Origin of the sequence: Leptospira sp. B5-022 (genome assembly GCF_000347035.1) — a bacterium.
In the GTDB taxonomy this organism is placed as follows: domain Bacteria; phylum Spirochaetota; class Leptospiria; order Leptospirales; family Leptospiraceae; genus Leptospira_B; species Leptospira_B cinconiae.
On record NZ_ANIJ01000006.1, the window covers coordinates 517667 to 575337 of the forward strand.

At 42.0% G+C, this 57671-nt stretch carries 56 protein-coding genes and 1 tRNA gene (2 of these 57 running past the window's edge); 44 read left to right on the forward strand and 13 right to left on the reverse strand.

Annotated features, from left to right (window positions below):
* Positions 1-46: the end of a YraN family protein gene (locus LEP1GSC192_RS03040; RefSeq protein ID WP_020768143.1), read on the forward strand. 314 nt of this gene lie to the left of the window's left edge; the window shows 46 of its 360 coding nt (coding positions 315-360); the start codon falls outside the window, past its left edge; it ends in the stop codon at positions 44-46.
* A 94-nt stretch (positions 47-140) separates the two neighbouring features.
* Complete coding sequence (locus LEP1GSC192_RS03045; RefSeq protein WP_008590301.1) at positions 141-338, forward strand: hypothetical protein; 198 nt, start codon at positions 141-143, stop codon at positions 336-338.
* 30 nt (positions 339-368) lie between these two features.
* On the opposite strand, the gene LEP1GSC192_RS03050 is transcribed toward LEP1GSC192_RS03045, so the two are convergent.
* Positions 369-1904 (reverse strand): YifB family Mg chelatase-like AAA ATPase, encoded by a 1536-nt coding sequence (locus tag LEP1GSC192_RS03050; protein WP_020768073.1) that lies wholly within the window; start codon positions 1902-1904, stop codon positions 369-371.
* An 82-nt stretch (positions 1905-1986) separates the two neighbouring features.
* Between LEP1GSC192_RS03050 and LEP1GSC192_RS03055 the strand changes: the two genes are divergently transcribed.
* The 14 genes from LEP1GSC192_RS03055 (at position 1987) to gspN (ending at position 15588) form a co-directional block, all read left to right on the forward strand.
* Complete coding sequence (locus LEP1GSC192_RS03055) at positions 1987-2361, forward strand: type II secretion system-associated lipoprotein (protein WP_020768524.1); 375 nt, start codon at positions 1987-1989, stop codon at positions 2359-2361.
* The gene (locus LEP1GSC192_RS03060) at positions 2330-3343 is read left to right on the forward strand and encodes a M23 family metallopeptidase (RefSeq protein WP_198289288.1); all 1014 of its coding nucleotides are present in this window, start codon (positions 2330-2332) and stop codon (positions 3341-3343) included. Before LEP1GSC192_RS03055 ends, LEP1GSC192_RS03060 begins: the two co-directional genes overlap by 32 nt.
* Before the next feature lie 83 nt (positions 3344-3426).
* Entirely contained in the window at positions 3427-4320 is an 894-nt protein-coding gene (locus tag LEP1GSC192_RS03065) for a type IV pilus biogenesis (protein WP_020768354.1), read from the forward strand.
* Between the two features lie 7 nt (positions 4321-4327).
* Positions 4328-6118 (forward strand): type II secretion system secretin GspD, encoded by a 1791-nt coding sequence (gene gspD / locus LEP1GSC192_RS03070; RefSeq protein ID WP_020768277.1) that lies wholly within the window; start codon positions 4328-4330, stop codon positions 6116-6118.
* A gap of 3 nt (positions 6119-6121) precedes the next feature.
* Entirely contained in the window at positions 6122-7795 is a 1674-nt protein-coding gene (gene gspE / locus LEP1GSC192_RS03075) for a type II secretion system ATPase GspE (RefSeq protein WP_020768189.1), read from the forward strand.
* Between the two features lie 11 nt (positions 7796-7806).
* Positions 7807-9033 (forward strand): type II secretion system F family protein, encoded by a 1227-nt coding sequence (locus LEP1GSC192_RS03080; protein WP_020768348.1) that lies wholly within the window; start codon positions 7807-7809, stop codon positions 9031-9033.
* Between the two features lie 23 nt (positions 9034-9056).
* Entirely contained in the window at positions 9057-9539 is a 483-nt protein-coding gene (locus tag LEP1GSC192_RS03085) for a type II secretion system protein GspG (RefSeq protein ID WP_020768263.1), read from the forward strand.
* A 6-nt stretch (positions 9540-9545) separates the two neighbouring features.
* A complete protein-coding gene (locus LEP1GSC192_RS03090) occupies positions 9546-10115 on the forward strand; it encodes a type II secretion system protein (protein ID WP_020768034.1) in 570 nt (189 codons plus the stop codon).
* On the forward strand, positions 10096-10644 hold the full coding sequence (locus LEP1GSC192_RS03095) for a hypothetical protein (protein ID WP_020768156.1): 549 nt from the start codon (positions 10096-10098) through the stop codon (positions 10642-10644). Before LEP1GSC192_RS03090 ends, LEP1GSC192_RS03095 begins: the two co-directional genes overlap by 20 nt.
* A 1-nt stretch (position 10645) precedes the next feature.
* Entirely contained in the window at positions 10646-11341 is a 696-nt protein-coding gene (locus LEP1GSC192_RS03100) for a type II secretion system protein GspJ (protein WP_020768444.1), read from the forward strand.
* Positions 11338-12468, forward strand: coding sequence for a general secretion pathway protein GspK (locus LEP1GSC192_RS03105; protein ID WP_020768501.1), 1131 nt, complete (start codon positions 11338-11340; stop codon positions 12466-12468). Before LEP1GSC192_RS03100 ends, LEP1GSC192_RS03105 begins: the two co-directional genes overlap by 4 nt.
* Positions 12468-14084 carry a pilus assembly protein PilM gene (pilM, locus tag LEP1GSC192_RS03110; protein ID WP_020768179.1) on the forward strand — a complete coding sequence of 539 codons (1617 nt, stop codon included), beginning with the start codon at positions 12468-12470 and terminating at the stop codon, positions 14082-14084. Before LEP1GSC192_RS03105 ends, pilM begins: the two co-directional genes overlap by 1 nt.
* A 12-nt stretch (positions 14085-14096) precedes the next feature.
* Positions 14097-14627, forward strand: a complete 531-nt coding sequence (locus tag LEP1GSC192_RS03115) for a hypothetical protein (protein WP_020768125.1) — start codon at positions 14097-14099, stop codon at positions 14625-14627.
* A 1-nt stretch (position 14628) separates the two neighbouring features.
* Positions 14629-15588 (forward strand): type II secretion system protein GspN, encoded by a 960-nt coding sequence (gspN, locus tag LEP1GSC192_RS03120; protein WP_020768369.1) that lies wholly within the window; start codon positions 14629-14631, stop codon positions 15586-15588.
* 156 nt (positions 15589-15744) lie between these two features.
* Here gspN and LEP1GSC192_RS03125 read toward each other — a convergent pair whose 3' ends face one another.
* Complete coding sequence (locus tag LEP1GSC192_RS03125) at positions 15745-19338, reverse strand: vitamin B12-dependent ribonucleotide reductase (RefSeq protein WP_020768150.1); 3594 nt, start codon at positions 19336-19338, stop codon at positions 15745-15747.
* Between the two features lie 216 nt (positions 19339-19554).
* Between LEP1GSC192_RS03125 and LEP1GSC192_RS03130 the strand changes: the two genes are divergently transcribed.
* The 5 genes from LEP1GSC192_RS03130 to LEP1GSC192_RS03150 all read left to right on the forward strand — a co-directional run bounded on the left by LEP1GSC192_RS03130 (position 19555) and on the right by LEP1GSC192_RS03150 (position 24191).
* Positions 19555-19630, forward strand: a tRNA-Asn gene (locus LEP1GSC192_RS03130).
* A 312-nt stretch (positions 19631-19942) separates the two neighbouring features.
* Complete coding sequence (locus tag LEP1GSC192_RS03135; RefSeq protein WP_157186882.1) at positions 19943-20221, forward strand: helix-turn-helix transcriptional regulator; 279 nt, start codon at positions 19943-19945, stop codon at positions 20219-20221.
* Positions 20222-20295: 74 nt separating this feature from the next.
* A complete protein-coding gene (locus tag LEP1GSC192_RS03140; RefSeq protein WP_020768384.1) occupies positions 20296-21159 on the forward strand; it encodes a sterol desaturase family protein in 864 nt (287 codons plus the stop codon).
* Positions 21160-21405: 246 nt separating this feature from the next.
* Complete coding sequence (locus LEP1GSC192_RS03145; RefSeq protein WP_036088738.1) at positions 21406-21957, forward strand: hypothetical protein; 552 nt, start codon at positions 21406-21408, stop codon at positions 21955-21957.
* Positions 21958-21971: 14 nt separating this feature from the next.
* A complete protein-coding gene (locus LEP1GSC192_RS03150) occupies positions 21972-24191 on the forward strand; it encodes a membrane dipeptidase (protein WP_020768342.1) in 2220 nt (739 codons plus the stop codon).
* A 111-nt stretch (positions 24192-24302) separates the two neighbouring features.
* Here LEP1GSC192_RS03150 and LEP1GSC192_RS03155 read toward each other — a convergent pair whose 3' ends face one another.
* Both LEP1GSC192_RS03155 and LEP1GSC192_RS03160 read right to left on the reverse strand, forming a co-directional pair.
* The gene (locus tag LEP1GSC192_RS03155; RefSeq protein ID WP_020768419.1) at positions 24303-25010 is read right to left on the reverse strand and encodes a LytTR family DNA-binding domain-containing protein; all 708 of its coding nucleotides are present in this window, start codon (positions 25008-25010) and stop codon (positions 24303-24305) included.
* 33 nt (positions 25011-25043) lie between these two features.
* A complete protein-coding gene (locus tag LEP1GSC192_RS03160; RefSeq protein ID WP_232420942.1) occupies positions 25044-26483 on the reverse strand; it encodes a sensor histidine kinase KdpD in 1440 nt (479 codons plus the stop codon).
* Between the two features lie 278 nt (positions 26484-26761).
* On the opposite strand from LEP1GSC192_RS03160, the gene LEP1GSC192_RS03165 reads away from it, so the two are divergent.
* The 4 genes from LEP1GSC192_RS03165 to LEP1GSC192_RS03180 all read left to right on the forward strand — a co-directional run bounded on the left by LEP1GSC192_RS03165 (position 26762) and on the right by LEP1GSC192_RS03180 (position 30849).
* On the forward strand, positions 26762-27307 hold the full coding sequence (locus LEP1GSC192_RS03165) for a hypothetical protein (protein ID WP_020768489.1): 546 nt from the start codon (positions 26762-26764) through the stop codon (positions 27305-27307).
* 16 nt (positions 27308-27323) lie between these two features.
* On the forward strand, positions 27324-29546 hold the full coding sequence (locus tag LEP1GSC192_RS03170) for a membrane dipeptidase (protein ID WP_020768036.1): 2223 nt from the start codon (positions 27324-27326) through the stop codon (positions 29544-29546).
* A 119-nt stretch (positions 29547-29665) separates the two neighbouring features.
* Complete coding sequence (locus tag LEP1GSC192_RS03175; protein WP_020768167.1) at positions 29666-30145, forward strand: hypothetical protein; 480 nt, start codon at positions 29666-29668, stop codon at positions 30143-30145.
* An 86-nt stretch (positions 30146-30231) separates the two neighbouring features.
* Positions 30232-30849: a hypothetical protein gene (locus LEP1GSC192_RS03180; protein WP_020768092.1), complete on the forward strand. Its 618-nt coding sequence runs from the start codon at positions 30232-30234 to the stop codon at positions 30847-30849.
* A gap of 60 nt (positions 30850-30909) precedes the next feature.
* Here the strand turns inward: LEP1GSC192_RS03180 and LEP1GSC192_RS03185 are convergent, their stop codons facing one another.
* From LEP1GSC192_RS03185 to LEP1GSC192_RS03200, 4 genes are read right to left on the reverse strand one after another with little or no spacing between them, the layout of a single operon-like run.
* On the reverse strand, positions 30910-31197 hold the full coding sequence (locus LEP1GSC192_RS03185) for an exodeoxyribonuclease VII small subunit (RefSeq protein WP_020768301.1): 288 nt from the start codon (positions 31195-31197) through the stop codon (positions 30910-30912).
* Complete coding sequence (xseA, locus tag LEP1GSC192_RS03190) at positions 31194-32471, reverse strand: exodeoxyribonuclease VII large subunit (RefSeq protein ID WP_020768500.1); 1278 nt, start codon at positions 32469-32471, stop codon at positions 31194-31196. The genes LEP1GSC192_RS03185 and xseA overlap by 4 nt, the downstream gene beginning before the upstream one ends.
* 6 nt (positions 32472-32477) lie before the next feature.
* On the reverse strand, positions 32478-33590 hold the full coding sequence (locus tag LEP1GSC192_RS03195) for an AI-2E family transporter (RefSeq protein ID WP_020768370.1): 1113 nt from the start codon (positions 33588-33590) through the stop codon (positions 32478-32480).
* Positions 33590-34108 carry a hypothetical protein gene (locus tag LEP1GSC192_RS03200; protein ID WP_020768171.1) on the reverse strand — a complete coding sequence of 173 codons (519 nt, stop codon included), beginning with the start codon at positions 34106-34108 and terminating at the stop codon, positions 33590-33592. The genes LEP1GSC192_RS03195 and LEP1GSC192_RS03200 overlap by 1 nt, the downstream gene beginning before the upstream one ends.
* 47 nt (positions 34109-34155) lie before the next feature.
* On the opposite strand from LEP1GSC192_RS03200, the gene LEP1GSC192_RS03205 reads away from it, so the two are divergent.
* The gene (locus LEP1GSC192_RS03205) at positions 34156-34800 is read left to right on the forward strand and encodes a DedA family protein (protein WP_020768379.1); all 645 of its coding nucleotides are present in this window, start codon (positions 34156-34158) and stop codon (positions 34798-34800) included.
* Here LEP1GSC192_RS03205 and LEP1GSC192_RS03210 read toward each other — a convergent pair.
* Entirely contained in the window at positions 34797-36338 is a 1542-nt protein-coding gene (locus LEP1GSC192_RS03210) for a phosphatase domain-containing protein (protein ID WP_020768174.1), read from the reverse strand. The two genes, LEP1GSC192_RS03205 and LEP1GSC192_RS03210, sit on opposite strands and share 4 nt — an antisense overlap.
* A 127-nt stretch (positions 36339-36465) precedes the next feature.
* Here LEP1GSC192_RS03210 and LEP1GSC192_RS03215 point away from each other — a divergent pair, with 127 nt between their 5' ends.
* From LEP1GSC192_RS03215 to hslU, 6 genes are read left to right on the forward strand one after another with little or no spacing between them, the layout of a single operon-like run.
* Positions 36466-36783 (forward strand): Smr/MutS family protein, encoded by a 318-nt coding sequence (locus LEP1GSC192_RS03215; RefSeq protein ID WP_036088856.1) that lies wholly within the window; start codon positions 36466-36468, stop codon positions 36781-36783.
* Positions 36783-38333 carry a (R)-citramalate synthase CimA gene (cimA, locus tag LEP1GSC192_RS03220; RefSeq protein WP_020768465.1) on the forward strand — a complete coding sequence of 517 codons (1551 nt, stop codon included), beginning with the start codon at positions 36783-36785 and terminating at the stop codon, positions 38331-38333. The genes LEP1GSC192_RS03215 and cimA overlap by 1 nt, the downstream gene beginning before the upstream one ends.
* Positions 38321-38890: an aminoacyl-tRNA hydrolase gene (gene pth / locus LEP1GSC192_RS03225; protein WP_036088741.1), complete on the forward strand. Its 570-nt coding sequence runs from the start codon at positions 38321-38323 to the stop codon at positions 38888-38890. Before cimA ends, pth begins: the two co-directional genes overlap by 13 nt.
* A gap of 49 nt (positions 38891-38939) precedes the next feature.
* Complete coding sequence (gene xerC, locus LEP1GSC192_RS03230; protein WP_020768402.1) at positions 38940-39893, forward strand: tyrosine recombinase XerC; 954 nt, start codon at positions 38940-38942, stop codon at positions 39891-39893.
* Entirely contained in the window at positions 39880-40419 is a 540-nt protein-coding gene (hslV, locus tag LEP1GSC192_RS03235) for an ATP-dependent protease subunit HslV (RefSeq protein ID WP_085988901.1), read from the forward strand. The genes xerC and hslV overlap by 14 nt, the downstream gene beginning before the upstream one ends.
* Positions 40420-40421: 2 nt before the next feature.
* A complete protein-coding gene (gene hslU, locus LEP1GSC192_RS03240) occupies positions 40422-41858 on the forward strand; it encodes an ATP-dependent protease ATPase subunit HslU (protein WP_020768247.1) in 1437 nt (478 codons plus the stop codon).
* 128 nt (positions 41859-41986) lie between these two features.
* Here the strand turns inward: hslU and LEP1GSC192_RS03245 are convergent, their stop codons facing one another.
* Positions 41987-42820 carry a hypothetical protein gene (locus LEP1GSC192_RS03245; protein ID WP_020768044.1) on the reverse strand — a complete coding sequence of 278 codons (834 nt, stop codon included), beginning with the start codon at positions 42818-42820 and terminating at the stop codon, positions 41987-41989.
* 69 nt (positions 42821-42889) lie between these two features.
* Between LEP1GSC192_RS03245 and LEP1GSC192_RS03250 the strand changes: the two genes are divergently transcribed.
* The 6 genes from LEP1GSC192_RS03250 to LEP1GSC192_RS03275 all read left to right on the forward strand — a co-directional run bounded on the left by LEP1GSC192_RS03250 (position 42890) and on the right by LEP1GSC192_RS03275 (position 47114).
* Positions 42890-43150 (forward strand): lipoyl domain-containing protein, encoded by a 261-nt coding sequence (locus LEP1GSC192_RS03250; RefSeq protein ID WP_036088743.1) that lies wholly within the window; start codon positions 42890-42892, stop codon positions 43148-43150.
* Positions 43147-44049, forward strand: coding sequence for a metallophosphoesterase (locus LEP1GSC192_RS03255; RefSeq protein WP_020768325.1), 903 nt, complete (start codon positions 43147-43149; stop codon positions 44047-44049). Before LEP1GSC192_RS03250 ends, LEP1GSC192_RS03255 begins: the two co-directional genes overlap by 4 nt.
* Entirely contained in the window at positions 44039-45085 is a 1047-nt protein-coding gene (locus LEP1GSC192_RS03260; protein ID WP_020768496.1) for an Mrp/NBP35 family ATP-binding protein, read from the forward strand. Before LEP1GSC192_RS03255 ends, LEP1GSC192_RS03260 begins: the two co-directional genes overlap by 11 nt.
* 40 nt (positions 45086-45125) lie before the next feature.
* On the forward strand, positions 45126-45815 hold the full coding sequence (locus LEP1GSC192_RS03265; RefSeq protein ID WP_020768511.1) for a hypothetical protein: 690 nt from the start codon (positions 45126-45128) through the stop codon (positions 45813-45815).
* A gap of 80 nt (positions 45816-45895) precedes the next feature.
* A complete protein-coding gene (locus tag LEP1GSC192_RS03270; protein WP_020768459.1) occupies positions 45896-46654 on the forward strand; it encodes an AraC family transcriptional regulator in 759 nt (252 codons plus the stop codon).
* Between the two features lie 64 nt (positions 46655-46718).
* Complete coding sequence (locus LEP1GSC192_RS03275) at positions 46719-47114, forward strand: DUF3703 domain-containing protein (RefSeq protein ID WP_020768006.1); 396 nt, start codon at positions 46719-46721, stop codon at positions 47112-47114.
* A gap of 15 nt (positions 47115-47129) precedes the next feature.
* Here LEP1GSC192_RS03275 and LEP1GSC192_RS03280 read toward each other — a convergent pair whose 3' ends face one another.
* Together LEP1GSC192_RS03280 and LEP1GSC192_RS03285 are read right to left on the reverse strand one after the other, a co-directional pair.
* On the reverse strand, positions 47130-47744 hold the full coding sequence (locus LEP1GSC192_RS03280; RefSeq protein WP_020768130.1) for a UbiX family flavin prenyltransferase: 615 nt from the start codon (positions 47742-47744) through the stop codon (positions 47130-47132).
* Between the two features lie 2 nt (positions 47745-47746).
* Positions 47747-48655 (reverse strand): UbiA-like polyprenyltransferase, encoded by a 909-nt coding sequence (locus tag LEP1GSC192_RS03285; RefSeq protein ID WP_020768192.1) that lies wholly within the window; start codon positions 48653-48655, stop codon positions 47747-47749.
* Positions 48656-48756: 101 nt separating this feature from the next.
* Between LEP1GSC192_RS03285 and LEP1GSC192_RS03290 the strand changes: the two genes are divergently transcribed.
* The 3 genes from LEP1GSC192_RS03290 (at position 48757) to ychF (ending at position 51708) form a co-directional block, all read left to right on the forward strand.
* On the forward strand, positions 48757-49416 hold the full coding sequence (locus LEP1GSC192_RS03290; protein ID WP_020768304.1) for a hypothetical protein: 660 nt from the start codon (positions 48757-48759) through the stop codon (positions 49414-49416).
* Between the two features lie 5 nt (positions 49417-49421).
* Complete coding sequence (locus LEP1GSC192_RS03295; protein WP_020768385.1) at positions 49422-50537, forward strand: hypothetical protein; 1116 nt, start codon at positions 49422-49424, stop codon at positions 50535-50537.
* 73 nt (positions 50538-50610) lie between these two features.
* Positions 50611-51708 carry a redox-regulated ATPase YchF gene (gene ychF / locus LEP1GSC192_RS03300; protein WP_020768347.1) on the forward strand — a complete coding sequence of 366 codons (1098 nt, stop codon included), beginning with the start codon at positions 50611-50613 and terminating at the stop codon, positions 51706-51708.
* On the opposite strand, the gene LEP1GSC192_RS03305 is transcribed toward ychF, so the two are convergent.
* Positions 51705-53159 carry a helix-turn-helix domain-containing protein gene (locus tag LEP1GSC192_RS03305; protein WP_232420943.1) on the reverse strand — a complete coding sequence of 485 codons (1455 nt, stop codon included), beginning with the start codon at positions 53157-53159 and terminating at the stop codon, positions 51705-51707. The two genes, ychF and LEP1GSC192_RS03305, sit on opposite strands and share 4 nt — an antisense overlap.
* A 749-nt stretch (positions 53160-53908) precedes the next feature.
* Between LEP1GSC192_RS03305 and LEP1GSC192_RS03310 the strand changes: the two genes are divergently transcribed.
* From LEP1GSC192_RS03310 to LEP1GSC192_RS03320, 3 genes are all read left to right on the forward strand, one after another.
* On the forward strand, positions 53909-54814 hold the full coding sequence (locus LEP1GSC192_RS03310) for a sodium-dependent bicarbonate transport family permease (protein WP_306819339.1): 906 nt from the start codon (positions 53909-53911) through the stop codon (positions 54812-54814).
* Positions 54815-54848: 34 nt separating this feature from the next.
* Positions 54849-56192, forward strand: coding sequence for a SulP family inorganic anion transporter (locus LEP1GSC192_RS03315; protein ID WP_020768488.1), 1344 nt, complete (start codon positions 54849-54851; stop codon positions 56190-56192).
* 120 nt (positions 56193-56312) lie between these two features.
* Positions 56313-57671: the 5' portion of an alginate export family protein gene (locus tag LEP1GSC192_RS03320; RefSeq protein WP_020768188.1), read on the forward strand. It continues 540 nt past the right edge of the window; 1359 of the gene's 1899 nt are visible here — the first part of the coding sequence; its start codon is at positions 56313-56315; its stop codon lies off the right edge, out of view.

The following is a 57671-nucleotide window of genomic DNA, read 5'->3' on the forward strand; positions in this document are numbered from 1 at the left end:
TATTACCGAAAAAAGGGAACTGAAATATTATCTTAATCTATTCTAAAACCATCGTTAAGCGATTTCAAAAACGAGTCGATTTTCGAATTGTCTGCGGGTTCTCAAGGATGAGGACCTTAAATCGTTACAAGGAAGTAACTATGAAAAGCATCCAAATTCTCGGCAACTTGGCCGGGTCCGACCCGTTCGGACCGGACCCAGTGATCCTGAGAAAACGAGGAGTTCCGATCAAAAAGCGGAAATTCGAGGACTATAAGAAGAAGATCGAGGACGAAAACTACATTGATTTCGCAATCGATAAGATCGCTATGGAACTCTCGCATTTCCTGTCAAAGTAACCACAAAAATAAAACCGTCGAAAGAACAAGTTAGGTTACGGCCCTGTTTTCCGGAGACCATCCGGAATTCAGGAAAACAAGGGCCTCCTCCAAATTCCTCAAAAGTACTTCTTTAGAACCTTCCAAATCCGCAATCGTCCTTGCCACTTTTCTAAAATGGGCCACCTTACGAATGCTGAATTTATGTATATCGACAGCTTTCCAAAAATAAACTTCGCACTCCTTGGAAAGAGGGATCATTCTTTCTACTTCTTCCCCTCTTAATTTTCCGTTGTAGAGTTTCCCTGTTTCTCTGAATAGTCTACTACGTTGTATGTCCGAAGCGGTTTGGATGGAGTCCCGGATGGATTTTAAATTAATAGAAACCTTCTTCTCATCCGTACGGATCGCAAAACCCAAATGGTAAAAAATTTCGATCCGATCCAAAAACGGTCCGTTAAAAGGAGATTGATAATTTCGGATACTGGAAACACTGCAGTTACATTCCTTTATTAAGCTTTGGTAATATCCGCAAGGACAAGGATTGGTCGCTCCTATAAATAAAAAAGAAGCAGGGTAGGTGATCGATCCTTTTATTCGTGAGATCGTAATTTTACCTTCTTCCATCGGTTCCCGTAACGCCTGTAAGTTTCGAGAATTGAATTCAGAAAGTTCATCTAAGAATAAGATCCCATTTCCAGCTAGGGAAACTTCACCCATTCTCAGGCTGCTTGATCCTCCGACCAAAGCAATATCGGATGTAGTATGATGTGGCGTCCTAAAAGGTCTTTCCACTTCCGTATCGGACAAGTTCTCTTGTAAAGATCGAATGCCTAATAGTTCAATTCCTTCCTTCTCCTGAATCTTGGGAAGAAATCCATACGCCAATTTTGCTAGCATTGTTTTTCCTGCACCCGGAGGGCCTGACAATAAACAATGATGAAATCCGGCACTTGCAATTTGAATCGCTCGTATGGCAGGCAATTGGCTTTTATGAAATTCTGATTTCCAAGCAAGGACTTCGGATCTGATCTTTATACTTCCTCTTGGTTCCGGCTTGATCTCTCCTTTGGCTAAAGAGACTAAATCTTTCAGATGAGAGATCGTATAGATCGGAAATGTTCCGATTAGGGAAGCTTCCTTTCGATTTTCAAAAGGTACAACTGCCGCGGAAAAACCTAAATTTTCCAATCCGGAAAGTATAGGAAGGATCCCTTTTAGAGGTTTAACGGTTCCATCCAGTCCTAATTCTCCCAAGAAAAGGAATTGTTCTAGTTTTTCGGAAGGTGGCAATTGTTCCGTTAGGTGTAAGATCCCTGCTGCAATCGGAAGATCTAAGTATGTCCCTTCTTTTTTTCTGCCGGCAGGCGCTAAATGAACCAGAATATTCTGTAGAGTGTATTCGAATCCACTATTCTCTATAGCGATCCTGATCCTATCGGTGGATTCTTTGATAGAAGGGCTCGGAAGTCCAGTGATCTGGAACCTGGGTATCCCTCTTTTTATGTTGATCTCAACAGAAACCGGAAAGGGAAGAATTCCTTCAAGGGAAGCTCCCCAAAATTTGGTCAGTTTGTATGTCTCCATAACCTGGACAGGTGCGGAAAAATTCGGGCCTCGCGCTTTTTTTCTAAAAACTAGTTTATCACTTCCGGACCTTCAGTAAGTTATGCATGAAATGGTGCGATTCTTCGCTTTTTTATTGGCTCTATTTACCTTACAGTGCGGGGCCAGACTGATCAAAAAAGAGAAGTTATCCGAGATCAACGAGCATTACCAGGATAAGATATATAGTCTCAAAAAAGACACAAAAGTCTCCGCAACCGAAACTTTTAAGAAGGGAATGTTGGTCCGAATCTACATCGAATCGACTCCGTCCCTAATAAAAGTGAAATGTTTCCCCGCTGACCAAAAAAGGGAACATGCTATCGGCAGGCTGATCGCTTATCAGGTAAACGAAGATCTAGAGAAAAAAACCATCAGTATAGAGGATTTGGATAAGATCGTTGCAAATGAGCTCACGGAATATAAAAAGAAAAAGTAGCCGTCGTTCCCCCCTAGGTTCAAGAAGGCATCCCGATGCGGCCGATATTAAATATGTGAAACGGACGATTCTTTACCTTCCCATTCTATCCGCCATACTTACCTCGTCTTTATCGGCCGATCCGCTCAAGAATTACGAAAACGCGATCAACGATTACGCGAATAAAGACTCCTCCTTCTTTACGGACAAGGAAGAACGTAAGATCAAACAATTATTCTCTCAATCACCTCAAGAATGGGAAGAGGATAAGTATTCTTCGCTTAGTTATCATAAGGACAAATCCAATCTGGAACTTCCTTCTTTTATCAGTATCAATCCTATCGTTTCTTCCAAGATCGTTAGCCAAAGCGGCTTTATTATAAAATCCTATATCGTAAAACCTAAGGATACTTTATTCCGGATCGCTAAATCCTTAAAGACCACTGCGGCTAAAATTTCTGAGGCAAACGGTTTAAATAAGGGTTCCGTTCTAAAAGTAGGACAAAGTTTAAGTGTTCCTGTTAAAGTGGGAAATGCTTCCCGCCAAAAAATAGAATACAAAAGAGTATTCATCACCCCTGTCTTAGGCGCTAGATTTTCGTCCAGATATGGTAAAAGAAAAGATCCATTCCACACAGGAGGAGGCGGTTTCCATACCGGCATAGATATGGCTGGCCCTCAAGGAGCACCCATTTTAGCTTCTGCAGAAGGTGTGGTAAGTTTTGCCGGAGTCAACGGCGGTTACGGGAATTCCGTCATCATAGATCATCCAAACGGTTATAGGACCATGTATGCACATTGTGCTAAAATTACGGTGGAAGAGGGAACGAAAGTGAGAGCAGGGACGGTCATAGGTGCCGTAGGTCGTACAGGCTCTGCCACAGGTTCCCATCTCCATTTTGAGGTGTTCTATAACGGAAAAAGGATTAATCCTGAGGTGGCACTTAGGAAGACCTTAAAAATTGTTACCAACCTGGACCCAGGTAAAGTAGCAAAACTTTAAGCGATCATCTTTCAAAAAGCCGGTCCATTTTTTTTGGATCCGGCTTTTTTAGAATGATTCCGTGAAAATATCCGAAGGGCGCAATGAACGCAATTTTTATCGAATTCAGAAAACATACATTCTATGTTCTGATCCCCGTTGTGATATTTTTTTCCTTCTCTCTGGCATATCTTTGTAGAGGGATACTTCTACTTTTTCTGACCCCGAATGTGCAGACAAGTTCCTCCACCGCCGCTCCGAGAAGACCCGTAGCTGAAAATTCTATTACTATTGAGATGTCCAAGGAAATGGTAACAGGTTCCTTGTTTAGGGGAAGTTTAGCACCTCCTCCCGGAGAAGTTGCTGCAGGTGCAGATGGAACTCCTGGAGCCCCTCCAGATTCCGGAGAAGGTGAAGAAATGAGAGTCACCGGAACCCTAAGCGGCCACTGGAGTTTTGCCCGAGTCACTATTTTAGAAAAAGGGAAACAAAACGCGGAAGAATTCGCAATGGGGGAAGCGGTAGGTGGATACAAAGTAAAATCCATTCTACTGAACCATGTAGTTTTGGAAAAAGGAGGCCAATCTCTCAAAGTGGAGATCGGTCAAACACCGGGAGAAGCCAGAGCCAAACTGGGAGCCCAGGCAGATATTCCGGGAGGACCGCCTGCCGCGGATACAGTCCGTAAAATTCTGTCCAGACAGGACGTGAATCGGAAATTAGCGAACGTAGCCGAACTTTATAAGGGAAAATTCGGTCCTTATTTGGAAAATAACACGATCGCCGGTTACAAAATTTACAGTATAGGCAGCGATCATATTTTTTATTCTCTTGGTGCTAGGACCGGAGACGTGGTGCGGCGGGTAAACGGAATGCCTTTAAACGATACGGTAAAAATGATGGAGATATGGAATTCCTTAAAAACGGCCGATAAAGTATCCGTAGACGTAGAGAGAATGGGCAAGATATTGTCCTATGAATTCATCATCCGGAATTAAAGATTAAATGCGCAAAACAGATTTACGATCCAGATATTTGAGAAACGCGGCATTCGCGTTCTTACTTCTTCTTTCGGTGAACGAAGGTTTACTCTCCCAAGCTTCCAAAAAGGGAAGTAAAAGAAATACTGCCCCGGTAGCTGAGGATACAAAGGAAAAGACCTTTTTCGCCAACTGGAGAGATACCGAACTGAATGATTTTCTAAAAGGGATGAGCGCGATCCTTAAGAAAAACATTCTTTTGGATGAAAGTTTAAAAGGTAAGAAGATCACGATCATCTCCCAAAAAGAGATCCCTGTCAAAAACGCATTTCCGTTTATGAAGGCAGTTTTGGAATCTATGGGATTTGCGATCGTAGAAGAAGTAGATCTGATCACAATCGTAAAACTAAAGGATGCACTTGCCAGATCTCCTTACGTTCGTGTGGGTAAGGAACCGATCCCGGAAACGGAAGCTCTGGATAACCGGATCATCACCCAGATCATTCCGGTGGAAAATGTAAAACCGGAAGAATTGGAACCGATCTTAAAAAGATTAACTTCTCCTAATACCGATATTATCGTTTATAGAAATACGAATACAATCGTACTTTCCGGTTCTACTGCCGACATCAATAAACTACTCACTTTAGTAAACGAGTTGGATGTAAGACCGGATGAAACCGCTCCCGGAGCAGTAGCCTCTGCCGGTGATGTTCATATTTATACATTAGAATTCAGTGAAGCGGAGAAAATTGCTGCGACTCTGATCAAGTTGGATAATCCTATGGTAGGAGATCTCCCTGTAGCGAGCGGCGCTCCCGGCGCACCACCTCCTCCTGCTCCTAAGGTGGAAAAGATCAAAGCTGTCGCTCATAAGGAATCCAACTCGGTCATCGTTACAGCAACCGAAGCGGAATGGAATGAGATCCGCAAAATTATCCGAGTTCTGGATTCCGCAAGAAAGCAAGTGTTGTTGGAAGTATTGATCGTGGAACTTTCTTCCACGGATACCAACGACTTCGGCATCGACTGGAGATTCCAGGGACAAGGTCCTTATAGCCAGTTCAACTCCGGACTTGCCAAAGAAGGAAATATCATCAACTCCAGCGGTAGGATCAACCCGAACCTGAACACGTTATCCGGCTTCTCTCTTGGTTTCGTACAAGCGGGAGCACAACAGATCTTAGGTATCTTAAGCGCCAATCAAGGAAACGAGAACTTTAACGTATTATCCGCACCTCAAGTATTGACCTTGGACAACCAAGAAGCGGAGATCAACGTTGGGCAGGACGTTCCGGTCCGGACCCAAAGCCGTAACGCAGGATTGGGTGGAGCAAACGCAGTAACTGTGGATAACTACGAATATCGTCCAACCGGTATTAAGTTAAAGTTCACCCCCCATGTGAACAAGAACAACCGTATCACTTTGGATCTTTTACAAGAGATCAAAAACATTGCCTCCATCGCACTTGCAGGGGGAAACCCTACCTTCAACAGAAGGGAAGTGAAAACAACGATCACTATCGACAATAGACAAACCATCGTGATCGGGGGTTTGATCTCCAATGATAAACAAAAACGTCTGATCAAGATCCCTCTCCTCGGAGATATTCCTTATCTGGGTTGGATCTTCCGCAGAACTACTGAGCAGTTAAAAAAGACCAATTTGATGGTTTTTATCACTCCACATATCTTGGACAATCGTGAACTTGCTGATAAGATGACTGTTAAGAAAAAACTACAGCAAGAAAGATATGAAATTGAAAGGGAAAGGGTCCTAAACAAGGAAGCCACCATCAAGGAACGCGGAGAATAAACAGTGAAAACTCTAGGTGATATTCTCGTAGAAGACGGGGTCATATCCGCCAAGGATCTGGAAGACTCTCTCAAACTACAAAAAAAGAATCATTTACCCCTAGGACATATTCTTCAGAAAAAAGGGATCGCCGGAGAAGTAGACGTTCTCAAGGCGATGGCTAGGCTTTACAAAATGGAATTCCGGGAAAAACTGGAATTCAAGGGAATGGAGGAAGTTTACGACCGTATTCCTCTTAAGCTCATCCAAAAAAGTAAAATAGTCCCTTTCGAACTAAATAAAAAAAACGTAAAAGTAGCGGTGTCCGATCCTACGGATCTTCACCCAATGGACGACGTACGTACTGCATTAAGAGAATTTAAAGTAGAATTCATACTTGCCCCTGAACCCGAGGTGATGAGACTCATCCACTCTCAGTTCGACAATACCTCCGCAGCCGCGAAAGATATGTTGAATGAAATGGAAGGCAGCTTCTCGGAACTCGCGGAAGGTTTCGATAACGAAACGATAGATCTTTCTGACGATGCGCCTATCATAAAAATGGTGAACGTCATCCTATCCCAAGCGGTAAACGAAAGAGCTTCGGATATTCACGTAGAACCTTATGAAAAAAGTCTAGTAGTTCGATACAGGATAGACGGTATTCTTCATAACGTATTGACCCCTCCGAAGTCTTATCATGCAGGGATCACATCCCGTATTAAGATCATGTCCAACTTGAACATTGCGGAGAACAGATTACCTCAGGACGGTAGGATCAAACTTAGACTTGCGGGAAAGGACGTGGATATCCGGGTTTCCACAATTCCTTGTCAGTTCGGAGAACGTATCGTTATGCGTCTCTTAAATAAAACGGATCAGAAATATTCTTTGGAAACCATGGGTTTTTATCCGGAACTGATCAAAACTCTGCGAACTCTGATTTATGAACCCCACGGTATTATCTTAGTAACAGGTCCTACGGGATCGGGAAAATCCACCACATTATATTCCGCTTTGACCGAGCTGAATACGGAAGAAAGAAACATCATTACTTGTGAAGACCCGGTGGAATATCAGATAGACGGGGTTTCCCAAATGCAAATGCAGGAAAAAATCGGGCTTACATTTGCAACGGGACTTAGAGCGATACTACGTCAGGACCCGGACGTAATTATGGTGGGGGAGATCCGGGACGAAGAAACTGCAAGGATTGCCATCCAAGCCTCCTTAACAGGTCACTTGGTATTCTCTACTTTACACACCAATGATGCGGCATCTGCGGCGACTAGACTAGTGGATATGGGCATCGAGCCTTATCTAATCACATCCACTGTTTTAGGATTTATGGCCCAAAGGCTTGTAAGAACTATATGCAAAGAATGTAAAACTTCCTATAAACCTACTCCTCAAGAATTGGAGTCTATCGGTATTTCCAAAAAGGATCTAAAGGGTGGAGTTTTGTATAAAGGGAAAGGTTGTTCTCATTGTATGAACACCGGATTTAAAGGAAGAACAGGAGTTTACGAACTTCTGATCATAGATAGTAAGATCAAAAATGCTATCTTGGCCGGATCTGATACGAATAGGATCAACGATGTTGCCTTAGAGAGCGGATTCGCTACAATGAGAGATTACGGCATCCGAAAAGTATTGGATGGGATCACCACCCCGGATGAAGTTCTAAGGGTTACTTAAGTTTTCCTTCGATGGCTCTTTATACTTATACCGCATTTAACAAAAAGGGAAAGGAAGAGAAGGGGATTATCGACGCCCCAAGTATCCTTTCGGCGAGAGCTAAACTCAAAAGTAAAGGTTTCTATGTTCGTCAAATTTCCGAGGACGCGGAAAGAAAGGATAGAGAACTTTTTCCATTCTTAGCTAGACTTCTTTATAGAGTCCCGAAAAAGATCATAGGTCTTTTTTCAAGACAGCTCGGAACTCTATTGGGTGCGGGGATTCCTCTAGATAAATCTCTCTCTAGTATCATTGAACAAACTGATCACGAAGTTTTTAGAAAAGTAGTGATCGCAATGCAGGCGGATATCACAGAAGGAAGTTCCTTATCTGATTCGATGAGAAAACATCCGGACGTATTCCCAAATCAGTATCCTTCTCTTGTTTCCGTGGGAGAAAGAACAGGTGATTACGAAACTGCACTCATTCGTCTCGCAGAGATGGAAGACAAAAATCTTCAGTTAAAAGCCAAGGTCACCACTGCGCTCGTTTATCCCGGAATTATTTTCTGCCTTTTACAGATCGTGATCATCTTCCTACTCACCACAGTTGTCCCTCAAATCGAACATCTATTCGTGGAGTTTAACGCAACTCTTCCTATGATCACTCAGATCGTGATCGGAAGTTCAAAGATCCTAACCGGATATTGGTTTCTTATCTTTCCTGCAATCGGTGCTGCAGTAATCGGATTTTTCTTTTATAAATCCACTCCGGAAGGTAAGGAAAAATGGGAGAAATTCGTTCTTAGAATACCCATTATCCGAACCCTGAATAAAAAAGTCCTTATATCCAATTTCGCCAGGAATCTTGGGATCCTTCTCACAAACAGGGTTCCCTTGATCATTTCTCTCCAAATTGTGGAACAAATCGTAAATCATTCCGTTTTCGGACAAGAAATACGGAATGCATGCGAAAGAATCCGAGAAGGAGAGAAACTTTCCGCAGCATTCACAGGGTCAGAGATATTACCACAACTAGTCTTAGGTATGATGTCCGCCGGAGAAGTTTCGGATAGAGTCCCCGAGATGTTGAATAAGCTCGCGGAAATTTATGACCAGGAAGTGGATTCCGCTTTAAAAAATGCAACCCAGGCAATCGAACCTTTGATGCTTGTTTTTATGGGATTTGCGATCGGTATCATTATGGCGGCGATCATCGTTCCGATGTTCAGCTTGACCCAGAACTTACAAGGTATATAACAATAGAAATAGGAGAACCGACTTTGAAAACGGGAAACAAACGGAGAAAAGGATTCACTCTTATCGAATTGGCGATCGTAGTCGCCATCTTAGGTGCTTTGATGACTATCATTCTTGTCAGTGTGGATTTCGGTGGAGTGAGTATCGAAACCGCAAAGATGAAGATCAAAAAAGACAAACAGGAACTTAGACTACATCTAGAAAGATACGCTTCCAAATTCGGAAGTTATCCAACCGAAGAGCAAGGACTAGACGCGTTAGTGGAAAGACCGACTACCGGAGAAATTCCTGAGACCTGGATCCCGATGGTAAGCAGCAAGGATTCCATCAACGATCCATGGAAAAACCCATACAAACTCCGATACGATGGAGCGGGCGAAATCCAGATCATTACGTTTGGTCAGGATAAAGTAGAAGGTGGAGAAGGTTTAAATTCAGACTTCGATATCACTAAAGAAGAGCAATATCCTCCTCAATTCACTTCCTCATCCGGTTCTAAAAAATAAACTAAGATGGGCCCAAGAGCGAAAGGCCGGATCCGTTCCGGCTTCACATTGATCGAATTGGGAGTCGCAGTATTCCTGATCGGTGTAATGTTCGCTCTTGTGCTTCCTTCCTTAGTCAATTTACTCACGCCAGGTGCCCAAGAAGAAGCGATGTTACTACATGACGTTGTGAACTTCTGCTTTCGTAGGGCAAAAATCAACCAACGGACAGTCTACCTAGAGCTTAACGTGGATACGGAAACGTATACCATCATCGATATAGAAAGGGACGAGACCGGCTTGAAAGAAGTCCCGGTATTCCAGGACAGGGAACTTCCAAGTTCTTCCGCGATCGTGGACGTAATGGATGGACGAGGTTACAGATACAATACCGGAAAGATCCGCATTCCGTTCTCTCCTATGGCGGTGGCGGAAGATTTTTATATCCATTTAGGTCCCGATCCGGAGATCACAAGGACACTGATCGTCAAACGTTACGGCGGGAAATCGGAAATAGAGGACGGGGAAGTCGTAATCTCCAAGGAACAATTGGAAGAATACAAACGTAGTGAACAATATGGCACGAGTAAGTTTTAAAAAAAGGAATCCTCTTAAAAAGAGACAGGGTTTTACTATTTTAGAAATGACCTTGGCGTTTGCACTCGCCGCAGGTTGGCTTCTCTATGTGCTAATGGTGGTTTCGGAAGGTATACGTCTTAAAAAAGTAGCGGCGCTCCAAATGGAAGCCACTCATTTAGCGAAAATTAAAATGGCTCAGATTGATTCTGCCACCATTTTGCAAGCCGACACTAGTTCAGGAGAGATTCCCGGATACCAAGACTGGAAATTTACTACGATCATTAAAGAAGAGAATCTAGATCTTCTGAAAATGGCAGGAAAGGAAAGCGGGAAAAAACCGGAGGATCTATTAGGTGGTGCAAACTCCAGTATGAATCAGCTCATCGCGAAACGTACGGGTAATAACCAGGGATCCGCAACGGGTGGACTCATCGCTGTCTTCCATATATATGTAACGATAGAATACCCCACAGGCGGAAGAGACAACCAGGGAATACCGGTTAAGGAACAGTACACCATCGAGACCTATAAGGCGAGGATGAACTGATTTGGAACATTCTTCTTACCATTCTACTTTTCTTAAGTTTTTTCGAAAAAGAAAAAGGTCCGGATTTACATTAATCGAACTAACCATCGTAGCCGCCTTATTGGGTGTTTTACTCGGAATGGTATTCGGGACTTACGCAACCATTTTAAAAGTCACTCGTCCTACGTCAGGCTCGGAAGGTGTGGATCGAGAAAAAGCGATCTCGGTCATAGAGAATATTAGAAGCACTTTGACTATGGCATTCTATTTCCAAACGGAAAAAAATCTGGTATTTGTAAGTAGAAGAGGACGCAAATCGGAAGATGGACCAAGACATCCCGGAGAAAGTACTAAAGATCATTTTATCGTATTCGCTGCGGTCCATCCAAACTCGGAAGAAGTCGCTCTTCCGGAAGTAAGAGAAGTGGAATATTATCTAAAACAAAAGGACGGCACAGATTATTATAAATTAATGAGAAGAGAAGATGAGATCGTGGATCGTTATCCTTTCGTAGGCGGACAAGAATACGAATTATTGGATAACGTAAAATCTCTCTCTTTTAAATTTTCCAAAACGGGAAAAGAATGGGAAGAAGAGTGGGATTCTTTCCAAAGAAAAAGTATCCCTCGTCTTATACGAATTGAGATCATCGCGAATATGGGAAATAAGGAAAGACGTTTTGAAACTCTTGCCTTTCCGGGAATGCTTCTGAAATGAATTCAGGACTTGGGTTAAAGGGCAGAAGATTCTCCAGAAGAAGGGGAGCAATAGTCATGCTCCTAGTCGGAGGTATAGGTGTAGCCGCCTTAACTACCACCTTGGACTTTGCGGAAAGATCCATGGCAGAATATAAAATTTCCCAAGGAGAAATGTCGGGCTTCAAGGCTTCTCTTTTAGCTAAAGCCGGGTTCCAAGGAGCTTTGGCAGCACTTAGAAAAATCCCGGAAGAACAATTATACCAATCCGGGATCGGCCTAAATCCACCTCCGGTTCCCATGGGAGGTGGATGGATCTATTATAAGATCCAAGGAGAAGATGGAAAAATTAACCTGAATTCAATCTTCAATGCGGACACAAAAGAACTAAATTTAAGAAACCAAGAAATGGCTCAGAGACTTCTGGAACGTTTAGGAATGAAAAGGGATCTTTTCAATCCAGTCGTAGATTGGCTGGATGACGACAGCCAGGGAAATTTTGAAATTTCCTATTATGAAAAACTGAACCCGCCGAGAAAAATCAAAAATGGGTACATGTACTCTCTTTCCGAGCTTACTTCAGTAAAAGGATTCAATCCTAAAATTGTATATGGATCCCAAAAACCGCCTGACTATGAACAAAAATATTCCAAGGACTTTATGTCCGACGAGGAAAAAAGCCTGATCGGTGAGTCCGATTTCGTTTTGGCAAATAATTTAACCGCATTTGTCCCATTCCAGAGGAACTATGATGATAGAATCAACTTGAACGCCGCACCGTACTTCGTTTTAATGTCTCTATCCGATTTTATGAACCGCCAATCCGTTCTTCAGATCATGAAAATGAAAATTAAAAAGGGCGGTTACTTAAAGGAAATTAAGGACCTGGAGACTATTCCGGAATTCCAGATACCTTCCGTAGGCGGACTTTCCCTTTACAAAGAATTAGCTGGAGAAGGAACCGATGTTTCCGGTGGTAGGATCAAAACTAAGGGCGAAATATTCAGGATCAGCGCGGTCGGGGAAGTAGAAAGAAACTACAATAGTAAAAAAAGTTCCGATGTTATGAAAGGGCCTAAGATCGTTCGTAGGATCACGGGAATTTTCGACCTGACCAATAACCTGATGTTATATTATAGAGAAGATTAATGTTCTTATACGAAAAGTTTTTAACCGTAGATTACGGTACGAATTCCGTCAAAGGTGTACTATTCCAGAGAGTGGCAGGGAACTTGACTATGCTGAGAGCCGAGTCCATGCCTATTTCCAAAATGGAAGAAAAGGAATACGAAACCAATGTACTTCGATTTATAAACACCTATTTTGCGGAAGAACATGCGATCGTACTTTCTCTTTCTTTAGACAGACTTTTTGTGAGAGAGATCTCCATTCCGTTGACCACCGAAAAAGCGGTCCGAGAAGTGATCCCTTTCGAGATAGAAAGTAGGGTCCCTTTTCCAATGGAAACCGTAGAAGTATTAGGTTCCGTATGGAGAATCGACCAGGAAAAGTCGGATGTAATCACTTATACTTCCCATCATTCAGAATTCGACACATTAGCTTCTCCATTTCTAGATTCCAGTCTTGTATTTCGCGGGATCTTTGTGGATTCGGTATGTCTGGGCTCGATCATCTCAAAACATTTACACAAAGAGATCCAATTTACAAATGTCGCTCAGTTGGATATCGGCGGTAAAAAGTCCATCCTGAATGTGACCAAGGATGGAAAGATCGCACATACCCGTTTTCTTTCCGTGGGCGGAGACACTCTTACGGAAGAGATCTCCAAAACATTAAAGATCCCTAAAGATAAGGCGGAAGCATTAAAGACTAGTATCCAATTCGAGCCGTTCCATTCTCCGGAGGACGGTTTGAACTTATTCGCAAAAGAATACAAACTCAAAGTTGCGGATATTAAAAAAGCATTCTCTATCTGTCAGGAATTTTTCACTTCTTTAAGCGAAGAAGTTCGCAGAAGTTTTCTCTCATTAGAAGAAACCGAAAGACCGGAAGCTATTTATCTTTCCGGAGAGGGAAGTAAGGTCCGAGACCTGGAATCCTTCTTAGGAGAGAATTTAGGGATCCAAGCTAGAAGGTACGATTTTTTAGGTACTGATCCGGACAGATTTGCCACTTGTTACGGAATGGCCTACCATCTGATCCAATCCAAAAAATCTAAAATAGATTTTTTGGAAACCCCTTATGTAAAAAGGTTAAACAAGAACTTATTCGATATCAGCATATTCAAACCTCATATCATCCTCAGTTCGGTTTCTTTAGTATTATTGATCGGAGTATTTTTTTTAGGGATCATATCCGATAAGAGAACTCTCGCAGCCGCAAACAAAGTTTTGGCGGAAAAAGTAAAATCCAGCACAGGTTCTAGCGTTCCTTCCAACAGGGACCCTTTAGAGTTCGCAAAAAGTTTAAGGGACGGGGCGGAAAGAAAAACCGAACTTTATCGAAAGTATCTTTCTAAACCGAGTGTATTAGACGTACTACATGAGATTTCCTTAAAATTTCCGGACCCTGGAATGCAGCCCTTCCTATTTCAAAGTATCACTTATGACAACGGTTCCGTATCCATCCAAGGTGCGGTAAACGAAATCTCGGAAATAGGAAAAGTGCAGGATTCCTTGGCTCGTTCTCCCATGTTTAAAAACGTAAAATTAGACAGTAACCGTCCGAATTTCGGACTTAAAACATTTAAAGTCTCCTTTGTGATCAAAATGGAGGTGACCTCTAAAATCGAAGAGAGCGATTAAGAGGGATCGTCTATGTGGCAAAAATTACAACCTAGGGAAAAACTTTTATTACTTATAGCCGCCAGTTTGATCCTTTTCTTACTGGTCTTTCTAGTTGTACGTAAAGTCTACAGACTAAGGAAAGATCTTTCTGAGACAGTAAATAATACACCAGGTCTGGCCGTACAATTGGATACATATATCTCCGATTATTTATTCTTCCGATCATTGGAGAATGTGAACACTGGGGAGAACGACCAAAGCGCTTTCGCGGCGAAATTAGAAAGGATCTTTTCCGATAATGGGGTAAAGGACAGAATTTCCACGATGAGGCCTATCCCTGCAAAAGCGATCGATAAAGGAAAATATCAGGTAATCGTTTTCGAAGTGAATTTAAGAGGTGTCCCTCTGGAAGACGTTATGTCCGTATTGTATGATATTGATAAGGGCAATAAGGTGAACGCAAGGGTGGAATATTTCCAGACCAATAAACCCTACCAAGATAAAAATACCTACGACGTGAATCTGAAAATCGCGGCCTATAGTGTCGCTCCCGGAAAATAAGATGGCCCGCCCAAAAAAAATTGAATTAGAAGAAGAGGAAGAACTTATTTCCAACGAGGAAGAAGAATTTCTCACAATGGAATTGGAGGAATTACCTCCTGAAGGATTAGAGGAGGAAGAAACTCCTAGATTTTCCCTCAAACAAAAACTCATCTTGATCGGAAGCGGCACAGTTTCCTTTCTTCTTTTTCTGATCCTATTATTCCCTTACGAAAATATAGTCCGTCAGTTCATGAACTCCTCTTCCGGACAACCGAGCAGCGTATTTTTTAACGAATTATCCGTCTCCGTTCTACTCGGAAAGGTTTCCGTAAAATCCATGGAGATCATGGGCCAATCATTCAAGATCAGATCAAAAGACGCTCAGATCAAGGCGGGACTTTTTTCCCTACTGAGAAAAAGGGTTAACGGTGATTTCGAAATTGAGGAATTGGAACTAGACTACGACGGTCAAACTCTCGGCAACATAGGAGAGTTGGAAGGCCATTTGCGGTTGGATTCACTGAGTGTGCCTGCAAGCAGATTTGGCGGAGCATTCTCGCTCAAAATGCCGGAAGGAAAATTCGGATCCTTTCCCAATCTTCCGGAAATTCCTTTTATCGGAAAAATTGAGAACTTTTTCGTAAATAAGATACTCATCACTTCCAAAATCGACCAAGGAATGGTGGAATTCGAAGAATTTATCATAGATACTTCTGTCGCGAGATTGGATTTACACGGAAATATTCGGCTTTCCGATTCTTTCTCCAATTCCCAATTGAACCTAAGAGCCTGTTTCGAGTTAGAAAGAAATTTTGCCTCAGCGGCAGAAAACCAGATTATAGTAGGTGCATTGGATCTTCTGGAAAAAAGCGGTAATGGAAAATGTATCCCTGTTACCGGATCTTTCCAAAGACCTGAATTTAAGATCCCAGGCCTGAATGCTCCGGCTGGTTTGCCAGGGGCTGGTCCTATTCCGTAATAATGCTAGTTTTTTGAACTTCTCCTGAACAGTTTAGAAGAGATAGAAGAGAATATTCAGTTTTTTTAAAGATATTAAAAAACCTCGGGTGAAATTATTCACTCGAGGTTTTTTAATTTTAGAGCTTAAGCAAAGGCCTTCAGATCGGCTCTTAGATCAAGAACATCCTGTAGTTGCCCCGCAGGACATACATTTCAAACAGGAACCGTTTCTTACCATTTCGAAAGATCCGCATTCTGTGCAAGAATCTCCGGTATAACCTTTGATCCTTGCCATTTTGATCTCTTCCATCAAAGCAATCCCTGAACTTGGTTTTTCCGTCCTCATCATCTGTGAATAGGAAATCGTTTCCGGCTCGGAAGAAGGAACAGTTTCCACTACTGTGGAAGTTGGCGGCTGCTCCGTCTGCTTAGTCTGAATGGACTCGGAAGATTTCCTGGAACCTATCTCGTCTCCTCTTAGGTCTTCCGGAGCAACTTGGCCCAGGTCGTATCTTCCCAAATAAGTGATCGCAAGTTCTCTGAAGATAAAATCGATCACGGAAGTACTCATTTTGATATGTTTGTTTCCGGTCACGATACCGTTCGGCTCGAATTTGAAGAATGTGAATGCATCCACAAACTCTTCTAAAGGGACCCCGTGTTGCAGACCTAAAGATACGGAAATAGCGAATGCATTCATCAAACTTCTGAATGCAGCACCTTCTTTGTGCATATCCACGAAGATCTCTCCGATCTGTCCGTCTTCGTATTCGCCGGTTCTCAAATAAACTTTGTGACCGCCCACAACCGCTTTTTGTGTATAACCCGCACGTCTATTCGGAAGTTTACGTCTATGAGAGATATACTTATAAACGATCTTTTCCGCAAATTGAGAAGGATCTTTAGCAACCGCAGCCTCTGCGATCTCTTCTTGTTCTTCTAACTCGATCCCGTTTAGAAGTTCCAATACAGAGTTCAAAGGCTGAGAAAGTTTAGATCCGTCACGATAAAGAGCATTCGCTTTTACCATCATCTTCCAAGAGATATAGTATGCGTTTTTGATATCTTCGATCGTTGCATCTTCCGGAAGGTTGATGGTTTTCGAGATCGCACCGCTGATAAACGGCTGAGCGGCAGCCATTGTGCGGATATGAGACTCGTAAGAAAGATAACGTTTCCCGTATTTTCCACATTTGTTCGCGCAATCGAATACCGGATAATCTTTCTCTTTTAAATAAGGAGCGTTCTCAATAGTCATTGTCCCGCAAACATAATCGTTCGCTTTATTGATATCGTCCTTAGAGAAACCTAAATACTCGAGCAGATTGAATGTGAAAGAATCGTATGTTTCTTTTGCGATACCAAGATTCTTTTGTAAAAAATTCTCGCCCAAGTTGAACTTGTTGAATGCAAAATTGATATCGAAAGCATAAGGAAGAGAAGATTCTACTTTTTCCAAGATCTCGTTCGTGAAACCTTTCTCTTTTAGGCTTTGGGTATTGATCACAGGAGCTCCGTTTAAGGTAGCATGCCCTTTGCAATAGTTCACGATGGACTCGATTTCGGAAGGGGAGTATCCCAATTTACGAAGAGCCAGAGGAACGGATTGGTTGATAATTTTGAAATAACCGCCACCCGCTAATTTTTTGAATTTTACCAGAGCGAAATCAGGCTCGATCCCTGTAGTATCGCAGTCCATTACAAGACCGATCGTTCCGGTTGGAGCGATCACGGTTACCTGTGCATTTCTGTATCCATGAGCTTCTCCCAAAGAAACCGCATTATCGGAATCTTCTTGAGCCGCTTTCAAAAGGTAAGAAGGGCAGTAGGCAGGATCAATTCCCACAGGAGTGATTGTCAGTCCTTCGTAGTCTTCGGAAGGAACATTATAAGCCGCTCTTTTATGGTTTCTCAGAACTCTAAGCATGTGCTTTTTGTTCTTTTCATAACCAGGGAATGGTCCTAGTTCCTTTGCCATTTCCGCAGAAGTAGCATAAGCGGTCATATGCATGATAGAAGTAATGGCGCCGGTAATTGCCATAGCCTCCTTGGAATCATAAGGAATTCCCATGATCATCAATGCGGAACCAAGGTTTGCGTAACCAAGTCCGAGAGTTCTGAACTTATAGGAAAGTTCTGCGATCTCTCTGGAAGGGAACTGAGCCATGGTCACGGAAATCTCGAGGATGATTGTCCAAAGACGGCAAAGATAACGGAAACTTTCTACGTCGAAAACAAGAGTTTCCGGATCGATAAATTTCTGTAAGTTCGCAGAAGCCAGGTTACATGCAGTATTGTCCAAGAACATGTATTCTGAACATGGGTTGGAAGCGTTGATATTCCCGTCTTCCGGACAAGTATGCCATTCGTTAATGGTAGTATGGTATTGAGTTCCTGGGTCGGCAGAAGACCAAGCTGCAAAAGAAATTCTATCCCAAAGGTCTCTTGCTCGGATCGTTTTTGCAGGTTTAGCGGCTCTTTTTTCTTTGAGTGCTTTTTCTTTTTCCGTTCTATTATATAAATGCCAAGGAAGGTCTTGCTCTACGGCATTCATGAATTCGTTCGGAAGACGAACAGAGTTATTGCTGTTCTGTCCGGAAACGGTATTGTACGCTTCGGATTGCCAGTCGGTGGTCAACTCTTCGAAAAGGATCTCTTTGTATCCTTGTCTTGCAAGATCGATCACTCTTTTGATATAATTATCCGGAATTAAAACTCTCTTAGCTTCTACAATGGCTTTCTTAAGAGCGGAGTTCTTTTTAGGTTCGAAACGATCCTCTCCCTCCATCTCGTAACAAGCTTTCATGATCGCATTTAGATGTCTGTTGTTCAGAATGGATCCGGTTACAAGAGAAGCTACTTTCTTCTCTTCTTCCACTTTCCAGTCTACGAAACGATCGATATCCGGATGATCTACATCCAAACATACCATCTTAGCAGCACGACGAGTGGTTCCTCCGGACTTGATCGCACCGGCAGCACGGTCTCCGATTTTTAAGAAACTCATCAAACCGGAACTTTTTCCCCCGCCGGAAAGGGATTCATTTTCCGCTCTCAAGTTGGAGAAGTTGGTTCCTGTTCCGGAACCATATTTGAATAAGCGAGCCTCACGGACCCAAAGATCCATGATCCCGCCTTCATTGACTAGATCGTCGTCTACACTTTGGATAAAACATGCATGAGGTTGCGGATGTTCGTAGGCAGAAGAGGATTTTACCAATTTTCCACTGGTAGGATCCACATAGAAATGTCCTTGGGATTTGCCGTCGATCCCGTAAGCCCAATGTAATCCGGTGTTAAACCATTGAGGGGAGTTGGGAGCAGCCATTTGAGAAGCCAGCATGAAAGAGACTTCTTCATAGAAAGTTCTAGCACTTTCTTCGTCGGAAAAATAACCGTATTTGTATCCCCAATAGGTCCAACAACCCGCTAAACGGTGAAAAACTTCCTGCGCTGAACTCTCACCACCGAAACGATCTTCTGCTTTTAAGGAAGAAAGTTTTTCAGTGTCCGGTTCAGAGCGCTGTAACCATTCCGGAATGCCTTTTTCATCTACTTTTTTTAAGTATTTCGGCACTCCTTTACGTCTGAAATATTTCTGGGCAAGAATATCGACGGCAACTTGAGACCATTGGTCCGGAACAAGTATGTCCTTAGCTTCGAAAACAACGGATCCGTCAGGGTTAGAGATCTTAGAATTCCTTTTAACCCAATTTAAGTCTTTAGAAAATCCCTTCTCAGGTGAAGTGAAATGTTTATTTAGCTTCATAGCATGCTCCTTATGAAACTCCAGCAAAAAATAGTGCGTTTTTGGATTATGTCACGCTACTATAGCTTTCAAATTTCCTGGTAGTACTTTTTCCAAAAGCTGTTCGGTTTTTGCCGGAAAATTGTCCGTAGATCTGATCAGAAAATACCTATGTCTCGAAGATTTTTCATTGCCAGCCTGCCTCATTTCTAAAAACTGGATTCTGCTACCAGACACTCCCCTTTAGCTCAGTCGGTAGAGCAAGTGACTGTTAATCACTGGGTCGCAGGTTCGAGCCCTGCAGGGGGAGCCAATCTTTCCTTTCCTTCCAATCTTAGCAAATTTCGGTTTATTTACGATCTTCTTTATAGACCCTTTAGATCCACATTTGTTTAGTCTTTTTGGTATAATTTACGTTATATTTTAAAAAAATTGATACGAAAAACCTAGAGTGGCTGCAATCACACACTCCCGTTAAGTAACATACGATCGATTAGGGCAACGCTCATATTGTAACGTATTCTTATAGAAAAAATCAATGTGACAAACGAAGGTAAATTTTTTGTAGACGACTAACTCAAAAAAACTCATATTGATATATTTAGATATGTCAAAATATACACAGATGGATCGGGAACTGCAAATTTTTTTAGATGCCGTTTCCGGTGAGAGTAGACAAAAAATTTTGATGTCCTTCCACAATGGGAAAGAACGCGCAATGAGTGATTTAATCAAGGATTCAGATCTTGGACAATCGACCATTTCCATTCAATTAACCACTCTTTGCCGGGCAGGCCTGCTATTACGTCGAAAACAAGGGAAGGAAGTGTATTATCGTCCCGATAAGGTTCGTATCATTGCCATGATCGACAAGCTCAGTTCGTTCTTGAAAGGATGTTGCTGACAAAGAATGGAGCGCTAACGCTGGCCCGATATATTGATATATTTAAATATATAAAATTATCTAGGAAATAAAGTATGAAATCAAAGAAAAAATATCACAACGAATTCCGGCGGATAATGAGGAAATTTGGCTTCCCGTTTCTTCTGCTCGCTTACTCGATCGGCTTATCGCTTTATCCGTCGGAAGGAACACTCATCCTTCTTGGATTTGCGATCATCGGCATACTAATGGAAAATTGGATGCCTTACCACAAGGATTGGAGAGGAATTAAGAATGATTCAAAATTAGACGGAGTCTTCAGCATTCTTACGATGATCGTTTCTGTGATTGTGAAGGGTGGGCTAACGGTATTGTTCTCGCAATTGAGTTTTGGTTCCCATCTCTGGCCGACGATCCCGTTACCGCTTTCGATTCTTCTTGCGCTCCTGATTTCAGGATTTGGACCGTATATACTTCATCGCGCTGCACATGAATGGAACGATTTCCTATGGCAGATTCACGCGGTACATCATGCGCCAAATAGGGTGTATTCGCTGAATGCAATGCGTGCTCATCCCCTGAATGCAGCCTGGAACGTAGTCACGGGGCTTGGTCCATTACTGCTGCTCGGCGCGGATTCGGAAACAATTCTCATTGCCGGTGGCCTAAACAATTTTTTTTCCATTTTCAATCATATGAACATCGATTTTAAAAACGTTCAGCTATCAATCTTTTTGAATACTGCGGAATTACACCGCTGGCATCACTCAGCCAAGAAAGACTTTGGCGATCGAAATTACAGCTCCGGTGCGATTACACTATGGGATCACGTTTTTGGTTCATGGAAACTTCCAAGAACAAAGTTCAACCGACAGGATGCAGGGTTGTATGCGACGAACGATTTTCCAATCCTCTCCCTCTCAAGGCAGTTAATTGGTCCTCTTTGCCGGTGTTTATAGCCGAGAATCCGCTATTTTTTCCGATAAATCAGATCTCCGATTTATTTCGCATAACAATAATACTGTTATGCGAAATCGGGACATTTAGCCGAAATCTCTTTATATAACGATCGATTGAAAATAAAGCCGACTTATTTCGTTCCCTTATATAAGGGATTAATAAGAATTTTTCCATTCATCATACTTTGATCCACTTTCACCCCAAACTCATTGCAGAGTAGCTTTAAACCTAGTAATTTCCTATATATGTCTTTTAGGAAAATAACCATCCTTGTTTCATCACTTTTTGTAGGAGGTGTTTTGCTCTTATTGCTTGTACCTTCTTCTTCCAAGAATGCTGCCGTTCCTAATTCCGGAAAAAACGTTTTTTCCGAAGGTTTCTCCGCATTTTCGAATATTTTAAACCTGGGTTCCTTCTCCTCCGCTCAGGAAGAAGAAGGACTTATACCTGCTTCTCTCTTAAGAAACGAAACTCCTGACAATTTATATTGGATAGCGGTCGCAACTCCACGAGATGCCGCGGAAACGAAGGCCCAAAATGAACTCAGAGAGGACTGGGCGGCTCTTTATGGAAAGATCTACTCGGGAAAAGCCACTCGCGAAGAGATAGTCGAATATTTTACGACACAAATCAAACTACATGAAGATCAATTGGAACTATTGAAGATCATGGAGGATCGGTATCCGGAACGTTTGAACGACGATTCGAGAAGAATGATCCTGGCAGGAAAGGAACTATATGCTAAAAAGCTAAAAAACGTAAAAGATGAATATGAAAAACACATAAACCAAAAATAGATTCGGAGAGAATTATGAATTATCGGTCAATACGAAGGTCCGCATTCGGCTTCGTAGTATGTACGATGTTTTTCGCAGGAAGTGTATCCGTGTTCGCGGATCCTTATTGGGGATCATTCAAGAAGGACAGCTGCACATCGATTTTCCCAGGGAAACGTCAATATTCGGCAATCTTATACGGGATTCCCTCGGGCCAAAGCTGGGAAACTACATGCGCGAATATGGGAGCAACCATTAACGGCCAAGTATTTACGAAACCTAGTCGTTGTAAAAATACGGGTTTTAATATGTGGGGAGAATTCGATCTGATCGACGATTCTTGCGAGGCAAACTGGTCTGCAACTGACGACGGTGGAGGGTATAACTGGACTCATAAGAACGACGGCTGCCAAACTTCCGGAACGTACGCGGGTAAAAGAAAATATTCTTCCCGTATCTGGAACGTGGTAGGTGTATCCTGGGAAGAAGCATGCGCTAAATTACCTCTTACCATCGCAGGTAAAACGTATACAACTCCTACTCGTTGTGTAAATACCGGAACTACAGGAATGTGGGGTGAATGGTATGTTGCAGATTCCAGTTGTGAGTCATCTCCCCGAGCGTATACAAGAGGTGCTCAGGATTCTCTCAAAAGAACAGGAACTCTTTCAGGTTATGTGGATCTTCATACTCACCCTATGGCACATCTAGGTTTTGGAGGTGTGATCTTCCATGGATCTCCATATGGAGAACCGGCAACCGCACTAGCGGATTGTCCAAGTATGTCTAATGAAGGTCATTCTGCAGGACACTCTAGAGTAGAAGCAATCGTAAAAGACGATATTATCGGAGCTCTACTTTCTACGGCAAAACATGATAATCGAGGATATGCAAGTTTCCCATATTGGCCGGCAAACAATAGTTATACTCACCAAACCATGTATTATGAGTGGGTAAAACGTGCCTATGAAGGGGGACTCCGAACTATGGTGGTCCTTGCGGTAAACGGTGATTATATGTTCGGGGCGACGGATAACGGCCTTCCGGATATTATCAAAGGTATCGCAATCGCAACGGATCCTATCTACGACCTAAACGACATGAACACTTTGCGCCGTCAAACCCAAGCGGTATACGATATGCAGACTTGGATCGACCAGAAGAGCGGAGGAGCGGGTCTTGGATGGTTCCGGATCGTTAAAACTCCTGCAGAAGCTCAAACTGTGATCGCAGCAGGTAAGCTTGCGGTCGTATTAGGTGCAGAGATAGATTATCTAGTAGATTGTACTACTACGACCTGTACTGACGCAATGATCACTCAAGGCGTTCAAGAAATGTATGACGCAGGTTTACGTTATATCTTCCCGATCCACTTGAAAACGAACGGATTCGGCGGAGCAGGTCTTTACAATATCCTGGGAAGCGGGACAAAGTATGACTGTAAACATTACGGACAGGATTGTAACGTCGCAGGTTTAACCTCTTACGGACCTAAGATCATGAAAGCCCTGATGAAAAAAGGAATGATCATAGACGTGGGTCACATGTCCGCAAGATCCTTGGACGGAGCCTTGACTTACGCGGAACAACAGGCTTATCCGGGTATCGTTACCGGTCACACAGGCTTATACGATATGGCGAATAAGGGAAATCGCCATGAGGCAAATCCAACTGGAACAGCTATCAAACGTATTGTCGCTTTAGGTGGAATGATCGGACTGATCGCAGGACAAGGAAATCTAGATGAAGTAGGGGAATGGAGACAAAACTCCGATGGATCCTATATTCCACATGCCTGCGGAGGAACCACACAGACATTCGCTCAATCCTATCAGTATCTCCGAAATTTGATCGGTGACCAAGCGTATGATGGGAGGATCACTGTCGGAACCGACTTTAACGGATTTGCGCATATGCCTGGACCTCGTTACGGAACCCGCGCATGTCCAGGAGGAGTTTCTACCATCGTTCAACCGGATTCGGCAAAAGTAGGATATCCTTTCTCACCGGATGCTTCCATTAGAAAAGCTGCAACTCTTTCGGCTCTTCCTTCTCTTGGAAAATACTCCTTTGGGAATCGGACTTTCGACTTCAATACTGAAGGTGCATCCCATATCGGGCTTATGCCGGACTTCTTTGAAGATTTACGACAGCAAGGTTTAAAACGTTCCGATTTGGAACCTGTGTATCGTTCGGCCGACTACTTCACTACTATGTGGCAGAACGCCGTCACAAGAGGTGCGAGCATCCAATAAAGATATCTAAAACGTAATAAATTTTACCGGCCCGCCAACAACCCTGCGGGCTTTTTTTTTTACTCTTAAGCAGATAAAAAATTCGCTGATTTGAAATAATTTTTAAGTCTTTCAACCCAACATTTCTTTCAAGGTATTATAATTCGATCTGGATAGGGCAACTTCTGCAGATTCGCCTAGAAGTACTTTGAAATGGTTTCCTTTTCCGTGTAATATCTTCTTCACTTCCGAAAGATTGATTATAAAGGATCGATGGGAACGGAAAAAATCGGAATTCAGTTCCGAAAGAACGGACTCCATGGTTCTGCGTATAAGTTCTTTACGTCCCGACTTGAGATGGATCTCGGTAAAATTGCCGGAAGCTTCCAAATATAGAATGTCCTGGAAACGGATTACTTCTATCATTCCGTCTTTCTTCAAGGAAATACTATTTTTTCGCGTAGAATCCGCTTTAGAAGCGGAGGCCGATTTCATACGATCAATCGCCGCTATAAATCTTTCTCTTGTGAACGGTTTTGCTACAAAATCCAAAACGCCAAAATCAAACGCGGTCACCGCATTTTGTTTATCCGATGAGATCACGATCGTATAAAAGGAATCTTTTTCAGGAAGTTTTAGGATCTCGTAGCCGGATTGCCCTTTTAGATTGATATCCAAAAGTAGAAGGTCGATCGGGTTTTCACGAATACTATAAAGAGCAGGAGTTAATTCATCGAAGGTCTTGAGAGAGACTAGATTTTTTCCGAATGCCTCTCTGCAATAGTGCTGGATGGTCCTTGCCATCAGTTTGTCGTCTTCGACTAGAACAGCTCTCACCATGCTTAGCGATTTCTATAAAAAATTGTCAAAAGGTCAATCTGAAATTTTGGTTTTGGCAAATAGAAGTGTAAAGGTCGCACCTTGTCCCGGTTTACTTTCCAAACTGATCTTGGCTCCGAGTAGTTCCACTAGTCTATGAACTGCATAGAGACCTACACCTGTAGAAGGTTCGTTCCCGGTAGGTTTGGCGGAAAGACGAGTGAACCTGGAGAACAAAAGTTTTTTATCCTCGTCCGTGAATCCCTTTCCTTCATCTCTGATTTGGATCTGAACAAAGTCACCATTATCTTTTAACAGTTTAGAATGAATGAATATGGAACCGCCAATGGGAGAATATTTCACCGCATTCGAGACCAAATTATCCAAGATACTCGCGACCGCTTTTCTATCGGAACGGATTTTTAGGTCTTCTTTCTCGAACTGCGTGTGGAACCGGATCCGTTTTAAAGAAGCCTGGTAATCGAAGTTCTGGATCGTAGATCTTATATAAGAATTAATATTCAAAATATTATCATCTATTTTTATATTTTCGAAACCGGAAGCTGCAATCCCGACAAGATCATCGATATGACCTAATATTTTCCGAGAAGAACTTTCAATATCCGTAAGGATCTCTTTTTTTTCCTTCTCCGAAAACGATTTTAGATTTTTGCGCAGGATCGTACTGATGCTCATGATACCGGAAAGTGGACTTTTCAGATCATGGACTGCGATACTGATCATATCACTTTTATTCGTATCTTCTTCCCGTAATCTTTCATTCAAACGAATGATTCTCTGGGTTTTCAAATAGGTATTCGCCAAAGTTAAGAAAGACACACGATCGAAAATAAGGATCAAAAATAGCGTTACCAAAGGGTTTTGCAGAAGTACAGGCTCCCTATTCCCGCTGTAATAGATAAAAATATATAAGATCGCAAAATTGACGGCATACACGAAATACTTTGTTTGGTCCGGGAATCTAAACATGATTGCCACGCTGAACATGGCAGCGGAGAAAAGTGAGATCTCAGGAAGCCTAGGAAAAACCACGACTGTGATACAGGTCCCGGTTAGGGAAAGAAGAAATACTCCAATCCTACAAAGTAGTTTGATCCGACCCAAATCTGCCCTATGCAGACGACCCGAATTTAAAAGGACGTTCATTGTCAGAAACACGAAATAAAATACCAGATCGAATAGAACGAAAGAATTGTCCTTTGCATCCGAAAACGCATCTACCAGATCATACAACGCAAAGGGAAGAATGATGATAGGCAGAATGAGATAAACGTATCTGAGTACGATTAAAATTTCCAGGTATGCGTTTCGGGTAAAGATCGGAGCAAAATTTACGGAAGAAAGTATCTTTGCCTTTCTATACTGTCTGAGTGCAAAACGATAATTGAGCCCGAAAAAAAACCGAAATAGCGCCTGCATAATCCCAGATTGGATCTTTTCCTTTTTAAAAAACTCCCTTTTTTGCTTGGTCATTCGATTTAAGAAAACAAGTGAAAAAACTTTGTCAAAAAGATGAACAAAAAAAGCCATAAATTCCAGAAAAAAGAATGAACTCTTCTCCAAGAATACAAGCAATTATCATAGTACTGCGTGTTCTAGTTTATAATTTTATGACTTAAGTACCGATTTCTATTCTACTTTTGCTTTGCAAAAAATCCTAGAGCATGTTTCCAATTATTTATAATATTTTTCTAATAAATCATTACAAAGAATTTGCATAACGGAGCGAAATGTAATATACTGTTCGGCCGATGCCATCTAAGAAAAACGCATTACTGATCTCTTCCGCTTTTATTATAGTCGTTCTTATATTTATTTTTACTAAAAGCCAGACAGGAGCGACCCAATCCTCTTCCAAAAATGTTTTCTCGGAAGGGTTCTCTATGTTCTCCGGATTTATCGGTTTGGGAACTTCTTCTTCTCCTTATAACGAAGATAACGCGGTCGTATCTGCTTCTCTATTAAAGAGTGAAACTCCCGATAATCTATATTGGGTGGCCGTTGCTACTCCCCAAGACGCTGGAGAAAAAAAAGCACAGGAAGAACTTTTAGAACATTGGGCCACATTGTACGGAAAAATATACTCCGGAAAAGCGACCCGTAAAGAAATCGATGAATATTATACCTCCCAGATAAAACTCCAGGAGGACCAACTGGAACTATTGCGCTTAATGGAAGAAAGATATCCGGAGCGCCTTGATGATGAAAAACGCAGAATGATCCTTGCCGGTAAAGAACTATACGGCACAAAGCTGAAAAACGTAACCGAAGAATACAAAAGACAAATAAACAAGTAAGTAGGGAGAGATACGTATGAAAAGTCGGTCTTTTTTACGAGGGCCTGCGTTAGGCGTCGTATTCCTGGCTGTTTTTGCTACGAGTACGTCCGTTTTCGGCGATCCATATTGGGGAACATTTAAAAAGGATGGATGCAAATCCATTTTTCCGGGCAAACGCCAGTATTCCGCGATCCTTTACGGGATCCCATCAGGACAGAGTTGGGAAACAACCTGTGCGAATATGGGGGCGACCATTCTTGGCCAAACATTTACCAAACCTTCTCGTTGCGTAAATACGGGATTCAATATGTGGGGAGAATTCGATCTGATCGACGATTCTTGCGAAGCGAACTGGGCTGCACCGGACGAAGGCGGAATCTATAACTATACTCACAAGAATGACGGTTGTCAATCTTCCGGTACTTACGCAGGCAAAAGAAAGTATTCATCACGTTTATGGAATATAGTCGGTGTGAGTTGGGAAGAAGCCTGCTCTAAAATGCCGATTACCATCGCAGGGAAAACTTATACAACTCCTCATCGTTGTGTAAACACCGGGGGTGCCACAGGAATGTGGGGTGAATGGTATGTTGCGGATTCTAGTTGTGAAACTGCTCCACAAACTTATTCCAGAGGAGCGAACGATTCTCTCAAGAGAACCGGAACTCTGTCGGGCTACGTAGATCTTCATACTCACCCAATGGCACATTTAGGTTTTGGAGGAGTGATCTTCCACGGCTCTCCATTCGGAGCACCTGCAACCGCACTAGCGGATTGCCCTAGCGTTTCCGACGAAGGACATTCGGCCGGACACTCTAGGGTAGAGGCTATCGTAAAAGACGATATTATCGGAGCTTTACTAGGAACGGTTCGTCACGATAACCGAGGTTATAGCAGTTTCCCATATTGGCCGGCTAATAATAGTTACACTCACCAAACCATGTATTATGAATGGATCAAACGCGCTTATGAAGGCGGGATGAGAGCCATGGTAGTACTCGCAGTAAACGGCGACTATATGTTCGGAGCAACGGATAACGGACTCCCGGACATCATCAAAGGGATAGCGATAGCTACCGATCCGGTCTATGACTTGAACGATATGAACACCTTGCGCCGCCAGACCCAAGCTGTGTATGATATGCAAGCTTGGATCGATGAACAAAGTGGTGGTCCAGGACAAGGTTGGTTCCGTATCGTAAAAACCCCAGCGGAAGCGCAAACTGTGATCTCCGGCGGTAAACTCGCCGTGGTCTTAGGTGCAGAAGTAGATTATCTGGTAGATTGTACCGGAAGCAACTGTAACGATTCCATGATCATACAAGGTGTTCAGGAACTTTACGATCTCGGACTACGTTATGTGTTCCCGATCCACTTGAAAACAAACGGATTTGGCGGGGCGGGACTATATAATATCTTGGGAAGCGGGACAAAGTATGACTGTAAACATTACGGTCAAGATTGTAATACTGCTGGTCTAACCACTTACGGACAGAAGGTACTCAGAGAGTTGATGAAAAAAGGAATGATCATCGACGTGGGTCATATGTCCGCAAAATCCTTGGATGGAGCTCTTACCTTTGCCGAGCAACAGTCTTATCCCGGTATCGTAACGGGTCACACCGGTGTATACGATATGGCAAATAAGGGAAATCGACATGAGGCCAACCCGACAGGGGCAGCACTCAAACGTATCAGTACCTTGGGTGGAATGATCGGGCTAATTGTAGGACAAGGAAACCTGGAAGAGGTCAGTGAGTGGAGACAGAATAGCGACGGTTCTTATATCGCACACGCTTGCGGGGGAACTAGCCAGACATTCGCTCAGTCCTACCAATATCTCAAAAATCTAATAGGTGATCCTTCTTATGACGGTCGGATCGCTATCGGAACAGATTTTAACGGATTTGCTCATATGCCTGGCCCTCGTTATGGAACCCGTGCTTGCCCTGGCGGAACCTCCGTCATTGCACAACCGGAGGCTTCCAAAGTAGGATATCCATTCTCTCCGGATTCTTCCCTTAGATTAGCGGCAACTCTTGCTGCGAATCCTTCTATGGGAAAATACTCCTTCGGGAATCGTACATTCGACTTCAATACAGAAGGTGCGTCCCATATAGGGCTTATGCCTGACTTCTTTGAAGACTTGAGACAACAGGGCTTAAAACGTTCCGATCTGGAACCTGTCTATAGATCCGCCGACTTCTTCACTACTATGTGGCAGAATGCGGTCAATAGGAGCGGAAGTATCCAGTAATTAAAGAAAGGCCCGCCACCAAAGCGGGCCTTTTTGTATCTGTAGGTCCAAAATAAAAAGTTGGGTCCTTGGAACGAATAAAGAAGAATAGGTTCTAAGATACGAAGAGTTTATTTTTCATGCGGTTATTATTGGGCCCAAAAACTCTATTTTTTTCCTTCTTCCTCGTCTTTATTGTAGCTTGTTCCAATGGAGACACGGATTCCACAGATGACACTGCAGCAAGCCTTTTGTATTCCGCTTATGGAGCCAGTTTTACTCCTGTACCTATCGGCGGTTGTGCGGATTCCGCGGTCCCTTCTATCGTTACGGGAGGGTCGAATACTTTCTCCGGGGCCAGTTATTACTATTATTTCTATTCTTTTACCGGAAACGGCGCAACAAATACCTTCAACGTTAGTTTTACAAGTGGGGAAGCCGATCTATGGATCGGTGCGGAGAATGCTGTACTAATCCCAACGGATTTTAGTCAGGTAGAAGTTAGAAGTGAAAATATCGGAACCGAATCGTATTCCGCATTAAGTACCACAAACGGTTCTACCCGTTGTTTGGTCATTCCAGTCACGGATGCTGGGACAATTACCTTGTCCGTTCAATGAATTTGGGATCACAGTTTAATAAATAATTGACAATCGCTTTTGCAGCCTTATCTTTCCGTTCCCAGATCCATTAAGGAGCAAAACGGATGTCGACAGGCGAACCACTAAGTATAGTAGGTATCATTAAAAACAGCATTGAATTGGGCTTAAAAAACTTCATACCCCTATTTATTGCGTTTATTCTTTGGGTATTAACGGTTTGGATACCGTATTTGAACGTTGGAACATCGATCGGATTATTTGTCCTAATCCCGATCAAAATAGGAAAAGGAGAGTCCTTTTCACCTATGGATATCTTTAATAAAGAAAATAGAAAGTATATAGGTGAATTTTTTCTAACCGTGGGTTTTGTGATGCTTGGTTTTTATGCCGGAATACTTTTCTTTATTATTCCTGCATTTGTAATCGGCGTGGCATGGGGACAAGCTACTTTTCTACTTTTCGATAAGGGTCTCGATCCGATCCAAGCGATCAAAAAGAGCAATGAGATCACTTACGGTAAAAAATGGATTATCTTCTTAGGTTCATTAGCATTGGTGATCTGCTTAATTATAGCGGCTTTCATTCTTGGTTTTATCTCTGGACTTATAAGCGAATACTTAACGTATTTAATACTTTTCGTGATCTATGTAACCTTCTTTCCGATCGTTATTGCGTCTCACGGATACATTTATAATACTCTTATAAAAGAAGCAGGATTATAATTTATACAAAAAAGGCGCCGAACTTAGGCGCCTTTTTTTCTTATAAAAAATTCCAAGATCTTAAAACAATTCATCATCGTCCGACGGAGGAGACGCCGCTCTGGAAGAAGATTCCGATTTAGGACTTGCGGTCTTTTTTTGGGTTTCTCCGCTTCCCGATTTGGAAAGATATTCTATTTTTCCTTCCGCTTCCGCGAGAATGGCCTGGCAAAGGATCTTAAGTTCCATTCCTCTTTCATAAGATTTGATGGATTCTTCCAGGGTCAATTGTCCTCTTTCCAAATTCTCCGCAATCTGCTCTAATTCGGTTAGGGCCTGTTCAAAACTGATTTCCGTTTTTTTGCTCATTTTATTTCACCTTGGTAAGAAACCCGAATCCTACCTTCCGCCAATATGACCTCTAGTTCTTCCTCTTTCTCCAATTGAACCGGAGATGTAACGACTTTTTTTCCTTTCTTACGAACCACGGAATATCCTCTTTTTAAGGTTCCCAAAGGAGAAAATCCATCCAGCTTTCCGGATAATAGTTGGAACTCCTTCTTCTTTCTTTCCAACTGGGATTTAAAGGAAGTAAGAAGTCCATTCGATACCGGACTAAATTTATTCTGGGCGCCCATCAAATAGTTTTTTCCCAATAGATGGATCCTGGAATTGATCTCATCCAATTGAAGGATTCGATCGTTCAGCATGGATCTAGGATCTAAAAATGCCTTTTTATTCGTAAGTATTCGAAGCTTTTCTTTCAAATTGCCCGCCTGATTTTTTAAAGCGGTTTTGAGTCGAACTTCGAATTCTGCAAGTCCCGACTCCACTAGTTCCATTTCGGGCACAGCCATTTCTGCAGCCGCTGTAGGGGTAGGTGCAAAATGGTCCGCTGCCAGATCGGAAAGAACGGAATCTATCTGGTGACCCACTGCGGAAATAATAGGAACTCTACTCCCGGCAAATGTAAGTACCACTTTTTCGTCGTTAAACGCCATTAAGTCTTCCGTACTTCCGCCGCCCCGACCTGCAATGATCAAATCCACATCCCACTTAGGATCGTTTAAAAGATTGATCGCGGAAATAATGGACTCAGGTGCTCCGTCTCCTTGCACAAGACAAGGAGAGATTAGAATATCTATATTAGGAAATCTTTGTTTAGATATACGGATAATATCTTCGATTGCCGCCCCAGTCGGAGAGGTAGCCACTCCGATCCTCCAAGGAAATGCGGGAAGTTTTCGTTTTCTTTCCGGATCGAATACACCCTGGGCGGCGAGTTTTCTTTTTAATTCTTCTATCTGGAGGAGAAGATCGCCTTGACCCAATTCTTCTACTTTAGAAATATTTAAATTATACTGACCCCTAGGTTCGTAAACGGAAATTCCTCCGAACGCTTTGATCTCCATTCCGTTCTCTAGAGGTTTCCCTTTATATCTTCCGTTGCTATAAGAAAAAAACGTACAAGCGATCAGGGACTTAGCGTCTTTTAAGTTAAAATAAATATGACCTTGGTGGGACTTAGAATAATTTGAGATCTCTCCTTGGATCCAGATATTTCGGAGAATATCCGGCCCCGTCAGAAGTTGTTTAACGATAGAATTAATCTCTGAAACTGAGTATGTTTTTGTTTCTTCCATCAGAAATTAACTGGCGAAAAAGTCTTTTCTATATAATTTCCAGAAATCCCAAAGGATCACAACCATAGTAACCGCAACCGGTCCAAGAACCAATCCCATGATCCCAAACTCTTGGATCCCTCCAATCAAGGACAAAAATATCAACAAAGGATGTATCCTAAGTTTTTTGTCCAGCATCTTAGGTTTTACAACATTTTCCAGAACGATATACAAGGTTAGACCCATTACCATAAATAAGCTAGCACCTATGATATTATTCTCTATGAACATTAAATAAAGTCCGATCGGCAACCAAACCACCGAAGTTCCGATCACAGGGATCAAAGAGAAAAATGCCGCAAGACTCGCATATAAGAATGGGTTGGAAATTTTTGCGAATAAAAGAAGAATATAAACGCCTGCACCTTGCATAATGGAGACAATTAGATTTCCTTTAAATACGGTCTGTACAGCCGAAGCGACCTTCCTTCCCACTTGTTCTTCCACCTCGGTGGAGAAAGGCAGATTGTCCAAAATGAATCTTTCGATCTTTCTTCCGTCTTGGTAAAAAAAGAACAAAAGTAAAAGTGAGAAGAATAGATTCATGATGATCCCGGCGGGAAGATCGATGGAACCTAGAATAAAAGAAGAAGCGTTACTTAAAACTGCATATAAACTATCCAAGTTTAGGATATCGATATAATTCTTAGCAAACTCTCCGTAAATTTCAGGAAGTTTTACCCAAAAAAAAGGATTATCCGTAAAAAGATCGGTGAGAATATTCAAGCTCATGATCGTATCTATGATCTTATCTTCCGAAAGAGAGATACGGATCTTAAATAGAATGGAGAGAGATTCTTCGATCAGAGTACGGATCATAAAATAAGAAGGTAAAATTACGATCATACAAACCGAGCCGATCATGATCCAAGGAGCCAATGGTTCGAACCTGGGACCTACTAATCTTCTTAATTGTTTGTATTGTTTTCGTGTGGCTAAGTATAAGATCAAAGCGACAAGAGCGGAATAAAAATAGGGCCTTAAAACGACAAAAAGTAACATTCCAGTCCCTATGCAGAATATTCCGAGGACCAGATTAAAAAGTTTTCGGTTGGTTTCCTGTCCTTCTTTCGGGGACATCAAAATCCTCCGTTCGTGGTTTTCTGGAATAATTTTACGATACTTCCTTTTTCGTCCGAATGGATGGTGATCGCTAAAATTTTATGCCGAAGAACATCCACCAAATATAAACTTTTCTCCTCCGATTTTTGGCTCTGTAAAATTTTATGACCGAAACTGGAGATCAAATATTCGTAATATCTCTCCATCGTAGTTTTTGGAAGAGTAGTTTTAAAAACTACAACTGCTTCCTTATTTTCCAGGAGACGATCCGCTTTCAATTCGGTAAAAAACAATACTTCCGAATCGTCCGGAACAAAATTGCTCGGAATGGAAGAAGGGGCCTTGTAAGGTTTTTCTACGATAGTGAGTTGATTATGCCTAAAAATTTTAGGTCTGTCCCTGACCTTTTTGACCTTTACCGGGTCCGGACTCATCAAATCGGGCAATTTTGGTTCCTGAGAAAAAAGAGAAACATTCCCGATCAGTAAAAAGATCAGAACCGAACCGAGGACTTGCGAGAAACTACGGCCTTCCACGAAATTTAGTTGAATCTAACGCTTCCCCCTTGACAATCCTTTTCTAGATGCAATTCGCCGGATTCGATTTTTATATCCAAACACTATTGGATTGGGTATCCGGTCTGCCAAGTGCCTTGGTCTGGTTTTTTTTCGCATTTTCCAATTTTACCGAAAACGTTTTCCCTCCTTGGCCGGGAGATACTGTGACTGCATTCGGAGGATTTTTACTCGCGAGAGGTGCTTTAAGTTTTTGGGAGTTGGTTTCAAGCACTTTGGTTGGAAACCTTGCAGGCGCCTGGGTCATGTATGCATTCGGCCACAAACTATTGGAATGGCTGAAGAATAAAAATTTCCCGTTCAAATCGGAACTCTACAACGAAGAATCTATTCAAAAGACCTTGGATTGGTTTTCCAGGAATGGGGTAGTCGTAGTTCTCTTTTCCAGATTCTCCGCAGGAATTCGATTTTTTGTTTCTATCGTAGCAGGGATGGTGGATATGAAACCGATTTGGTTTTTTTCCGCATTTACCTTAGCAGTTACGATATGGTGCGGGATACTGATCTATGGCGGATTTTATTTAGGTTCTCATTGGGAGAAGGTGCTGGAATTTTTAGCTCTGTATAATAAAATTTTTACCACATTCTTCGTAACCGCGGTTCTTGGCTTTATCATCTACAAAAAGGTTTTTGAAAAACGAAAACAAGCCTAGGCTTCCAAAACTTCTTTTAAAGTTTTGACGAACTTTTTATGAATTGGACCCGTTTCCTTAGGAAGTTCCAATTTTTTAGCGAGTTCCAATAGAACATTCGGTTCTATCACTTTTCCTTCGAACCATTGTCCGGCCATATCTCCCGAAATTTTTAGAACGGAAGATAGATCTAAAATTTCCCTTTCCACCATCACAAGTGCAAAACCTAAGGCCCCGTCCGTAGGGATATAAGGTGCAATCCCTTCCATTTTCCAAGGATCTATTCCTGTTGGAAGAGCGCTTCTCACATTCCATTTCATTTCTTCGGAAGGAGGTCCAAGTTCCGTTTTATTGATCAGTACTAATTGTACAGGATTAATAAATCCATGTATTCTATGATTTTCTTCTGCGAGTTCTCTGATGAGCTTAGCGTTATCTCTTGTAATTGCATCTCTTCCTAAAAAATTCAATTTATAGAGATAATCTTCCAGCTCTTTCCCTTGTAGGGCTCCCGTCAAAATGAACTGATATAAAATAAAGATCAAATAGTCGCTTTCCGTATTGTCCCCAAGTAAGATCTCCTTGGAGTTTGTCGGAAGATAGATCCTGTCTCGAAGAAGGATCGTAAGCTTATACGCCAATTGATCGAATAAACTTTGGAAAGAAGAGCCTGCAAATTTACGGACCCTCTCCAAAGCACCCCAAAGGCCTTCCGTTAAAAATCTAGTAGGGTGGGAAAGAGTATCCCAAAATTTATCCACCATTCCTTTCAAAGTACCTTCTAGATACTTTAAGTGAAGCGATTCCGTTTTAACACCTTGTGTTCTGAATGTGGAAAGTAGGGTCCTTCTAAAAAAATGGGGACTCGCAGAAATAAAACAAAGAGGAGAATCCGATGTGGCCTCTCTCAATTCTTTGAATAAGGTAGGCATCCCCGGTAAAGGTAACTTCTGCTCCGGTGTTTCGAATAATGTGGAAATTTTTCCCTTATTGGAATGAATATCCGTAGCCAGATAGGTCTGGTCGATATCGGAAGTCGTTACGATCCCCGTGTATTCTTCCGCTAAAATACGCAATGCTCCCATTCCTATCAGGCTTTGAGAGACTAATTCGTGTTTGCCGGGAGTGTTTAAATAAGCCAGATCTTTTCCGAATTGTCTATAAGAGTCCGGTTTTAAGAAATGAATATGAAAGATATAGTTTCCTGGAGCTAATGGAAACGTAAATTCATGGAAAAAAAATCCACTTTCATCCCCTCTGATCTCAGGAGAACGATGTAAAACTTTACCGGACCCATCCACAATTTCCGCTACAAGGATAGGTTTACGCACTGATTCGAGTCCGTAGTCTAAAAACGGGGTGATCTCTTTTTCTTGTCCTTGGAATAAGCCGGTAAGAAGGTCCCATTTTTTAGGATCCGTCATTTCTTCGCTGATAGCGATATCTACCACTTGGCCTCGGATATAATAACGGTTCTCTCTTCCGAGAGTTCCTCCGCAGATTGCTGCCCTACGTTTTTCCGTATTCTTGGAAATTTTGCGTTCTGTTTCTTCCGTCACAAGCTTTGCAGGATTCCTTTTTTACATTTCGGGAAAGGAAAACTCTACCATGGGGGTTCTAAAGGGAAAGCAAAAATCCAATTTCTTTGTTTTCGAGAGAAAAGGTCCGCCTAGGATGGTCCTCAAGATGTCGAGGGGGAAACATTCGGATCAGAGCCGGAAAGGTCCCAAGTCGATTTATATCCGGAAAATGAGATATGAAGAGGCATATCGGCTCTTGGACCGGGAAATCCAAGCCGCATTCATGAAGGGAGAAACCCTGGTAGAAGTTGTACATGGGATAGGCGAGGGAGTTTTGAAAAAAATGACCGAAGATTATATCCGAGAACATTCTTTTCTAAAAATTTTAGAGGATGGCGGCCTTCACCTGGCAAATAATCCGGGTTCCACACTTGTGGAGATTATGGGTCCATCTTCGGAAGATCTAAAAAAATACTTAAAATAATGGGAACTACAAGACCTAAAGTCCAAATCCTGGATGTGACTCTCAGAGACGGAGAGCAGACCAGAGGTGTAAGTTTCTCAGCTTCTGAAAAACTCAATATCGCAAAATTTCTATTACAAAATCTGAAAGTAGATAGAGTCGAGATCGCATCCGCTCGGGTCTCTCAAGGAGAATTGGAAAGTGTCCGCGGGATCATGTCCTGGGCAGCTTCCGAAGGTTTGGAAAAACGGATCGAAATTCTAGGATTTGTGGATTCCCACAAAAGTGTGGATTGGATCCTGGCTTCCGGGGCCAAAACCTTAAATCTGCTCACAAAAGGTTCTCTAAAACATCTCCAAGGGCAGCTCAAAAAAACTCCCAAAGAACATTTTGAAGAAGTATCCGAAACCATCCAGTACGCCAAGAAGAACGGACTGGAAGTGAATGTTTATTTGGAAGATTGGTCCAACGGATATTTAAATAGTAAAGAATATGTTTTGGATTTTGTTTCTCATCTTTCCAAAGAACCTTTAGGCAAAATTTTCCTGCCGGATACATTGGGAGTTCTTTCGCCGGACGAAACATTCTCCGGTATTTCTCTTCTTACCCAAAAACACCCCGAATTACATTTCGAATTCCACGGACATAACGATTACGATCTTTCCGTAGCAAACTGTTTGTTTGCAGTCAAAGCGGGAGCAAAAGGTGTACACGTTAGCGTAAACGGCTTGGGAGAAAGAGCCGGAAATTCCCCACTCGAGGCGGTAATCACCGCACTCCATGACAAGGCTGGCGTTCTCACAGATGTGGATGAAAAAGCGATCTCCGAAGCAAGCCGCCTTGTGGAAGTATTCAGCGGCAAAAGGATCTCTGCCAATCGCCCGGTAGTGGGAGAAGATGTATTCACTCAAACGGCAGGAGTTCATGCAGACGGAGATAAAAAAGGCAATCTATACGCAAATCCAATTCTACCGGAACGTTTTGGCAGAAAAAGAAGTTACGCCCTAGGCAAACTCGCAGGAAAAGCAAGCATCTCGGAAAACCTAAAACAACTTGGACTTGTACTTTCTCCCGAGATCGAAAAGAAGGTCCTAGAAAAAGTAATAGAGCTCGGAGACCAAAACAAGAACATCACGCCGGAAGATCTTCCGTTTATTATCGCGGACGTCTCCGGAAATTCCAGCGTGCAAGCGATCAAGATTACGGGATGTAAGATCAATTCCGGTATCGGGATCCGGCCGAAGGCGATCGTAGAATTAGAACTTCATGGTAACAGATATTCGGAAGAAGGAGAAGGCGACGGAGGTTACGACGCTTTCATGTCCGCGCTGACAAGCATCGCTTCCAAAGCAGGACTTTCTATTCCTAGACTTGTCGACTATGAGGTCCGTATTCCTCCGGGAGGAAAAACGGATGCGCTCGTGGAAACAATGATTACCTGGAACAAAACCCAAGAAAATCATGAAGAAGAAAATTTCAAGACTATGGGGATCCATTGCGACCAAACAGTAGCTGCAGTTTTAGCTACAGAAAAAATGCTGAACTTAATTCTTCCTGCATGGCAAACTTAAAACTGATGATCGTCGGCCTGGGCAACCCCGGTCCAAAATACGAAAAAAACCGTCATAATATCGGCTTTCTGGTCTTGGACGATCTTGTCAAAGATTGGGGAGTGGAGTTGAACCATTCTTCCAAAGAAGCAAAAGGGAAATTGGACAGGGACGGAGTCTCTTTCTATTTCCTAAAACCGCTTGAATATATGAATCTTTCCGGAAGAGCAGTCTCGGAACTTTCCCGCAAAAACGGGATCCCCCCCGAAAATATTCTTGTGATTCATGACGAAGTAGATTTTCCGTTCTCCAAACTCAAATTTAAACAGAGCGGTGGAAATGGTGGTCATAACGGGATCAAGGATATCTCCGAAAAACTAGGCTCGCCCGATTTTTTTCGACTCAGATTCGGAGTGGGAAAACCCGGAGACAGCGCTCTTACGCCTGGACATGTTCTATCCAATTTCAACCAGGAAGAAATGAGTAAATTACCCGAATTATTCGACCAGGCTAAACAAAAAATCAAAGATTGGGTCCGGGAAAGACAGATCATTTTTTCGAAAGCCACCGATAAATAAACTATCCCGGACGGATATACGCTCCGGGGATTTTTATCCGGAGAAACCTGTGAGCGAATACGCGGTCAAACTTCCCCAATTTCCTTCCGAAATCCTGAATTCTGCCGCTTCCCGTTTTTATGAATATTTGAGAGTGGAAAAAAATTATTCCCAAAACACTCTCAACGCTTATCTACTGGATCTGAAATCATTCTTCGAATTCTGCCTACAGGAGCAGATAGAGATTTACCAATTGGAATCGGTAGATGTTCGTTCTTATTTTGCATTCCTTTCCAAAAATCAAGGATTGGATAGACGGACCCAGAGCCGAAAACTCTCCAGTCTTAGGACATTCTACAAAGTATTATTAAAAGATAATTTGGTTCCCGGAAACCCGATCCTTTCCGTTAACTTCCCGAAAACCAGAAAGCAGGTCCCGAAAAATTTCAGAATAGAAGAAACGGAGAGTATTTTAGATTACGAATACGAAAATGAGAATGCATCCGAAATATTAAATATCAGAGACAAAGCGATCTTAGAAGTATTATATTCTTCCGGACTCAGGGTTTTCGAGTTAGTCGACGCGACTTTGGTTCAATTATCTGCGGATCATTCGATCTTAAAAGTTCTGGGTAAAAGAAGAAAAGAAAGGTACGTATATTTAGGAAAAGAAGCCATCCAAAGTTTAAATGAATACTTGGATGTACGTCCTAGATTCCGACCCAGATCCGATGAAATTTTTCTGAACCAAAAGGGAAATAAACTGACGACCAGAGGGGTTCGTTATATTTTGAACGAGAGAAGGAAACGAATGGGATGGGACAAACCCATTACCCCCCATAAATTCCGTCATACGTTCGCAACGGACTTACTCGATGCCGGCGCAGATATCCGCGCAGTCCAAGAGCTTTTGGGGCATTCCTCTCTATCCACCACCCAGGTTTACCTGAGCGTGAGTAAGGAAAAGATCAAAGAGGTCTACCGAAAGGCTCACCCACATGCAAGACTCGATAAATCCAAATAAAATACATGCAACTACGATACTCTGCGTTCGCAGAGGAGAAAAGGTAGCAATCGCAGGCGACGGACAGGTTTCATTCGGGAACACCGTCATGAAAAATACGGCCAGAAAAGTCCGTAAACTTTACTCGGACAAAATTGTATCGGGGTTCGCAGGTTCCGCTGCGGATGCATTCACCTTATTCGAACTTTTCGAAAAAAAAATACACGAGTTCGGAGGAAGTCTTTCCAGATCCGCGGTCGAACTAGCCAGAGAATGGAGATCCGACAGAGCGTTACGAAGATTAGAGGCGATGCTTATCGTAGCGGATAAGGACGAATCATTTTTAGTTTCCGGAACGGGAGATGTAATTTCCCCGGACGACGGAATTTTGGCAATCGGTTCCGGAGGGAATTTTGCACTCTCCGCAGCCAGAGCATTGTACAATCATACAAATTTGGAACCTTCTCAAATAGTAAAAGAAGCCATGAATATAGCCGCAGATATTTGTATATATACAAATCATAATATAGTAGTAGAGGAAATCTGACAATGAGCGAATTTCTTCCCCAAAGCAATGAATCCAAATTAGGGGATGACGAACTCACTCCCAGGCAGATCGTTTCCAAACTAGACGAACACATCATCGGCCAAAAAAACGCCAAAAAAGCGGTGGCAATCGCTCTTCGCAATCGTACGAGACGCAGAAAATTAGATCCTGAACTAAGAGAAGAAATTTATCCTAAAAACATCATCATGATCGGTCCGACAGGAGTCGGAAAAACGGAAATCGCAAGAAGACTTTCCAAACTCTGCGGTGCACCTTTTCTAAAGGTAGAAAGTACTAAATTTACGGAAGTAGGTTACGTTGGCCGAGACGTGGAAAGTATTATCCGAGATCTGGCAATGGTTTCCCTAAACCTAGTCAAACAAGAATTCAGAAAAGAAGTCGAAGCAAAAGCTAAGGAAAGAGCCGAAGAAGCGCTGTTGGATATCCTACTTCCATTCCCTGCCAAAACTTCCATTGCAGATCCTCATCCTCCTTCCATAGGATTTTCCACTAACGAAGCGGACGAAGAAAGAGAGAAAAGATTTTTAGAGACCAGAGAGACAATGAGAAAGAAGCTCAAATCTGGGAAACTAAACGAACAAATTATTGAGCTGGATATTCCTCAGGCCGGACCACAAGGACTTCCTATGCTTCAAGTATTCGGTGCAGGAAATATGGAAGACTTGGACAATCATATCCAAAATGTTTTGGGCGATCTAATGCCTAAAAAGCAAAAGAAAAGAAAGTTACCGATTCCCGAAGCGCTCAAAGTTTTAGAGGAAGCGGAAGCGGAAAAACTTTTAGATCCCGACAAAGTGCAAAGAGAAGCCCAAAAACGAGTGGAAGAAATGGGCATCGTCTTCTTAGACGAGATCGACAAGATCGCAAGCAGAGAAGGAAGAGCGGGTGCGGACGTTTCTAGAGAAGGAGTACAAAGAGACTTACTTCCGATCGTAGAAGGTGCCACAGTAAACACGAAGATTGGTCCGATCGTAACGGATCATATACTCTTTATCGCAGCCGGTGCATTCCATATGTCCAAACCATCCGATCTTATTCCTGAATTGCAGGGACGTTTTCCGATCCGAGTAGAGCTGGAAAAATTATCCATGGAAGATTTCGAAAAGATCTTAACGGCGCCTAGATCCTCTCTAGTAAAACAATACCAAGCCTTACTCGAAACCGATGGGATCAAAATAGAATTTGCCCCGGACGGGATCCAAGAGATCGCAAAGATCGCCTATGATATGAACGAAAAACATGAAAACATAGGTGCACGAAGACTGAATACGATCATGGAAAGACTTTTAGAAGACCTAAGTTTTGAAGGCCCTGATCTACCGGAAGAGAAAAGAAAACTAACCATCAACAAAGCGGCAGTCGAGTCCAAACTGAAAGGAATTATAGAAGATAAGGACTTAAGTCGTTATATTTTGTAAGTTTTCAGTTTCGCACGGAGCTCACAGAGAGCACCGAGTAAACTCTTTGCGGCTCTGCGAGAAAAACTCCTCTGTGTTCTCCGTGGTCTCTGTGTGAAAAAACTTTGCGTCTTTTCTAACGCTGTGGCTTAAAACGCCATTTCGCGTAATGCAGCTAATGGATATCTCATATAGACTGTAGTAGTCCTAGAACCGGAAGTGATTGTCAAAAGATCTAACGGATTCAGACCCATCGTATAATAACCTTCGTCGATCATCGCGATCCCGAAACCCGCACTTTCCTTTTCGTCCAAAAACTCAGGACGGAAAAAATCGGCAGAATTCCCTTGGTCGAAGAGTTCCTTATGGCGAACGCGGGATTCTTCGATCCTTCCAAAGTCCATATTATGGATCGGGGAATCGTTACGGATCCTGAAATTTAGCTCATCTTTGGTGATCTTGATTTTAACAGAAATTCTCATTCTGTTTTTTTTAAGTTTATAACGGATATCGGTGAGAAATTCTTTCTCTTCGTCTTTTAAGATCTGCTTTTTAGCCCGGATCCTATCTTCCAATTGAAGAATGTTCTGGACCTGTTTTTTGATCTTATCCGGAACCACATATCTCTGCATCGCGTCGCGAAGAGGGGAAGTATCCATGATAATCTCGAGCAGTTCTTCTGCTTCTTCTTGGGTTTCGCCGAGCTTTTCTATTTTTTTCAAGAGCTCGTCTCTGAAAATAATATGGCGGATATTTCCTTTGATCGCGTTTAATAATGCCTCCATAAGTCCGCTGAAGAGATGAAATGCAGCAAGCGGATTGGCACCGATCTCTTCTAAGAGACCGTTTACGAGTTCGGAAAGAATATCTCTGGTAGGTTTTGTGAGACCTTTCAGTTCTAAATGGAAGAATCTTCTCTGCTTGAGTTCTTCGATATTTTGGAGGATTTGAGCCCCTTTGAGGACAGATTTCTGGTTTGCCATAGGAGGGAACTTAGAAAATTTAGTACACGTTGGCTTGTGGACTCTATACGGCAAGCTGGTTTTAGAGAGATGGCATCAAAAACCGAAGATTTCGAACTAATTACACCCGACTTGGGCGACACAGATAAAATCGAACTAGTTCGATGGAATTTTCGGTTGGGCGATCAAATCAATGAGGGAGCGGAGGTCTGCGAACTAGTCACAGACAAGGCTTCTTTTCCGATGGAATCTCCGATTAACGGAATACTTGCGAGAATCGACAGAGAAAAAGGTTCCATCATTAAAAAAGGAGAAATTTTGGGAATGATCCGGAGGAAAGTTTCCGAGTGAAATTGGTCCATTTATCGGACCTACATTTTCCCGTAGCGCTTCCTTTCATGACTTTGAAAGGTAAGATGATCCCGGGATATATGAACTATACCTTTCGGCGTATGAGAAAATATCCGATTTCTCTTTGGGACGCAATCGTTCGAAAAGTTCAATCATTAGATCCGGAAGCGATCATTATCTCTGGAGATATCACAAATGTTTCTCATCATAGAGAATACGATGAGGCATTAAGGATCTTGAAGCCGGTACTCGGGGACAAAACATTCATGGTCCCTGGAAATCATGATCGTTACACACGAGTCGCCGCAGGAAAAAAAGGAACAGATCTACCATACTACGAGAAATTTTTCTCTTCTTGGATGGGAGATAGTATCCCGATTCAAAACGGGTATCTTAGGATCAAAAAAATAGGAAAACTAACTCTGGTTGGGTGGGACTCTAATATGCCTCTCTCCGTATTGAATGCGTATGGATACGTGGGGGAAGAGATTGTACATTCTACCTTGGAATATCTGGAAAAAGAAAAACTAGATCATTATATCTTGATCTGTCATCATCCCATCTGGAATCCTCCGGAACGTCAGGAAAGTTCCGGTCATAAAATGAAAAACAGGGAAGAAATCGCTGAACTTCTAAAAAAAAGGCCTCCATTAGCCTATTTGCACGGTCATGTACATACGAATTGGGTTAAGTATCCCGATCCCCAAAAACCGTATTACGTGATCAATTCCGCATCCAGTACAAGGATCTCGGACCAACGACACCAAAGCGGATTCCATCTGATGGAATGGAACGGAAAAGCACTTAATGTCAAAAGATTCTCATTCTCTAATGAAGAAGGGGAATTTATAGAAACAAAAACGATCTCATACCAAGAAAAGGAAACAAATGGCCGGTAAACTCCAACCAATCGATATCCAAAGAGAACTCACTAAAATCAAACATCCGGAGTTAAAAAAAGACATCGTGTCTCTCGGAATGATCGGTTCTCTTGAAATCGGAGAAGATGAAACAAGTATCCTCGTTAAAACTCCTAGCCAAGACAGAAGAGTCCAGATCGGATTAGAGGCACAGATCCGTCAGACACTTTCCAAAAAGGAAGGTGTAGGGAAAGTAAAGATCAAGTTCGAAGTAGATCCTAAAATGACCTTGGATGATTCCAATAAAATCCTTGGAGTTAAAAAGGTAATCGCGATCGGCTCCGGAAAAGGTGGAGTAGGAAAATCCACAGTCACAGTAAACCTTGCATCTACGGCAGCCGCTATGGGATATAAAGTGGGAGTGATGGATGCGGATATCTACGGACCTTCTATCGGAAAAATGTTCGGAGTGAACGGAAAAGTGGCCCTTAAAGCCGAAGAAGATAAAATTTATCCGTTAGAAAAAGAAGGACTGAAGATCATCTCTTTCTCTTTTTTAATAGAAGAGAAACAACCGGTAGTATGGCGGGGTCCAATGTTAGGAAAGGCGGTAGAACAATTTTTATACGATATCGTCTGGGGAGAACTGGACTTCTTATTTATAGATCTGCCACCCGGAACGGGAGACGTACAATTATCTCTCGCTCAGCTAATAGATTTAGACGGTGCAATTTTAGTGACCACACCGCAAACCGTAGCCCTTTTAGATGCAAATAGAGCTGCGTCCATGTTCCAACAAGTCAAAGTACCGATACTAGGTGTTGTGGAGAATATGAGTGAATTTGTATGTCCAAATTGTGGACACAGTTCCGCGATTTTTTCTACGGGCGGAGGTCAAAAATTAGCGGATTCTGCCGATACAAAATTCTTGGGAGGGGTCCCACTTACTATGGATGTAATGAGCGCAGGAGAAGCCGGAAAACCCCTGGTTTTTCAAGAACCTGACGGAATTATCGCAAAATCCTACAAAAACATACTCCAAAACCTGGCTGAAGAGATAAAAAAGTGGGAATAATACTCTGGGGCCAGTCAGTTAGTACAGAGGGAGGCAAACCGTGAAGTTCGAAAAAGGCACAGAGAAGAATCCATCCGGAAACCTCATAGTATATTGCAACGTTGTTGGAGAAAACCCGCTATTTCCGGGTGGAAAAATTATAGCGTCCAACGTAGTGGTTAGTTTCCTTAGAATCGGGGAAAACTTTCCTGTTGTAACATTCCCTCCCGTCTCCTTGGACAGTTACGATGACTTAAAAAGGATTATCACGGATCATTACGATAAGTATGATGTGGTAAAAATTAAAGACTTCGAAATGCCGGCAGGCCAAGAAGATTCTAATTCTTATATCAAAGAAAGAATGGATCATTTCGAGAATGTAGTGATCCGCTATGTCGAATTATGCAAGAACAGAGAAGGCGGAACTTTTTCTGCTCAGGAAAAAGAACCGGAAGGTGTTAGAGACTATCTAGATGCGTTGGCAAATCTTTCTCTAAAAGTAAGACGCTCTAGCGGTATTGCGAGGGAAGCATCTTTACTTCATATGGAAAGATTGGTGGAAACTTTTTCCGGAAAACACCCCGAGTTCGATCTTCATAATTTCCGCAAAGCCTTGGAAGTTCCTGGCCAAACGGGAGAAGAATTAGTAGGGCTGTATTTACAAAAATTCAACGCTATCTCTTACGAAAGATACGAAGACGCTTCCGATCTGAATAAAAAAATCCAAGCAATAGAATCAGTTAGCCCATAATAATTTCGGGACCGCCGGTCCCGAAATTCCTAGTATTTGTTTCTTGCCATTCCTTGTCCTTCTCCCTCTTATAATTCCCGATGGGAAAAGAATTTTATATTTGGCCTGATTTAGGTTTGTATTGTGGAGAATCTTTTTCCACGGCAAGGCATAGCCATTTTTTCTCCCAGATTTGCTGTTCTTTAAATGAAGGACCTGTTCGTCTCCAAGGAAGCGATGAAGAGTGGAGAAATTACGATGTAGTATTTGTTCCTTCCAGGGTCTCTCATGGGACGGAACGTTCTTCCGAAAAATTTATTATTATCTTAGTTGATCCATTAGGGAGCGGACAAGGTATATTCCAAAATTCGAAAATACAAAAGGGAGAACCGGGTCTCGAAGTAGGGGATAAAATTTCCGTCCAGGAGATCAGAAAGTCATTTAATGAAAAAGATCCAATCCGGATCCGAAAACGTATTTTGGAACTTTTAGATTCGGTGAAATCGGACAAAAGCAAAAAGGAAATGGATCCAAGAATCCAATACTCTTTGTCTAAAGTAGGCGAAGAAAAAAATTCGCTCACTGAAATTGCAAAAAGTTTCGATTTATCCCAAAGCAGGTTTAGACATTTATTTAGGGAAGAAACAGGGATTACTTTTTCAGAATATAAAATCTGGACAAAGATCAGAAAGGCGGTCCTGCATTTATCCACTAATCCTCAACTAGTCCAAGCCGCGCTCGAAGGCGGATTTTCGGACCAGTCACATTTCACTCGTATCTTTAAAAACTCATTCGGACTTAGACCTTCCGAATTCTTTCGGAGAGAAGAAAATTTTGCTCCTAAGTTTTTTCCGGACTAGCCCCAAAATTCAAGACGAATGGAAAAAGAGATTCTATCCTTCTTTTTAACTATAGGAGAATCGGATGAATTGGATCATGCCTAAAGATTGGAAGATCAGATACAAAAAGGAATTGGACCTTTCTAAAAAGTACGAAGAAGAGGGAAACTTAAAAGAAACCTGGAGATATTTAGAAAGAGCTCACTTGATCGGACAATATTATCCAATACCTCACACAGGCATCCATTTTAGAATGTTATTATTTGCGATCGATCAAAAAGATATAAAAGAGATTGCAGGCCAGTTAATTAGGGTTTCGTTCGGCTGGCTCGGTTCTTGGTTGAATAAAATTCCTGTGGGAAATACCGGAGGTGCAAATGTTCCGATTTTTCAACCAATGCCTATTCCGGAAGATTTATTGGATTTACTTTCTGAAGCCGACCAAACCTCCAAAAGTTTATCCGGTCTAAAAAAGAAATAATTGATTCGATAAATATTATGGATTCCAACGAGGATACAAATCTATTTCTCTACCTAGTAATCTGAAAATTCGAGTAGCCATAAAATCTCCCAGATCCTCTAAACTTTGGGGCATTTGATAAAAACCGGGAGAAGCAGGAGCGATAATAGCGCCCGCATCATGAAGAGCTAACATATTTTCCAAATGAATACGATTATAAGGAGTTTCTCTGGGGACTAAAATGAGTTTCCTTCTTTCCTTCAAAGTAACGTCAGCCGCTCTTTCTATCAAATTTTCTGTGATCCCTGTCCGGATCGCTGCGACAGTTTTCATAGAGCAGGGAACCACCACCATTCCGTCCCAAATATTAGAACCGGAAGCAATATCTGCTCCTATATCTTCGAATTTACGCAGATGAAATGTATGTATTTGTTTAGGATTCCATTTTTTACGTACGAATTCTAAGACATCCTCTCCGGTATGAACATTCGCCTGATATTCTTCCTTAAAAACCCGGATAGCGGCCGGACTTGGAACAAACCAGGTTTCTCCTGGAATTTCCATGAGAGCATTTATGAATCTGGCCGCATAGATGGAGCCGCTTGCTCCAGCCATTGCGAGTACCAGTCTTAATGATTTTTCCTGACTCATTTTTAAAGCCTATAAAACAGAGAAACAAGTTTTGGACCTGTCTCCGCTAAAATGCCCAAAAAGATCACCAATGAGATCCAAGAATGGATCTGGTAGAAACTCGGTGGAAAATTTCCGTCCTTGTTTTCCGAGGCGATCTTCTGCTCTCTAAATAATAAATACGCTACAAATACTAAAAATGCCCAAAAAGCTCCCTGAAAATCCGCATACCAAGCCGCTATTCCTAAAAAAGAAACGGAAAGAATATGAGAGATTCTTGATATAAGAAACGAGTTTTTTTCACCAAAACGAACAGGCACGGAATGTAGGCCTTCTTTTTTATCGAATTCCCTGTCCTGCAAAGCGTATAATATATCGAATCCCGCTAAATTGAAGGCAAGTCCTAAAGTCCAAAACCCTGCGATCCAGGAAAATTCTTCTCGAATCGCGATCCAGGTTGCGAGAGGCGCTAAACCGATCGTCAATCCAAGATAGAAATGGCATAAAAAAGTAAAACGTTTTGTATAAGAATACGTTAATAAAAGAAATAGAGTAGGGAAAGAAAGATAAAAAGAAAGCGGATTTAAGAACCAACTACCTATAAAAAATACCAATGAAGATCCGATGATAAAAATCACCGCCATAAGATCCGAGATCTGACCGCTCGGGATCTCCCTGTTTGCGGTCCTTGGATTTTTAGCGTCAATTTTGCGATCCGCCCATCTATTAAATCCCATAGCCGCACTTCTTGCGCCCACCATACAGACCAAGATCCAAATCAATTTTTGGCCAATCACGGCGAGAGGTAAACTTGGCTCTTGTAAGATCGCAAGAACAAATGCTATCCCTGCAAAAGGAAGAGCGAATAAAGTATGGGAGAATTTTATAAAACGACCGTATTTGCCTAGGGCAGCAAGTGTATTGGAAGCCATCAGAGGAAGTCTTGAAGAATACTGTTAGTTAGAAAGCAGATTTTTTATGATCAAAATGAAAATGGATGATTTTTTGACCTCCCAAAGAAATCCTCGTATCTATGATCCAAAACACGGATACTAAGCCGAAGCCAAACGTTTCTTCCGAGGAAATCGATTCTCTTATAACCGAGATCGTATCTTCTCCAGAACTACATTTTAGGTGGTTAAATACTCTTTCACTTTTGGAACATATCGGTTCTCGTAAAATCCATACAAGTCAATCCGGACCCTTGCTCTCCGAAATGGTTTTAAGACATGCTTCTGAAGAAGCAAGACATGCCGCCTATTTTAAAAAATTGGCCTTAAAAATAAAACCCTCCAGCACGCATTCTTTCGAAAAGGATTCTTTACTCTGCGGATTTTCTGCCGTTTCCTACTTCCAAAAATTAGATATTTCGGTGGAAAGATCTTTTGGAAGGGAAAACATTCCGAAACACACGAAATCATTCCTCTGCTATTTATATGTCACAAAATTAATAGAAGAAAGAGCAGGTTCGGTATACGAAATCTATGACCAAATTTTGGACCAAAGGCAGTTGGGAATATCCGTAAAAGGGATCATTAAGGAAGAAGAATCCCATCTTTCCGAAATGGATTCTAACCTTTCCGCATTGGATCCAAAATTCGAATCCAGAACATTGGAATTCAGGGAAAAAGAAGAAAAACTTTTCCAAAAGTACTTTCAAAATTTAAGAAAAGAAGTTTTTCAATACTCTTAATCCAAATGAATTTTATCCCAAAATTCGAGATTAAAAAACTAGCTGCGCTCGTTCTTTTAGCCGGCCTAATTCTATTAGGGCCATCTCTACAAACGCAGTCCAACTCTTCGGATCGGAAAGACTCACCGATCGGGCTTGTTGTATATTGTCCTTTGCAGTCGGAAAAAGAACCCCCTTTTGATTTTGAAAGGACTCTGAGTCTTTGGTATCAACGATATAAACAACAAAAGACCCAAGAGGGAGGAGGGGCAATTCTACTTGTCTCTGCTCCTTATCTGCCTAAAACTTCTGACGAAATAGATAGGCTGAAAAAAAACCTTGGCGCAGAGATCATATTTACCGGTCATCATTCGGTACTTCCAAAAAAGGAAACGGCCAAACAACCTTCCAACAAAAAATCGAAAAAGAAGAAGGTTATAAAACAGAAAAAGAAAACTACACCGACAGAGACTAAGACAAATCCTGAACAACCGGAAAAACTGACTCCTACAAAACCGGAAGATCCTAAACCGAAAGAAGAAGATCCGAAACCCCAAGAGCAAACTACAAAAACTAACTCGGAACAAAAAGAGAATCCTCCCGTTCCTAAAACGAAAGTTTCTTCTAAGAAAAAATCCAAAAAAAAGGCGCCGAAGCTTGCCGCTAAAAAACAGCCAGTGATCCCACCTGGAATTTTGACGGTGAAGGAAGAAGGCGGATTGAACTTTGTATTCTATTCTCCTTCTCCGGAATCCGTACAAGAGAATGAAAAAAATCCGTCTTCTTGGATCGGCGATTTTAAAACACAATTTTCTAAAACTTTCGAATCTCAGATATTCCACTTTTTACTCGCCCAAGATCCGAATGAAAAGCCCAAAGAAGATCCGAATCCGATCGCAGAAGGATTGTCCCATTTTAAAAAAGGCCTTTCGGATACTTTACCTTCTATCGTTCTTCTATCCTCTCCAAGAGCTTTGCGTTTTTTTAATGGAGAATACAGCTTTGGGTGTGGTGCAGCCCCGAACTCCTTACAGATCAGTATTTTGGAATTATTTTTTAGGAACGGAAGACTCATCCGGATCAACGAAGAAGTCCAAACCTTAAATTCCAAGGAATCGAATAAATCCTGGATCCTGGAATAAAGACCTCTTATCTTATTCTACTCTATAGATCTAAACGAATTTACAGATTCTCTTTCTTTCAAAAATTGACTGTATGAGCTTGAATTGCGGGATCGTAGGACTTCCAAACGTAGGAAAATCAACCATATTTAACGCATTAACCAAGGCCGGTGCCGAAATGCAAAACTATCCTTTTTGTACCATCGAACCGAACAAGGGTATCGTGGAAGTTCCGGATACAAGGCTCGACAGGCTCGTCGAAATTTACAAACCCCAGAAAAAAGTCCCGGCAATCATGGAATTCGTGGATATTGCAGGACTCGTAAAAGGTGCCAGCCAAGGGGAAGGTCTCGGAAATAAATTTCTTTCTCATATCCGAGAAGTGGATGCGATCTGTCATGTGGTCCGCGCGTTCGAGGACGAAAATATCACTCATGTTCACGGAAAGATCGATCCGGTGGAAGACGCACAAGTAGTCACAATGGAACTTATTTTTGCGGACCTAGAATCCGTCGAAAAGCAGTACCAAAAAATTTCCAGAAACGCAAAGGCAGGAAATAAGGAAGCGCAAGAAGCTTCCGCACTTTTAGATAAAATTATGGCGGTTTTAAAAGAAGGAAAACCGGCTAGACTCGCAGATATCAAACCGGAAGAGCAAAAATTAGTCAAAACGTTCAACTTAATCACTTCCAAACCTGTTCTTTATGTGGCCAATATCACGGACAAAGCGGCGATTGCTAAAGAAAATCCGATCGTGGAATCCGTAAAAAAAATGGCCAAGGCAGAAGGAGCGGAAGTAGTCACTCTTTGCGGAAAATTCGAAGAAGAAATTTCCGGACTAAGTAAAGAAGAACAACTGGAATTCTTAAGTGAGATCGGAGAAACAAGCAGCGGATTGGATAGAATGATCCAAGCTGCCTACAAACTTCTGGGACTTGTAACTTTCTTCACAGCGGGAGAAGTAGAAGCAAGAGCCTGGACCACTGGCGTGGGAAGTACAGGACCGGTGGCTGCATCGGTAATCCACTCTGACTTTGAAAAAGGATTTGTTCGCGCAGAAGTGATGAAGTTCGAAGATCTAGACAGAACGGGAAGTCCGAATAAAGTAAAAGAAGAAGGGAAACTCAGGATAGAAGGAAAAGAATATATCGTCCAAGACGGGGACGTCATCTTCTTTAGAGTGAACGCCTAAACTTTTCTGCCGTTACTTTCCTTACGATACGAATTCGGATTGGTGCCGGTTAATTTTTTAAATTCCAGATAGAACGCTGATCTGGAACTAAATCCTGCTTTTGCACCGATCTCTGTGGTGTTCTCGTCAGGGAATTCATTTAGTAATACTTTCGCTTCTTCCACTCTATACTGATTGATCAAAGACGGGAAATTGGTCTTGAACTCGGTATTGATCAACTCGGAAAGCTGGTGGATGGTGATCCCAAGTTCTTTTGCCATATGTTCTTCTTTTAAAGACTTGGTCAGATAAATTTTTTCATTTTCCAGCAAGGACTCTATCTTACCCACAAAATCCTTCACGTTTATGGAAGAAAGGTGTGTTTTACGATTGGAAACTTCTTCTTCTTTTCTTCTCAATATCTCTCTGGATAATAAGGAAACGAATACGGTAAGAGGAGGCAGATAATACAATACCCCATATACCGCCATTCTGTTATAAGGGTAAAAATCGAAATGGAAAATAGTCTTATACAGATCTAGTAAAAGAAAGATCCCCCAGACCGAGATAAAGAACATCTCATAAACGGTATTGTTCCGGATGGAAGAAATATGGGTCTTTCCGAAATAGAACAACATACATCCGTAATTGAGTACTAATACTAAGATCCTATGATCGTACCAAAACTGGTAAAGAGGGATGAGAGGATATAAGATCCCGGCAAAACAAACCAGCCAGAAGAAGGGGGATTTATAAACGATCCCTGAATTTTCCTTATTCCAAGCGGCCAAATAGAAGAAGAAAACAACGTGAGTGATCCCCAAAAATAAGAAATAGTTATGACGGAATAAGTTATTTTCATTTCCTACGATGGATGCAAATTCCTTACCATGTAAAAAATACAGAGTGGCTCCCACTGCGGTTAAATGAAGTGGCAAAGTCAAAAATAGAACTTTTCTACTCTTAAAATATAGATAAAGGTTATAACCGAAGGCAAAGAGAAGCACAAACCCTACCATTAAAAAGAGAACGGACCGCAACCTCACGATAATCATGTAGTCATCTTCAGAGAGCAATCGAACCGGATAGTTGATATCCTCATTGGACAATACGTAAAGATAGAATGTCCTTTCTTCCTTAGCCTCTAAACGAATATTAAAGTGGGGAAGTGGAGAAATAAAATCGTTCCAGATAGGATCTAGATCGTAGCCTGCAAATCCCGCTTCGAAATTTCCCTTGGAATCTACGGAACAAAGTTCCGCGTCCGGCACGTTCAGCCAAAGCAAAACCAGGGTCCTGTTCAGTTGTTCCATCCCTTCATTTGCCAATCTAAATCTCAGCCAATTTCCGGAAGAACTCCTCTTTAAACGCAGAACATTTCCAGTATTATGATGCCATTCTAATTGGTGGAGAGAAGAAATTGTTTCCGGCTTACAATGACGGAACTGGTATCCTCTATACCGATATTCCATTTTTGAACTGATATTTTCAACGGGGGAAGAAGGACTCAGTCGGATTATTTCAGCTTTAGGGAGAGTGGGAGCAGCGTGTAAATTTTCACTAAGGATCCCGAAGAAAAATAAAATCAGAAATCGAAAATAGATATTTGAGAGAAACGAATTTCGGATTCTATAACTGGATTGTTTCATTTAAGCCTAATACCAGTGAATCCGTTTTAAAGGTAGGATACCAGGTATTTTTCCTAAGTCATCTTATTTTTTACTTAAAATAATACTAAGGTCGAATTCAGTTCAAAATCCTAAGAAATTCCAAAAACCTAACCTCAAGTATCTAAATTTATAATCTTGGAATTTTTAAATTTTCCAATGTTAAAAGATTATAAAGTTTATAAATATGGATAGGAGAAGCTGCCCGAGTTGCCGGTTTTTCTATTCGAGTAATTCAATTTCTTCCGTAAAAATAGAGCGAAGGAATGATGCCAAGCTGTCACCTTTCTTTTAAAATTTCAACCAAGATGCTGTTTTTCTGAACAATCAAATTCCAAGAGTCTAAATTTTTAAATTTTTTTTAGACTCTACTATTTTTTAGTGTCCAGTTTTATAAGTTTGGAAGGTCTTGTAGATGTAGTGGTTCGAATTTCGAAAGGGCTACACCGAAAGCGAAAAATCTTTAAAATACATATAAAGGGGAATATACAGTGATCGATTCAGCTGTAATTTCAAATATCCTCAACCCACCGGTTCTGTTTTTCTTTCTAGGCATGGGAGTGGTTTTCTTTAAGTCCGATCTAACCATTCCGAACGGGCTTTCTAAATTTTTCTCAATGTATTTGTTGTTTTCTATCGGATTTAAAGGAGGGCATGAACTTTTCAGTACACCATTCAGCACTGAGCATGCTTTTACTCTACTCGCCTGCTCAATCATGGCGATCGTAACTCCATTTTTCGCATATTTTATACTAAAGGCTAAGCTGGACAAACATAACGCCGCGGCATTGGCCGGATCTTTCGGTTCGATCAGCGCTGTGACCTTTGTTACTGGTGGGGCTTATCTTCATAATAAAGGGATAGAATACGGCGGTTTTATCGTAGCCGGTATGGCGCTTATGGAATCTCCGGCAATCGTAATCGCCGTCATACTCGATAGATTGTCTAGGAACAAAGCGAATGGGGGCGGAAAAATAAATTGGAAAAAGCTGCTTCATGAAGCTCTTTTCGGCTCTTCCATCTATCTTCTTGTAGGCGCTCTGATCGTAGGTTTTGTAACCGGAGAAAGCGGTTGGGCAGCGGAGAAACCTTTTACCGAGGATTTATTCAAGGGATTATTAACTTTCTTCCTTTTGGATATGGGGATTTCCGCAGCGAAACGTTTTAGCGAAGTAACTCATGCAGGATTTTTTCTAATCGCGTCCACTTTACTTATCATGGTGATCAACGCAGCTCTCGGACTATTTCTCGTAAAATTGATCCGTATGCCGGAAGGAGATGCGGTAATGTTCGTCATACTTTGCGCTTCCGCTTCCTATATAGCTGTCCCAGCGGCGATGAAAGATATGATCCCGGAAGCCAATCCTAGTATTTACCTTACGGTGGCACTTTCGATCGTATTCCCGATCAATATCGTGATCGGTATCCCGCTCTATCACTATCTAGTAACAATATTATAAAATTATACCATACGGAAGGAAGCAGGAAGAGGTTATGGTAGTTTCACTAAAGGACATTTTTGCTTATTTAAAACGGGATGCTGCGGCCGGAACGATTACCGGCTTCGTGGCCATACCTTTGTCGGTCGGCATTTGCCTAATGTCGGAGTATCCGATCCAAACCGGACTCTTGACTGTGGTTTTTGCCTGTATTGTGGGATTTACAACATCCTTGTTTAAACCCGGAAATTTCGTAGGAGTTCCGGGTATAGCAGCAGGGCTCGCTCCCGCTTTAGCCTTAGGAGTGCATACCTTCGGTCATGAAAATATGCCTTTTCTGATTTTTTTGACCTCAGTGATCCAAATCGTGGTTTGGAAATTCAGATGGGAAGGTTACATCCTAAAGACTGTCCCTCATTATTTAGTAGAAGGATTATTAGCCGGAATAGGTTTAAAAATAGCGCTAAAATTCGTACCCTATATGTACGCAGTGGAACATGAGTCTTTGGGAAATTGGTTTAACCCGGAGAGACTTTTTGTTTTAGCGCTCTCATCCATCTCTTTTGTTTGTTTCGTATTTTTATATCAAAAGTTCAAATCCAGCAAACCGGGCATTCCATATTTCCTTGTTATAGGTTTCGGGATCGTTATCAGTTTCTATTACGATTTACCAATGTTAGTCGTGGACCATGTTCCTTTCAAATTGGTCCTTCCTTTACCTCAACCTCACGAGGATCCAAGATTGATCCATACGATCTTTCTCACTTTTGAAATGGTCGGATATGCTCTGATGCTTGCGACAATAGACGTAATCGAGCAGGTAATGAGTAATGTTGCCATCGAAAAATTGGATCCGCTAAAAAGAAAATGTGACTCTAATAATAGTTTATTTTCCATTTGGATCGCGAACTTAGGCTCCAGTTTTTTTGGAGGAATGACAAACCTGGATGGGTTAGCAAAAGGGACGACGAACGCGGTCGCAGGAGCAATGACAAAACTCTCCAACCTTTTTGTGGCCTTAGTGATCGCAATCGTATTAATTTTTCCCAAACTGTTGACTCATCTTCCGGAATATTCCCTTGGAATCGTCATGATCTTTACCGGTTGGAAAATGATAGAAGGTTTGAAACATGTGATACACGAAGGGGTCTATGCGTTTAGCCTAGCGATCGTTTGCGGACTATTAGTCTTTCGATTCGGTATCTTTGAAGGTTTACTCATCGCTCTTTTTATTCACGCACTGATCTCCATTGTGCGCTGGAAAAGGGATGGCGTCTCTAATTCTAAGATCTGGTCCCATATTAAACACCGCTATTCAAATCCTTCGGATGAAGTAATACTACAAGCGGTAAATACGGAGGTCGTTCATGACTTGACCGAAAATAGAAATCAGATGTAGAAGTTATAGGGACTTAAATAGAATTGCTTCGATTGTCTTGTTAGAAAAATAGAAAGTCCTTTAAGTTGCTTATATATTCGGATGGCTTTGAATTTTATTTTCATTAGGAACGGTCAGAAAATGTACAAGTTGCGTCGATTTCATAAAATTTCCGGCTATTTAGGCTATATTATATTTCTCTTAATTTTCGTATCCGGTATTCTTTCGGATCTTTCCGCTCAAAATGCCGCCACTACCGCCCAAAATCCCAACTCTCCGAAGGAAAGTGCAGAAGAAGAAGACGGTTATGTTTCTCCGATGAAATCCAGCGGTCTGACTCCCGATTTTACAAGAAGTACATTTTTCGAACCGGAGTTGGGAAAAAAATTCGCCAACCGCAAAAAAGCATGGCTTAACGATTGGATCAGACTAGGAGCCTATATTCGCCCTAGATACGAGGACAGATACAACCTATCTTTCGACAAATCGAATAAAGGTTATACTTCGCGGGCAATGCAGACCTCTCAGGTATTTTTCATAATTGACCCTAGTCCATATTTTTCCGCAAAAGTCACTTTCCAAGATGCAAGAATTTGGGGAGGAGAAACTCCGGCCAACGTAGGGGATGCTCGTGCGAATGTTTTTGATGCAGCGGGTACGACTACAACCAGTAACCCTGCCTCTGGATCAGGTTCCACGATCCCTAGCCAAACCACTATCCGAGAAGCCTTTGTTCTTTTGAAAAAGCTTCCTTTAGACGCAAAAATACAGTTCGGTAGGCAGGTTCTAGCCTACGGTGATCAAAGATTACTTGGCGGTGCTAACTGGACCATAAACGGTCTATCTTACGATGGAGCAAGGATCATGTTCGATCAGGACAATTATAAGATCCATTTTTTCGGAACTAAGATTGCGGCCAACCAGAACGGTGTCAACGGAGTGGTTTCGGCTAACGCTCCGATCACCATTACGGATCCGGTTACGAAAAAATCCACTGTAGTAAATCCTGGTCAACCGGATCAGTATATTGTCGGTACATATAATTCCCTCACCGCGAAAGATTGGTTCACTCTAGATGTTTATTCGATCGGACTTTTGACCAAAAAGACAGCTATTGCAGGAGCTAAATCGGATTTAGATCTTTATAATAACTCTTGGGCAAAACAACAAAGTGATCTGATTACGACCGGATTCAGGATCACCAACAGAACTGCGAATAATAATCTTCCCAAAGACGGATTCTGGGGAGCTTGGGATTGGGCGATCGAAAGTGCGTGGCAGACGGGGGCAACCGGAGAAAGGACCGTAAAAGATCCTCTTTTAGACTCTTATGTAAGGCAGAATGTTGCGGGTCTTTCGAACCAAAGTTACGGCACAGAAGTTCAAAAATATTCCGGTTCAATGCATGTTTTCCAAACAGGTTATACTTTCTTTGAAAAATTGAGAGCGGGCTTTCAATATACCTACGCATCGGGGGATAAAAACCGAACGGACGGAAGT

Coding starts and splice junctions, on each gene's coding strand:
- LEP1GSC192_RS03045 (WP_008590301.1), top strand. CDS start 141: ATGAAAAGCATCCAAATTCTCGGCAACTTGGCCGGGTCCGACCCGTTC.
- LEP1GSC192_RS03050 (WP_020768073.1), bottom strand. CDS start 1,904: ATGGAGACATACAAACTGACCAAATTTTGGGGAGCTTCCCTTGAAGGA.
- LEP1GSC192_RS03055 (WP_020768524.1), top strand. CDS start 1,987: ATGCATGAAATGGTGCGATTCTTCGCTTTTTTATTGGCTCTATTTACC.
- LEP1GSC192_RS03060 (WP_198289288.1), top strand. CDS start 2,330: ATGAGCTCACGGAATATAAAAAGAAAAAGTAGCCGTCGTTCCCCCCTA.
- LEP1GSC192_RS03065 (WP_020768354.1), top strand. CDS start 3,427: ATGAACGCAATTTTTATCGAATTCAGAAAACATACATTCTATGTTCTG.
- gspD (WP_020768277.1), top strand. CDS start 4,328: ATGCGCAAAACAGATTTACGATCCAGATATTTGAGAAACGCGGCATTC.
- LEP1GSC192_RS03080 (WP_020768348.1), top strand. CDS start 7,807: ATGGCTCTTTATACTTATACCGCATTTAACAAAAAGGGAAAGGAAGAG.
- LEP1GSC192_RS03090 (WP_020768034.1), top strand. CDS start 9,546: ATGGGCCCAAGAGCGAAAGGCCGGATCCGTTCCGGCTTCACATTGATC.
- LEP1GSC192_RS03095 (WP_020768156.1), top strand. CDS start 10,096: ATGGCACGAGTAAGTTTTAAAAAAAGGAATCCTCTTAAAAAGAGACAG.
- LEP1GSC192_RS03105 (WP_020768501.1), top strand. CDS start 11,338: ATGAATTCAGGACTTGGGTTAAAGGGCAGAAGATTCTCCAGAAGAAGG.
- pilM (WP_020768179.1), top strand. CDS start 12,468: ATGTTCTTATACGAAAAGTTTTTAACCGTAGATTACGGTACGAATTCC.
- LEP1GSC192_RS03115 (WP_020768125.1), top strand. CDS start 14,097: ATGTGGCAAAAATTACAACCTAGGGAAAAACTTTTATTACTTATAGCC.
- gspN (WP_020768369.1), top strand. CDS start 14,629: ATGGCCCGCCCAAAAAAAATTGAATTAGAAGAAGAGGAAGAACTTATT.
- LEP1GSC192_RS03125 (WP_020768150.1), bottom strand. CDS start 19,338: ATGAAGCTAAATAAACATTTCACTTCACCTGAGAAGGGATTTTCTAAA.
- LEP1GSC192_RS03135 (WP_157186882.1), top strand. CDS start 19,943: ATGGATCGGGAACTGCAAATTTTTTTAGATGCCGTTTCCGGTGAGAGT.
- LEP1GSC192_RS03140 (WP_020768384.1), top strand. CDS start 20,296: ATGAAATCAAAGAAAAAATATCACAACGAATTCCGGCGGATAATGAGG.
- LEP1GSC192_RS03145 (WP_036088738.1), top strand. CDS start 21,406: ATGTCTTTTAGGAAAATAACCATCCTTGTTTCATCACTTTTTGTAGGA.
- LEP1GSC192_RS03150 (WP_020768342.1), top strand. CDS start 21,972: ATGAATTATCGGTCAATACGAAGGTCCGCATTCGGCTTCGTAGTATGT.
- LEP1GSC192_RS03155 (WP_020768419.1), bottom strand. CDS start 25,010: ATGGTGAGAGCTGTTCTAGTCGAAGACGACAAACTGATGGCAAGGACC.
- LEP1GSC192_RS03160 (WP_232420942.1), bottom strand. CDS start 26,483: ATGACCAAGCAAAAAAGGGAGTTTTTTAAAAAGGAAAAGATCCAATCT.
- LEP1GSC192_RS03165 (WP_020768489.1), top strand. CDS start 26,762: ATGCCATCTAAGAAAAACGCATTACTGATCTCTTCCGCTTTTATTATA.
- LEP1GSC192_RS03170 (WP_020768036.1), top strand. CDS start 27,324: ATGAAAAGTCGGTCTTTTTTACGAGGGCCTGCGTTAGGCGTCGTATTC.
- LEP1GSC192_RS03175 (WP_020768167.1), top strand. CDS start 29,666: ATGCGGTTATTATTGGGCCCAAAAACTCTATTTTTTTCCTTCTTCCTC.
- LEP1GSC192_RS03180 (WP_020768092.1), top strand. CDS start 30,232: ATGTCGACAGGCGAACCACTAAGTATAGTAGGTATCATTAAAAACAGC.
- LEP1GSC192_RS03185 (WP_020768301.1), bottom strand. CDS start 31,197: ATGAGCAAAAAAACGGAAATCAGTTTTGAACAGGCCCTAACCGAATTA.
- xseA (WP_020768500.1), bottom strand. CDS start 32,471: ATGGAAGAAACAAAAACATACTCAGTTTCAGAGATTAATTCTATCGTT.
- LEP1GSC192_RS03195 (WP_020768370.1), bottom strand. CDS start 33,590: ATGTCCCCGAAAGAAGGACAGGAAACCAACCGAAAACTTTTTAATCTG.
- LEP1GSC192_RS03205 (WP_020768379.1), top strand. CDS start 34,156: ATGCAATTCGCCGGATTCGATTTTTATATCCAAACACTATTGGATTGG.
- LEP1GSC192_RS03215 (WP_036088856.1), top strand. CDS start 36,466: ATGTCGAGGGGGAAACATTCGGATCAGAGCCGGAAAGGTCCCAAGTCG.
- cimA (WP_020768465.1), top strand. CDS start 36,783: ATGGGAACTACAAGACCTAAAGTCCAAATCCTGGATGTGACTCTCAGA.
- pth (WP_036088741.1), top strand. CDS start 38,321: ATGGCAAACTTAAAACTGATGATCGTCGGCCTGGGCAACCCCGGTCCA.
- hslU (WP_020768247.1), top strand. CDS start 40,422: ATGAGCGAATTTCTTCCCCAAAGCAATGAATCCAAATTAGGGGATGAC.
- LEP1GSC192_RS03245 (WP_020768044.1), bottom strand. CDS start 42,820: ATGGCAAACCAGAAATCTGTCCTCAAAGGGGCTCAAATCCTCCAAAAT.
- LEP1GSC192_RS03250 (WP_036088743.1), top strand. CDS start 42,890: ATGGCATCAAAAACCGAAGATTTCGAACTAATTACACCCGACTTGGGC.
- LEP1GSC192_RS03260 (WP_020768496.1), top strand. CDS start 44,039: ATGGCCGGTAAACTCCAACCAATCGATATCCAAAGAGAACTCACTAAA.
- LEP1GSC192_RS03270 (WP_020768459.1), top strand. CDS start 45,896: ATGGGAAAAGAATTTTATATTTGGCCTGATTTAGGTTTGTATTGTGGA.
- LEP1GSC192_RS03275 (WP_020768006.1), top strand. CDS start 46,719: ATGAATTGGATCATGCCTAAAGATTGGAAGATCAGATACAAAAAGGAA.
- LEP1GSC192_RS03280 (WP_020768130.1), bottom strand. CDS start 47,744: ATGAGTCAGGAAAAATCATTAAGACTGGTACTCGCAATGGCTGGAGCA.
- LEP1GSC192_RS03285 (WP_020768192.1), bottom strand. CDS start 48,655: ATGGCTTCCAATACACTTGCTGCCCTAGGCAAATACGGTCGTTTTATA.
- LEP1GSC192_RS03290 (WP_020768304.1), top strand. CDS start 48,757: ATGATCCAAAACACGGATACTAAGCCGAAGCCAAACGTTTCTTCCGAG.
- LEP1GSC192_RS03295 (WP_020768385.1), top strand. CDS start 49,422: ATGAATTTTATCCCAAAATTCGAGATTAAAAAACTAGCTGCGCTCGTT.
- ychF (WP_020768347.1), top strand. CDS start 50,611: ATGAGCTTGAATTGCGGGATCGTAGGACTTCCAAACGTAGGAAAATCA.
- LEP1GSC192_RS03305 (WP_232420943.1), bottom strand. CDS start 53,159: ATGGAATATCGGTATAGAGGATACCAGTTCCGTCATTGTAAGCCGGAA.
- LEP1GSC192_RS03310 (WP_306819339.1), top strand. CDS start 53,909: ATGGGAGTGGTTTTCTTTAAGTCCGATCTAACCATTCCGAACGGGCTT.
- LEP1GSC192_RS03315 (WP_020768488.1), top strand. CDS start 54,849: ATGGTAGTTTCACTAAAGGACATTTTTGCTTATTTAAAACGGGATGCT.